The 57,671-nt window shown below is 70.2% G+C and carries 43 protein-coding genes and 3 riboswitches (2 of these 46 running past the window's edge); of the genes, 21 read left to right on the top strand and 22 right to left on the bottom strand.

Annotated elements, in window-relative coordinates; translation table 11 throughout:
• The 7 genes from VGO10_RS04735 to VGO10_RS04705 form a co-directional block, all read left to right on the top strand.
• Window positions 1–1,087, top strand: partial view of a TetR family transcriptional regulator gene (locus VGO10_RS04735; RefSeq protein WP_327465684.1) — the 3' portion only. It extends 62 nt beyond the left edge of the window; 1,087 of the gene's 1,149 nt are visible here — the last part of the coding sequence; its start codon lies beyond the left edge, outside the window; it ends in the stop codon at window positions 1,085–1,087.
• A 233-nt stretch (window positions 1,088–1,320) separates the two neighbouring features.
• Window positions 1,321–2,328: a hypothetical protein gene (locus tag VGO10_RS04730; RefSeq protein WP_327465682.1), complete on the top strand. Its 1,008-nt coding sequence runs from the start codon at window positions 1,321–1,323 to the stop codon at window positions 2,326–2,328.
• 418 nt (window positions 2,329–2,746) lie between these two features.
• The gene (locus VGO10_RS04725) at window positions 2,747–6,367 is read left to right on the top strand and encodes a hypothetical protein (protein ID WP_327465680.1); all 3,621 of its coding nucleotides are present in this window, start codon (window positions 2,747–2,749) and stop codon (window positions 6,365–6,367) included.
• A 9-nt stretch (window positions 6,368–6,376) separates the two neighbouring features.
• A complete protein-coding gene (locus VGO10_RS04720) occupies window positions 6,377–9,916 on the top strand; it encodes a hypothetical protein (protein WP_327465678.1) in 3,540 nt (1,179 codons plus the stop codon).
• Window positions 9,917–9,995: 79 nt separating this feature from the next.
• Window positions 9,996–10,232 carry an AbrB/MazE/SpoVT family DNA-binding domain-containing protein gene (locus VGO10_RS04715; protein WP_327465676.1) on the top strand — a complete coding sequence of 79 codons (237 nt, stop codon included), beginning with the start codon at window positions 9,996–9,998 and terminating at the stop codon, window positions 10,230–10,232.
• The gene (locus VGO10_RS04710; protein ID WP_327465674.1) at window positions 10,229–10,639 is read left to right on the top strand and encodes a type II toxin-antitoxin system VapC family toxin; all 411 of its coding nucleotides are present in this window, start codon (window positions 10,229–10,231) and stop codon (window positions 10,637–10,639) included. Before VGO10_RS04715 ends, VGO10_RS04710 begins: the two co-directional genes overlap by 4 nt.
• A 65-nt stretch (window positions 10,640–10,704) precedes the next feature.
• Window positions 10,705–11,025 (top strand): TfoX/Sxy family protein, encoded by a 321-nt coding sequence (locus VGO10_RS04705; RefSeq protein ID WP_327465672.1) that lies wholly within the window; start codon window positions 10,705–10,707, stop codon window positions 11,023–11,025.
• Between the two features lie 15 nt (window positions 11,026–11,040).
• Here VGO10_RS04705 and VGO10_RS04700 read toward each other — a convergent pair whose 3' ends face one another.
• Entirely contained in the window at window positions 11,041–11,619 is a 579-nt protein-coding gene (locus VGO10_RS04700) for a TetR/AcrR family transcriptional regulator (protein WP_327465670.1), read from the bottom strand.
• A gap of 64 nt (window positions 11,620–11,683) precedes the next feature.
• Between VGO10_RS04700 and VGO10_RS04695 the strand changes: the two genes are divergently transcribed.
• The gene (locus VGO10_RS04695; RefSeq protein ID WP_327465669.1) at window positions 11,684–12,082 is read left to right on the top strand and encodes a nuclear transport factor 2 family protein; all 399 of its coding nucleotides are present in this window, start codon (window positions 11,684–11,686) and stop codon (window positions 12,080–12,082) included.
• Between the two features lie 32 nt (window positions 12,083–12,114).
• Here VGO10_RS04695 and VGO10_RS04690 read toward each other — a convergent pair whose 3' ends face one another.
• The 4 genes from VGO10_RS04690 to VGO10_RS04675 all read right to left on the bottom strand — a co-directional run bounded on the left by VGO10_RS04690 (window position 12,115) and on the right by VGO10_RS04675 (window position 16,721).
• Window positions 12,115–12,930: a hypothetical protein gene (locus VGO10_RS04690; RefSeq protein ID WP_327465667.1), complete on the bottom strand. Its 816-nt coding sequence runs from the start codon at window positions 12,928–12,930 to the stop codon at window positions 12,115–12,117.
• The gene (locus VGO10_RS04685) at window positions 12,920–13,939 is read right to left on the bottom strand and encodes a hypothetical protein (RefSeq protein WP_327465665.1); all 1,020 of its coding nucleotides are present in this window, start codon (window positions 13,937–13,939) and stop codon (window positions 12,920–12,922) included. The genes VGO10_RS04690 and VGO10_RS04685 overlap by 11 nt, the downstream gene beginning before the upstream one ends.
• Window positions 13,940–14,009: 70 nt before the next feature.
• On the bottom strand, window positions 14,010–14,663 hold the full coding sequence (locus VGO10_RS04680) for a TetR/AcrR family transcriptional regulator (protein WP_327465663.1): 654 nt from the start codon (window positions 14,661–14,663) through the stop codon (window positions 14,010–14,012).
• A gap of 111 nt (window positions 14,664–14,774) precedes the next feature.
• Window positions 14,775–16,721: a TetR/AcrR family transcriptional regulator gene (locus tag VGO10_RS04675; RefSeq protein ID WP_327465661.1), complete on the bottom strand. Its 1,947-nt coding sequence runs from the start codon at window positions 16,719–16,721 to the stop codon at window positions 14,775–14,777.
• A gap of 117 nt (window positions 16,722–16,838) precedes the next feature.
• On the opposite strand from VGO10_RS04675, the gene VGO10_RS04670 reads away from it, so the two are divergent.
• The 4 genes from VGO10_RS04670 to VGO10_RS04655 all read left to right on the top strand — a co-directional run bounded on the left by VGO10_RS04670 (window position 16,839) and on the right by VGO10_RS04655 (window position 26,914).
• Window positions 16,839–17,786 carry a helix-turn-helix domain-containing protein gene (locus tag VGO10_RS04670; RefSeq protein WP_327465659.1) on the top strand — a complete coding sequence of 316 codons (948 nt, stop codon included), beginning with the start codon at window positions 16,839–16,841 and terminating at the stop codon, window positions 17,784–17,786.
• 142 nt (window positions 17,787–17,928) lie between these two features.
• Window positions 17,929–18,954 (top strand): hypothetical protein, encoded by a 1,026-nt coding sequence (locus VGO10_RS04665; protein ID WP_327465657.1) that lies wholly within the window; start codon window positions 17,929–17,931, stop codon window positions 18,952–18,954.
• 107 nt (window positions 18,955–19,061) lie between these two features.
• Entirely contained in the window at window positions 19,062–22,658 is a 3,597-nt protein-coding gene (locus VGO10_RS04660) for a hypothetical protein (RefSeq protein WP_327465655.1), read from the top strand.
• A gap of 47 nt (window positions 22,659–22,705) precedes the next feature.
• A complete protein-coding gene (locus tag VGO10_RS04655) occupies window positions 22,706–26,914 on the top strand; it encodes a hypothetical protein (RefSeq protein ID WP_327465653.1) in 4,209 nt (1,402 codons plus the stop codon).
• A gap of 100 nt (window positions 26,915–27,014) precedes the next feature.
• Here the strand turns inward: VGO10_RS04655 and VGO10_RS04650 are convergent, their stop codons facing one another.
• A complete protein-coding gene (locus VGO10_RS04650) occupies window positions 27,015–27,455 on the bottom strand; it encodes a hypothetical protein (RefSeq protein ID WP_327465651.1) in 441 nt (146 codons plus the stop codon).
• A 254-nt stretch (window positions 27,456–27,709) separates the two neighbouring features.
• Here VGO10_RS04650 and VGO10_RS04645 point away from each other — a divergent pair, with 254 nt between their 5' ends.
• Window positions 27,710–28,660 carry a hypothetical protein gene (locus VGO10_RS04645; protein WP_327465649.1) on the top strand — a complete coding sequence of 317 codons (951 nt, stop codon included), beginning with the start codon at window positions 27,710–27,712 and terminating at the stop codon, window positions 28,658–28,660.
• A 105-nt stretch (window positions 28,661–28,765) separates the two neighbouring features.
• Here the strand turns inward: VGO10_RS04645 and VGO10_RS04640 are convergent, their stop codons facing one another.
• Entirely contained in the window at window positions 28,766–31,813 is a 3,048-nt protein-coding gene (locus VGO10_RS04640; RefSeq protein WP_327465647.1) for a C25 family cysteine peptidase, read from the bottom strand.
• A gap of 618 nt (window positions 31,814–32,431) precedes the next feature.
• Here VGO10_RS04640 and VGO10_RS04635 point away from each other — a divergent pair.
• Window positions 32,432–33,157: a hypothetical protein gene (locus VGO10_RS04635; protein WP_327465645.1), complete on the top strand. Its 726-nt coding sequence runs from the start codon at window positions 32,432–32,434 to the stop codon at window positions 33,155–33,157.
• Between the two features lie 25 nt (window positions 33,158–33,182).
• Here VGO10_RS04635 and VGO10_RS04630 read toward each other — a convergent pair whose 3' ends face one another.
• Both VGO10_RS04630 and VGO10_RS04625 read right to left on the bottom strand, forming a co-directional pair.
• Window positions 33,183–33,890, bottom strand: a complete 708-nt coding sequence (locus tag VGO10_RS04630; protein WP_327465643.1) for a hypothetical protein — start codon at window positions 33,888–33,890, stop codon at window positions 33,183–33,185.
• Window positions 33,887–34,657: a helix-turn-helix domain-containing protein gene (locus VGO10_RS04625; RefSeq protein ID WP_327465641.1), complete on the bottom strand. Its 771-nt coding sequence runs from the start codon at window positions 34,655–34,657 to the stop codon at window positions 33,887–33,889. Before VGO10_RS04625 ends, VGO10_RS04630 begins: the two co-directional genes overlap by 4 nt.
• Window positions 34,658–34,735: 78 nt before the next feature.
• On the opposite strand from VGO10_RS04625, the gene VGO10_RS04620 reads away from it, so the two are divergent.
• The 3 genes from VGO10_RS04620 to VGO10_RS04610 are packed head-to-tail and all read left to right on the top strand — an operon-like array spanning window position 34,736 to window position 35,800.
• Window positions 34,736–35,143, top strand: coding sequence for a hypothetical protein (locus VGO10_RS04620; protein ID WP_327465639.1), 408 nt, complete (start codon window positions 34,736–34,738; stop codon window positions 35,141–35,143).
• Between the two features lie 22 nt (window positions 35,144–35,165).
• Window positions 35,166–35,411 carry a type II toxin-antitoxin system prevent-host-death family antitoxin gene (locus tag VGO10_RS04615; RefSeq protein ID WP_327465637.1) on the top strand — a complete coding sequence of 82 codons (246 nt, stop codon included), beginning with the start codon at window positions 35,166–35,168 and terminating at the stop codon, window positions 35,409–35,411.
• Window positions 35,408–35,800, top strand: a complete 393-nt coding sequence (locus VGO10_RS04610; protein WP_327465636.1) for a PIN domain-containing protein — start codon at window positions 35,408–35,410, stop codon at window positions 35,798–35,800. The genes VGO10_RS04615 and VGO10_RS04610 overlap by 4 nt, the downstream gene beginning before the upstream one ends.
• 9 nt (window positions 35,801–35,809) lie before the next feature.
• On the opposite strand, the gene VGO10_RS04605 is transcribed toward VGO10_RS04610, so the two are convergent.
• From VGO10_RS04605 to VGO10_RS04570, 8 genes are read right to left on the bottom strand one after another with little or no spacing between them, the layout of a single operon-like run.
• Window positions 35,810–36,139: a DUF2149 domain-containing protein gene (locus tag VGO10_RS04605; RefSeq protein ID WP_327465635.1), complete on the bottom strand. Its 330-nt coding sequence runs from the start codon at window positions 36,137–36,139 to the stop codon at window positions 35,810–35,812.
• Window positions 36,136–36,789: a MotA/TolQ/ExbB proton channel family protein gene (locus VGO10_RS04600; protein WP_327465634.1), complete on the bottom strand. Its 654-nt coding sequence runs from the start codon at window positions 36,787–36,789 to the stop codon at window positions 36,136–36,138. Before VGO10_RS04600 ends, VGO10_RS04605 begins: the two co-directional genes overlap by 4 nt.
• The gene (locus VGO10_RS04595) at window positions 36,786–38,303 is read right to left on the bottom strand and encodes a prenyltransferase/squalene oxidase repeat-containing protein (protein WP_327465632.1); all 1,518 of its coding nucleotides are present in this window, start codon (window positions 38,301–38,303) and stop codon (window positions 36,786–36,788) included. Before VGO10_RS04595 ends, VGO10_RS04600 begins: the two co-directional genes overlap by 4 nt.
• Window positions 38,300–38,614 carry a DUF2149 domain-containing protein gene (locus VGO10_RS04590; RefSeq protein ID WP_327465630.1) on the bottom strand — a complete coding sequence of 105 codons (315 nt, stop codon included), beginning with the start codon at window positions 38,612–38,614 and terminating at the stop codon, window positions 38,300–38,302. Before VGO10_RS04590 ends, VGO10_RS04595 begins: the two co-directional genes overlap by 4 nt.
• On the bottom strand, window positions 38,611–39,303 hold the full coding sequence (locus VGO10_RS04585; protein ID WP_327465628.1) for a MotA/TolQ/ExbB proton channel family protein: 693 nt from the start codon (window positions 39,301–39,303) through the stop codon (window positions 38,611–38,613). The genes VGO10_RS04590 and VGO10_RS04585 overlap by 4 nt, the downstream gene beginning before the upstream one ends.
• Window positions 39,300–41,036 carry a prenyltransferase/squalene oxidase repeat-containing protein gene (locus VGO10_RS04580; RefSeq protein WP_327465626.1) on the bottom strand — a complete coding sequence of 579 codons (1,737 nt, stop codon included), beginning with the start codon at window positions 41,034–41,036 and terminating at the stop codon, window positions 39,300–39,302. The genes VGO10_RS04585 and VGO10_RS04580 overlap by 4 nt, the downstream gene beginning before the upstream one ends.
• On the bottom strand, window positions 41,014–42,585 hold the full coding sequence (locus VGO10_RS04575) for a hypothetical protein (protein WP_327465624.1): 1,572 nt from the start codon (window positions 42,583–42,585) through the stop codon (window positions 41,014–41,016). Before VGO10_RS04575 ends, VGO10_RS04580 begins: the two co-directional genes overlap by 23 nt.
• A complete protein-coding gene (locus tag VGO10_RS04570) occupies window positions 42,582–44,492 on the bottom strand; it encodes a hypothetical protein (protein ID WP_327465622.1) in 1,911 nt (636 codons plus the stop codon). The genes VGO10_RS04575 and VGO10_RS04570 overlap by 4 nt, the downstream gene beginning before the upstream one ends.
• Before the next feature lie 26 nt (window positions 44,493–44,518).
• Window positions 44,519–44,730, bottom strand: a riboswitch (cobalamin riboswitch).
• Window positions 44,731–44,758: 28 nt separating this feature from the next.
• Between VGO10_RS04570 and VGO10_RS04565 the strand changes: the two genes are divergently transcribed.
• Both VGO10_RS04565 and VGO10_RS04560 read left to right on the top strand, forming a co-directional pair.
• Complete coding sequence (locus VGO10_RS04565; protein WP_327465620.1) at window positions 44,759–45,619, top strand: hypothetical protein; 861 nt, start codon at window positions 44,759–44,761, stop codon at window positions 45,617–45,619.
• Between the two features lie 36 nt (window positions 45,620–45,655).
• A riboswitch (cobalamin riboswitch) is annotated at window positions 45,656–45,781 on the top strand.
• Between the two features lie 106 nt (window positions 45,782–45,887).
• Window positions 45,888–47,513, top strand: coding sequence for a hypothetical protein (locus VGO10_RS04560; RefSeq protein ID WP_327465618.1), 1,626 nt, complete (start codon window positions 45,888–45,890; stop codon window positions 47,511–47,513).
• 579 nt (window positions 47,514–48,092) lie between these two features.
• On the opposite strand, the gene VGO10_RS04555 is transcribed toward VGO10_RS04560, so the two are convergent.
• From VGO10_RS04555 to VGO10_RS04535, 5 genes are all read right to left on the bottom strand, one after another.
• The gene (locus tag VGO10_RS04555) at window positions 48,093–49,493 is read right to left on the bottom strand and encodes a hypothetical protein (protein ID WP_349258918.1); all 1,401 of its coding nucleotides are present in this window, start codon (window positions 49,491–49,493) and stop codon (window positions 48,093–48,095) included.
• Window positions 49,494–49,611: 118 nt separating this feature from the next.
• Window positions 49,612–49,725: riboswitch (cobalamin riboswitch) on the bottom strand.
• A gap of 29 nt (window positions 49,726–49,754) precedes the next feature.
• A complete protein-coding gene (locus VGO10_RS04550) occupies window positions 49,755–50,501 on the bottom strand; it encodes a L,D-transpeptidase (protein WP_327465614.1) in 747 nt (248 codons plus the stop codon).
• Window positions 50,494–51,177: a hypothetical protein gene (locus VGO10_RS04545; protein WP_327465612.1), complete on the bottom strand. Its 684-nt coding sequence runs from the start codon at window positions 51,175–51,177 to the stop codon at window positions 50,494–50,496. Before VGO10_RS04545 ends, VGO10_RS04550 begins: the two co-directional genes overlap by 8 nt.
• On the bottom strand, window positions 51,174–52,403 hold the full coding sequence (locus tag VGO10_RS04540) for a right-handed parallel beta-helix repeat-containing protein (RefSeq protein WP_327465611.1): 1,230 nt from the start codon (window positions 52,401–52,403) through the stop codon (window positions 51,174–51,176). Before VGO10_RS04540 ends, VGO10_RS04545 begins: the two co-directional genes overlap by 4 nt.
• Before the next feature lie 7 nt (window positions 52,404–52,410).
• Window positions 52,411–55,281, bottom strand: coding sequence for an SdrD B-like domain-containing protein (locus tag VGO10_RS04535; RefSeq protein ID WP_327465609.1), 2,871 nt, complete (start codon window positions 55,279–55,281; stop codon window positions 52,411–52,413).
• A 260-nt stretch (window positions 55,282–55,541) separates the two neighbouring features.
• On the opposite strand from VGO10_RS04535, the gene VGO10_RS04530 reads away from it, so the two are divergent.
• Both VGO10_RS04530 and VGO10_RS04525 read left to right on the top strand, forming a co-directional pair.
• Window positions 55,542–57,086 (top strand): arylsulfatase, encoded by a 1,545-nt coding sequence (locus VGO10_RS04530; protein WP_327465607.1) that lies wholly within the window; start codon window positions 55,542–55,544, stop codon window positions 57,084–57,086.
• A gap of 7 nt (window positions 57,087–57,093) precedes the next feature.
• A protein-coding gene (locus VGO10_RS04525) for a formylglycine-generating enzyme family protein (RefSeq protein ID WP_327465605.1) crosses the window boundary here: on the top strand, window positions 57,094–57,671 show its 5' portion. The gene runs 346 nt beyond the window's last position; only the first 578 of its 924 coding nucleotides appear in the window; it begins with the start codon at window positions 57,094–57,096; the stop codon falls past the right edge of the window.

Below are 57,671 nucleotides of genomic sequence, written 5' to 3'. Positions count from 1 at the left end.
GGCCCAGGACTTCCGCCGTCGCGCGCGGATCGTCGACGCTGCCGTGCGCGAGGTGGCCGAGCACGGCTACGGCCAGGTGACCGTCGCGAGCATCGCCGAACGGGCCGGCGTCTCGCGCCGCACGTTCTACACCACCTTCTCCAGCAAGCAGGACGCGCTGATCTGGGCCTACGACGCGGCGGCGGCCTACGCCATGCCGCAGATCCTGCACGCGCTGCGGGCCGAGCGCGACTGGGCCCGCGGGACCGCCGCGGCGCTGGCGACCTACCTGGCGATCCTCGACTGCGACCACGCCTGGGCGCTGGCCTGCCTGCGCGACATCCCGGCTGCGGGCGAGCGGGCGCGGGTCGCTCGCGACGCGGTGCGGGCGCCGCTGCTGGCCGCGCTGCAGGAGCGGATCGCGGCCCAGCCGGCGTCGGTCGTGGGGGTCGACACCGTCGTCGCGGCGGTCGACGCGATCGCGGTCGATGGCCTACGCCATCGCCCCGAACAGCCTTTGTGGGAACGGCGTCGCGAGCTCACGAGCTTCGCGCTGGCGCCGTTTGCCGACGGGGAGCCGACCGTGGCGGCCGACGCGGCGGCGATCAGCAAGCTGCCCGACAGCGGGCAGATCGAGGCGCTCGTCGCCGAGGGTCCGGAAGGCCGCGCCGACCTCGAGCTGCTCGTGCGCGCCGCGATCGCGCGGCGCGACGGGCCGACGCTGTGGGAGGTCGTCGTGCGGTTGCAGCGGCGCAGCGCGGCGGGCGGCTCGCCGGCGGGCGACGACCTGGCCGCCGAGGCGCTCGACGCGCTGGGCGACGCATGGTTCTTCGGGCTGCCGATCGCCGAGCCGGACGGCGCCGCCGGCGCCTCGGGGATCTCGGAGACCGACACGCTCTACCTGCGCTACATCGCCGCCCATCCCGACAGCAGCGGCGAGCAGATCCGCCGCGGTCTCGCCCTCGGCCACCTGTCGCAGGTCAACCGGACGCTGCAGCGTCTGGAGGGCCACGGCGTGGTGGCGCGCGAGCCGGGCCACGGGCGGGCGAACGCGTGGCGGCTGACGGCAGCCGGCGTCGCTGCGTTGCGCATGCCGAGCCGCGCCTGAACCTGCGGCGAAACAGCTCCTGAAGCCAGCGTTCTCGTTGCTCCTCTGAAGGATTCGTGACGTAAAGACTTGACTTCGGACATCGGGCCGTTTACGTTCCCGATCACACCGACTCGCCACGTCCCCGCGACGGGACGGCGAGCGGGAAGGGGCCGCGGGAGAGCGGCCACCGGGTCGAGAAGCAATCTGCTGGAGGAGACGACGTGTCCACTGTGCCTGCTCGCAGGTCATCGATGGCCCCTGCCGTGACGGAGGCCGAGCGGGAAGCTGCCAACGGCCCCAGGAGCCGGCGCAGCGGCCGCGCCTACGGGCTGCCGAGCCAGCGCGACCGGCTGGTCGCGGCGATGGGCGAGCTGACCGCCGAGGTGGGCTCCTCGACTGTCGGCGTGCACCACGTCTGCCAGCGCGCGGGCATCTCGCGCCGCACCTTCTATGAGTTGTATGTCGATCGCGACGCGTGCCTGCTCGATGCCATCGGCGAGGCGCAGCGCCGGCTGGTCGCCCACGTGGCCGCGGCGGTCGCCCAGGCGGGGTCCGAGTGGGAGGATCGCGTGGTCGCCGCGACGCGGACTTTGGTCGCCGCGCTCTGCGCCGACCAGATCCTCGGGCACCTGTGCGTCGTCGCGCCGCTCGCCGCCGGGCCGGACGCGCTGGCGCTGCGGCGCACGGCGATGGACGAGATCGGCCGCCTGCTCGGCCCGCCCCCGCAGACCGACGTGCCCGCCGGCCTCGTGCTCGCCGCCGCGCTGGGCGGCGTCTGGGAGCTGCTGCGCCACTTCCTCACCGACGACGACGGCGACGTGGCCGAGCACGAGCTGACCACCGCGGCGATCAACGCCCTGCTGGCGCCGTTCGTCGGCCGCCGCCGCGCCGCCGCGCGCGCCCAGACCCCGGGCGACGTCACTACCTTCGTCACGCGCTGGACTCCCAGCTCGCCTGAGGCTGACAGCCACGGCCTGCTGGTCACCGAGCTCACACGGCTGACGCTCGCCTACCTGGGCGCGCATCCGGGCGCTTGCAACGTTGACATCGCGCGAGGGGTGGATGTGCGTCACGAGAGTCAGATCAGCCGTCACCTCGGCCGGCTGGAAGGCGCCGGGATCGTGGCGCGCCGTCGGGAGGGCCGGACGAACGCGTGGCGGCTGACGGCGCGGGGCGAGGAGGCGGTGCGGTCGCTGCGTCCCGACCTGCCGACGCCCATCGGCAGAGCTTGGTCGTCGACTGATCGTAAGGAGGCGTGAGATGGCTCGTTCCCGTTCCTGTCGCCGGCTGAAGGACCCGTCACCGATGAGCACTGCCGTTTCCGAGACCAACATGAGAGAGACCATCTGCATGACTGACCGTTCGGGTGATGCCGGCGCTGGCGCGCCGGGGGCCTGTGGCGCGTCGCTCAGCCAGCAGGCCCGGAGGGTCGCCGTGGGGCCGACCGAGCCTGTCGCGCCACCGTCCGTCCCGTTCGTTGTAGGCCTGATTTCCGGTTTTCAAGGAGTGTTCGTGCTGACTGTTTCTCATCTCGTTCAGGCTGTGCGCCGGTTATTGGTCGCTGTGGCAGGTGTGGCCGCGCAGCGCTTCGGCGGAAGCGGGGCGCCTGCAGCCGACAACCGTTCCTCCGGACGAACGGCGTCCGGCTTCCGACGCCACCCGCTGCTCGGCCGCGTCGTGTCCGCACTGGGACTCAGCCTCGCCGCCGCCGCCCTCCTCGCCCTGGCCGCTCCCTCCGCCTTCGCCCTCTCCAACCTCGGCCAGCTCAGCGGCACCTTCGGCCAGCTCAACTCCGAGAGCGTCGCCGTCAACGACGCCAATGGCCATATCCTCGTCGCCGACTCTGCCGTCGGCCTCGTCTACGACTACGCCTCGGCCTCCGATACCAGCCCGACCACCTGGGACGGCTCCAACACCCCCGCCGGCTCCTTTGGCGGCGGGGCGGTCGCGGTCGCCGCCGACAACTCGACCGGCGATGTCTACGTCGCCGACGCCACCGACGCCGTCATCGACAAGTTCGACTCCTCCGGCGCCCTGATCGCGTCGTTCGGTGACACCACCCCCAGCCCCGACGGTCAGCTCGCGGGCCTCGCCGCCCCGAGCGGTTCTTTCTCTCCGGCGCAAGTCACCACCTTCGGCATCACCGTCGACCAGGCCACCCACGATCTCTACGCCATCGACGCCGGCCACCAGGTCGTCGACGTCTTCGATTCGACCGGCGCCTACCAGAGCCAGATCACCGCGACCCCTGCCGGCCTCTACGCCTACAGCGGCAACTACGCCGACGGCATTGCCGTCAATGCCACCACCGGCCATGTCTTCGTCTCCGACTCAGGCCCCGTCCAGACCTTCGAGTTCGATGGCTCGGGCGCCTACGTTCGCACGCTCACCGGCTCCGGCACCCCTGCCGGCTCCTTCGGCCTCGGGTTTACCTCGGTGGCAACCAGCGATGCAACCGGTGACCTCTACGTCCTCGACACCCAGGACCAGGTGGTCGACGTCCTTGACTCCGCCGGCAATTTTCTCAGCCAGATCGCCGGCACACCGGTCGGTGGCCCCTTCGGCGGCCTCGCCGCCGGCCAGGCGAGCGGCAACGTCTACGTCTCAGACGACGGCGCCTCGCCAGTGGTCAAGATCTTCGGGCCGGGGCCGCCCTCGATCGACGCCGCCGCGGCCCAAGACCTCACCGCCACCACCGCCGATCTCACCGCCAAGATCAATCCCAACGGCTTCGACACCACCTACCACTTCGACTGGGGCACCGACACCTCCTACGGCAACACCGCTCCTGTCCCCGACGGCGACATAGGCTCAGGCGGAACTGACGTCGCCGTCTCCGCCCACCTCTCCGGCCTGACCGCCAACACCACCTACCACTGGCGTGTCGTGGCCACCAACGCCAACGGCACGGTCGGGGCCAGCGCCGATCACACCTTCATCTACGACACCACTGGGCATGCCCTCCCGGACAATCGCGCCTACGAGCAGGTCACCCCGGCACAGAAGAACGGTGCCCTCATCGGCGTCGTCTTCTTTAGCGCGGGTCCCCCGAACGTCGCTGCCGACGGCTCTGGCGTCGTCAGTCCCTCCATCCAGTGCTTCGGCGATGCCGCTGCCTGCAATGGGGATCGAGGTGTCCAGGGTGACCCGGTTGCGTTTACTCGCAGTCCCTCGGGCTGGATCTCCACGGCACTCGCGCCCCCCGCCAGCCAGTTCGGTCAAAACTACCCGGTGAGTTATGGCGGTGACGTCGGCGCCGTTCTCTTCTCCGTTCCTACTGCGCCTGCCTATCAGGATGACTTCTATGCCCGTCTCGGCGACGGGTCCCTCGTCGACGTGGGCCCCGTGACGCCGCCGTCTGGTGGTGCGCGCGCCCATGTCTTCGGCTCGAGTGCGACGGCGGCGACCGCCGATCTCTCTCACCTGCTGTACCAGCTCGACTGCACTGGTGGCGATTGCTGGCCCTTCGACGCGACGACCCGGCAAGGCGGAAGTTCTTCGCTGTACGAGTACGTCGGTGCCGGTAACACTCAGCCCCTGCTGGTCGGCGTCAGCGGAGGCCCCGGATCTACCGACCTGATCAGCGTCTGTGGCGATCTGCTCGGGGGAGGCGACGGTGCGACCTACAACGCCCTCTCCGGGGATGGTGCCACGGTGTTCTTCACCGCCCGCCAGTGTGCCTCGGGGTCGGGTGCCAACGCCGCCACTCCCGTTCCTGCTGATGCGCTCTATGCCCGCATCGACGGCGAGCGCGCCGACGCCCGCACGGTCGCGATCTCTCAGCCGTCGCCGGCCGATTGCACGATCCCGGCCTGCACCGGCTCTGCGGCCGCCGCCGCCGGCTTTCAGGGCGCCTCCCACGACGGCTCTCGGGTCTTCTTTACCTCCACCCAGCAACTCACCAACGCCGCCAGCGAGGACACCACCCCCGGCGATGCCGCTGGAGGCGCCACCGAGTGCAGCCACACCACCGGCTCGGGCGGCTGCAACCTCTACCTCTATGACTTCGGAAAGGCCGCCGGTCATGAGCTTACTGCGGTTTCTGCCGGTGACGCCTCCGGCGGCGGTCCTCGTGTCCAGGGTGTGATGGCGATATCTCCCGATGGCTCGCGCGTCTATTTCGTCGCCAAGGGCGTGCTCAGCACCGACCCCAATGCCCAGGGCCAGATCGCGCACGATGGTGCCTACAACCTCTATGACTATGACGTTGCCACTGGTGACACCACCTTCATCTCCCCTCTCGCCGGATCCGATAGTGCGTTCCCCATCGACGGCCAGTCGGTGGGTGGGTTCACCCATGGCGTCGGCTTGGCCAACGTCACCGCCGACGGCCGCTTTCTCGTCTTCATGAGCTATGGCCAGCTCACCACCGACGACCACAGTTCTCAGGCTCAGGTCTTTCGCTACGACGCTCAGACCGGCCGGCTGATCCGCATCTCTGTCGGCAACGATGGCTTCAGCGACAACGGCAACGGCGGCGTCGACCTTGCCAGCATCGTTCCGGCTTTCCATGGCGGTTCGGGCCGTACCGACCCGACCATGTCGCGCGACGGCTCCCGAATCTTCTTCCGCGATCCCGCCGCCCTCACACCCGGCGCCCTCGACAACATCCAAGTCGGCACCGTCAGCGCCGACCCCATCTACGCCCAGAATGTCTATGAGTGGCATTCAGGCCACGTCTCTCTGATCTCCGATGGCCGTGACGTCTCCGCCATTGCCACCCCCGGTGGAAACGGCCTTCCCACCGATGCCACCAGTTCCGTCGGGCTGCTCGGGACCGACACCACCGGCGACAACGTCTTCTTTACGACAACCGATCGCCTCGTTCCGCAAGACGGCGACACCCAGCTGGACTACTACGACGCGCGGGTCGGTGGCGGCTTCCCCTTCACCCCGCCATCGGAACCATGTGACGGTGACAGCTGTCAGGGCGCTGCGGGCGGTCAGCCCGTACCGCCGAGCGCTGCGAGCGTGACGTTCAGCGGGCCGGGCAATGCGACACGGCCAGCTGCGCCGGCGAAGGTCAAGATCCTGAGCACGGTCGTGCACGGCTCCCGGTTCTCGGTGGCCGTCAAGGTGCCGGGCAAGGGACGGATCACGATCAGCGGTTCGGGGATCAAGCCGGTCGGAAAGTCTGTCGGCAAGGCGGGGACCTACAAGGTGCGCGTCGGGCTGACCGCCAAGGAGGCCAGGACGCTCAAGCGCAAGCACAAGGTCAAGCTCAGGCCACGCGTCGTGTTTGCGCCGGCCGGTGGCCCGTCCTCCTCGGTGACCGTCTCGCTGACGGTCAAGGCGTAGGTGGCCACGATGACCAAGGAGACGATGAAGATGACCACGCTCAGCCACCCGCCCCGAAACCGTGCGTTCGCCGCGCTGATCGCGACCGCGGCCGTCGTCCTCGCGCTCTGCGCCGGGACCGCAAGCGCCGCAGTACCCGCCCCCGGCTGGACCCTTGACAACATCCCGATCCCGACCAACTTCTCCGCGGCCGACAACGCCCAGTGCCTGGGGTCATTCCACCTTCCCGACTACCGAACCTTCAAATGCGACACCTACCAGGTCACCGTGACCAACGCCGGCTCACAATCGGCCGACGGCAGTCCCATCACCTTGACCGACGCCCTTCCGCCGGGCTTGACCGTTCAGCGGATCGCCTTTCTCTGGCACGGATCGGGAGCCGTGGCCGCCGGTTTGGAGGGCGCCGTCGCCGTGGACCTCGCCACGTCCGGCTTCTGCAGCGCCACGCCGGCCCCCTCGAGCACCCCTGTCTCCTGCCGGCTTGACACCGCCGGCAACGGGTGGCCCCCGGTCGCCCCCGACGACACCCTCACGATGCTCGTCTTTGTCACCGTCGACGCTCCAGGCGCCTCCGGGCCCCTCACCAACTCCGCCACCGTCACCGGTGGTGGCGCGCCCGACGCCACCGCCGTCAGCGACCATCAGATCAGCTCCGCGGCTCCAGCCTTCGGACTCGTCGGCTTTGCCTCCCACATCGCCGGGCTCGACGGCCGCCCCGACACCCAGGCCGCCGCTCACCCGTATCAGTTCAGCACGCGGATTGACCTTGCCAGCGAGTTCAGGACACCCCCCGACGACAACGAACGCTTTCAGGTCGGGGTAACCAGCGTCGAGGACCTGAAGGACGCGGTCGTCGATCTTCCTCTTGGTTTCCTGGGCTCGGCACTCGCCACGCCGACCTGCACCCTGGTCCAGCTCTCCGGGGCGGGAAGCTGTCCGGCCGCCTCCCGGGTCGGCCACCTGCGGACCGAGCCGGTTGGCGCCCCCGACGGGGTCGACGGTCCCATCTTCAACCTTGTTCCCGAGCATGGGGTCGCTGCCGAGTTTGGCTTCATCGACGTCCTCAAAACCTCCCACGTCCTCTACGCCCGTGTCGTTCCGAGCCCCGACGGCTACGTCCTGCGCACCACTGCCCCCGACATCCCCCAGGTCACCCTCACCGCCATCAACGCCACCTTCTACGGCAACCCGGTCGCCCGCAACGCCACCGGCCAGACGCCGGTGGCGATGTTCACCAACCCGTCAAGCTGCGACGGCCGGCCGCTAAGGACAACGGTCTATGTGGACTCTTGGCAGCATCCGGCTCGTTTCAAGGCGGATGGGACGCCGGATCTGTCTGACGCGAATTGGGCGTCTGCGAGCTCGACTTCGCCGCCGGTGACGCGTTGTGACAAGTTGCGTTTCAGCTCGTCGTTGTCGGCGCAGCCGCAGACGACGGTCGCTGATTCGCCGTCGGGCCTCGATGTCGCGGTCAAGGTGCCGCAGTCCAGTGATCCCGCGACGTTGGCGACGCCGCCGCTGAAGAAGGCGGTCGTGACGCTGCCGGCTGGCTTTACGGTCAATCCGTCTTCGGCGGATGGTTTGGGTGCGTGTTCGCCGGCCCAGATCGACCTGGGCAGCGCTTCGTCGCCGAGGTGTCCGGACAGCTCGAAGGTCGGCAGCGTGGAGCTTGAGAGCCCGTTGCTGCCCGGCACGTTGAAGGGGTCGATCTACCTGGCGACCCAGACCGACAACCCGTTTCACTCACTGCTGGCCGGCTACATCGTCGTCGACGACCCGACGACGGGTATCGTGGTCAAGATCCCGGGCAACCTGACCCCCGATCCCATTACGGGTCAGATCACCGGGGTGTTTGACAACAACCCGCAGTTCCCGTTCTCAGAGCTGAGGCTGCACTTCAAGGGCGGCTCGCGCGGCGTGCTGGCGACCCCGGGGGCGTGCGGGGTCTTCACCACCAACGCGGCCTTCAGCCCCTGGTCGGCCCCGGACTCCGGACCCGATTCGACGCCAAGTGATCCGTTCTCGATCACGAGTGGGTGCGTGTCAGGGTTCTCGCCGAAGTTCACGGCGGGGACGACCAACCCGCAGGCCGGCGCTTACTCGCCGTTCGTGCTCTCGTTCTCACGCACCGACACCGACGAGAACCTCCAGGGGTTGTCGGTGACGCTGCCGCCGGGTTTGGTGGGCAAGCTCGCCGGCGTGCAGCAGTGCTCAGAGGCACAGCTGGCCTCGATCTCAGACCAACTCGGCACCGGGGCCGCGCAGGCAGCCGGCCCGAGTTGTCCGGCCGCCTCCCAGGTCGGGACCGTGACCGCGGGTGCCGGGGTCGGCTCGTCACCGTTCTTCATCGGCGGCAAGGCCTATTTGACCGGCCCGTACAAGGGCGCTCCGTATGGTCTCGCGGTGGTGGTGCCGGCGCTCGCGGGTCCGTTTGACCTCGGCAACGTTGTCGTGCGTCAGCGGCTGGAGATCGATCCGATCGATGCGCACGTGACCGCGATCTCCGACCCGCTGCCGACCATCCTGGACGGCATCCCCCTGCGAGTCCGCCGCGTCGACGTCAACCTCGACCGGCCGAGCTTCACGCTCAACCCGACGAGCTGTGCGGCCAAGCAGATCCAGGCGCAGGTGGTCTCAACCGCCGGGACGCTGGCGGATCTGGCGGCGCCGTTCAGCGTCGGCGGCTGCGGCGACCTGGCCTACGCGCCGAAGCTGGCGATCAGCCTCACCGGGAAGGGGCAGACGACCGACGACAAGCACCCCGGCGTCCACGCGGTGCTGACCCAGCCGGTGGGGCAGGCCAACAACAAGAAGGTCACCGTCAGCCTGCCGTTGTCGCTGGCGCTGGATCCGGATAACGCGCAGTCGTTGTGTGAGTTTGCCGACGGGTCGAAGGTCGACCCGACGTGTCCGAAGGGCAGCATCGTCGGCCAGGCGACGGCAAGGACGCCGATCCTCGACCAGTCGCTGACCGGGCCGGTGTACTTCGTCAAGAACATCCGCAAGGACCCGAAGTCGGGCCGTGATATCCGGACGCTGCCCAAGCTGGTGATCCCGTTGACCGGCCCCAACGGGCTGCGGCTCACCGTCACCGGCACCAGCAACGTCGTCGACAACCACCTCGTGAGCACGTTCGACAACCTGCCGGACGCCCCGGTGTCGGACTTCACCCTCGATATCGATGGGGGCAAGCACGGCATCCTCGTTGTGTCGGGGACCGACATCTGCAAATCCACGCAGACCGCGACCCGCCAAGCCGATGGCCAGAACGGCAAGACCGCCGACGCCTCATTGACCTTGAGCACGCCGGCGTGCCCGCTGAAGATCCTGTCCAAGAAGGTCGGCAAGACCACGGTGGTGATCAAGGTCGGCGGCCTCGGCGCCGGCAAGGTCACCGTCACCGGCAAGGGCATCAAGAAGACCACCAAGACCATCACCAGCTCGACGGTCGCGACGATCACCGCCAAGCGCACCAAGGGCAAGGCAGGCAAGGTCACGGTCTCCTTTGACCCGACCGGGCCGGCGAAGGCCCACAAGACGAGCAAGTAGGACGGCGGCACACCCGGGTCGCGGTGACGCTCACCGCGACCCGGGTCGCGCCTGGGATCTCGCTGGTATCATTTTGGGAATGAAGGCGTCGATCGATTCCGTAGGTCGCATCGTCGTGCCGAAGCCCTTCCGTGACGCGCTTGGGCTGGTCGCGGGTTCGACGGTCGACATCTCTCGCTATGGCGCAGGGCTGCAGGTGATTCCCTCGGGGCGGACCGCGCGACTCATCGAGGAGGATGGCGCGCTGGTGGCGACCGGCACCACGGTCATCGATGACGAGGACGTCTTCGGGCTGATCGACGCGGGCCGGCGTTGAGCGCGCTGGCGCTCGACACGAGCGTCGCGATTCCGTTGCTGGTCGCGACGCATCGCGAGCATGCGGCCGTCGTCCGGTGGTGCGCCGGCCGGGAGGTGGCGCTGAGCGGCCACACCGTGGCCGAGACCTACTCAGTGCTGACGCGCCTGCCCGGAGACTTGCGCCTGCTGCCCGAGGACGCGGCGCGGTTGCTGCGCGAGCGCTTCTCGGCGCCGTTGCTGCTCAGCCGCAAGGTGGCCGCGAAGCTGCCCGACAGGCTGTCGGCGCTGGGGATCTCAGGCGGGGCGGTGTACGACGCGCTGGTCGGGCTGGCCGCCGCCGAGCACGGGGCGCAGCTCGCGACGCGAGACGCGCGGGCCCGCGCGACCTATGAGGCGGTCGGGGCACACGTCGTGGTCGCCGGCTGAGGCTCTGCCACGCGAGCGCCCGCCGGGCTCTTGTCGCGTGGCTCGACATGGGCGACGATCCCGCCATGCCCTACGACGAGTCTCTGGCCGCCCGGATCCGGGAGCTCCTCGCGTCTGAGCCCGGCATCGCCGAGAAGCGCATGTTCGGCGGCCTCGCGTTCCTCATCGACGGCAAGCTCTCGGTGGCTGCCAGCGGCTCCGGTGGCCTCATGGCCCGTGTCGCACCCGAGCAGACCGACGAGCTGCTCAACCGTCACCAGCTCCACGCCGAGCCTTTCATCATGCGCGGTCGCCCCATCGACGGCTGGCTCCGCGTCACCGCCGAGGGCGTCAAGACCCGCCAACAGCTCAAGCCCTGGGTCTCCCGCTCGGTCGCCTACGCGTAGAACAAGATCCGGCGCTCAGCTGCCGAGCACGGCGCGGGCGGTCTCCGTGACGAGCACCCCGGCGTCGGGTGGGAGCTTGGCTCGCGGGCTGGCCTGGAGGTGACGCCGGACGATCGCCAGTGGGAGGTCGACGGTGGAGAGGAGGACGCGGTCGAGGGTCGGCTCGCCGAGCTCGGTCGCGCGCGCCTGGAGCGCCTTGCCGAGCGCGCGCCGGTCGGCAGCCGCGCGGCGGCGGGTCGCCGGTGGCCAGTCGGCGGCTGCGAAGTCGTCAGGCCCGCGGAGGAGGAGGCGTGCCTCGGCGGGGTGGTCGCGGCACCGCTCGATCACGTAGCTCGCGGCGGCGACGCAGCCTTCGAGGGCCGGCGCCGAATCCAGGGCTTCCAAGAAGCCGCTCTGGAACGCGCCGGTCGTCCGCAGCCACAGCTGCCCGAGCAGCGCGGCGCGATCGTCGAAGCGGTGGTAGAGCGAGCCGCTCGGCGCGCCGCTGGCGGCTGATACGGACGCGATCGTGACGCTCGCCGGGCCGCGATCGGCGGCGATCGTGAGCGCCACGTCGAGCAGCGTCTGGGTGTCGTGGAGCGCTGGTCGTCCCAAGGCGGAGCATCCTGCCGGGTAGTATTAGCGATATACCGCTAATACTACCGACGAGGAGCACGGAATGACCGACCCGACCGCGATCGCCCAACGCCTCTACGACGCCTTCGCCGCCCACGACGGCGAGGCGCTTCTGGCGGCGATGACCGAGGACTTCGTCGGCACCGTCAGCGTCGGCATGCCGCTCGGCGTCGGCGGGCGCCACGAGGGCCGCGACGCGATGCTGCGCGACTGCTGGGCGCAGGTGTTCATCACCTACGACATGGCGGTCGAGGCCGACCGCTACCTCGTCTGCTCGCCCGACGAAGTTGTCGTCCTTGGTTCATACCGCGGCACCGAGCGCGCGACCGGCGACCCCGTCGACGCGCGCTTCGCCCACATCCTCACGCTCCGCGACGGCCATGTGGCCGCCCTCGAGCAGATCACCGACACGCGCAGCTGGGCGGCTGCTGCGGCCGCCTAGCCAACGCGGCTCGAGACGTCAGTTCGCTGTGCTCAGCGATGCAATGCCTCCAGGAACTCTCGGACGGCGGCGGCCGCGTCGGCGGCGAGCAGCGCCGCGTCCTCCTCGGGTGTCACCTTGAGCGACTCCTGGGCGTAGGCCCGCGGACCCTGCGCACGGTCGTCGCGGAAGCGTTCACGCAGCTCGGCGAACGTCGTGGCCATCCCGGGTACCGCCGCCTTGAGCGTGCTGGCGTTGATCAGGGCCGCGGCCGCAGCTGGGCCGCCGGCGTCGTTGTGCAGGAGCACATAGGCGAGGTCGTAGTAGTCCTTGTCGGCACCACGGGTCCGTGCCGCTGCCGCCTTGGACAGCAGGTAGCCGGCAAGCCCGGCGTAGCGGACCTGCACATCGCCGTCGGGGCCGTGCAGGGTCATCTCGCGATGGTCGTGTTCGACGTTGCCGGTGCCACGCAGGTTGACGGCCCGAAGCGTCGAGCAGCCCTTCGGTGTGACGATCGCCTCGGCGGGCTGATCATCGAGATCGCAGAGAAACTCGATCTTCACGACGCGGCCCTCGACCACTCCGCTCCAGCGCCAGCCGTCAGCGTCTGGCGCGAAGTCCATCATCTTCAAGGCGCGCTCGATCGGTGATAGGTCGCGGTCCGCGGTCAGATGTGTCACGAGCAGGACGTCGACGTCGGTTGTACCGAGATGCGCAGGCGCGGTTGACGCGGCGCTCGTCAATGTCGGCGGGATAAGGCCACCGAGGACGATCAGCAGCCTGCTGGTCGGCGCGCTGCCAGCCAGCAGTCGGATGAGCGCAAGCTCGGCGACAGCCCGCGCTTCTGCAGAGCGTTCATCATCGATCATGGTCGTCCATCATGACGTCGCGGAGATGCTCGGCGGCATCGCGGCCACGGCCGCCGATCCGCTGGAGGTCGGCGTACACCCACGGCCATGCGACCAGTGGCCCTGCCGGGGACGGTGTCGTGCTGAGCAGGGCCGCTTGCGGTGTCCGCCACAGCTCGATGCGTCCGGCCTCCTCGGTTGACGTGACGCCGGCCTGTTGGAGAGCCGGCTCGGTGTCGCGCCGTGCGTAGCTCTCGCTGATGCGCAGGTGGAGGATGGGCAGCTGGGTGACGAAGGGCGCCAGATGCTCTGCCGCCGCCCAGCCTGTCCATCCGAACGTGAGCGGCGGCAGCGCATCTCCGAGACGCCGCTGCAGCGCGCGGAGGTCGCGCGTGGTGCTGTGGGCGAACCAGCGCTCGACTGGCCGGTTGTTGATGTGGTCGCTCCAGGAGTCGAGCAGCGCAACAGGCTGCTCGAGCGTGCGGTAAGCACTCCGACCTCGGTTGGCGCCGCGCTTGACCGTCCAGCCCTCGCCATCGAAGCCTTGGAGGATGGCGCTCGCGCGCGCGGGCGAGCAGCGTGCATGATCGGCGATCCACTTGACGCTGATCTGCTCCGGGCGAGAGACCAGCATCGCCGCGCCGGCGAGCGCGCTCGTGTCACTCCATCGCACACCGCGCGGAGTCGGGTCGGCGGGAGCTGAGCCTCGGTCGATCCGGACGAGCAGACCGGCCTCGCGCACGTTGGCCGCACCGGTCTCGTCGATCCAGTTGACCTGTCGGTCTTTCAGCAGCTCGCGTGCGCCCGACGAGAAGACCGGAGCGACGGCGAGCGTGAGATCGGGGAAACGATCAAGCGCCTCACGGACTTCGGCCGGCCACCCGGCACGCAGCCACGCCGCCCGGAAGCGAGGACGGCCGGCGACATCGAGCACGGCCAACCGCCAAGTCCCGTCGCGGTTCTCGCGCAGTTCTACGTTGGTATCGAGGACCGACGAGACGGCACGCTTGATCCGTGTTTTCTCGTCCATAATTATAATCTACCACAGGAGTAAATTATTGGCAGCTACGAGAATAAGGCCGGATTTCAGCTCAGGTGATTCAGCCCACACCACCCGGCCGCGCCGCCGGGCGTGCGCTCACCCGCAGCGCCTCGTCGATCCCGAAGAAGGTCGACAGGCACACGTAGCTCACCGCGGGCAGCGTGTCGGGAAGCTCGTGCAGTCGCCGCTCCAGCGCGTGGCGGCGGATGAGCTCCCAGATGCCGCCGGCCAGGCACACCGATACCCCCTCCGGATCAGGCGGAGGCTCGTCGAGTGCCGCGAACGCCGGACCCAAGAACGTGCAGAACAGCTCCATCGCGCGCACGCGCCGCTCCGCGACCAGCGGCCCGAGGCTCGGCAGCTCGACCAAGGACAGCGAGACCATCTCGGGTGCCTCGGCCATGGTGGACAACATGGCCGCCAGCGCCTGGTGCAGCGCCTCGGCCGCATCGCCCTCCACGCTCATGAAGCTGTCGGCCACACGGGCGAACAGCTGTCGCGTCGAGACCGCCACGGTCTCCAGCAGCCAGTCGACCTCGGTGGGCCACTGCTGCGACACGGTTGCCAGCGGCACACCGGCTCGCTCGGCGACCTCGGCCAAGCGCGTGGCGCCAAAGCCGCGCTCGTAGACGACGGCCGCAAAAACCGCCATCAGCTCCTCGCACTCGTCGTGCGCAACGAAGCTTGAGTCTCGTGAACCGAACTGGCTCATGAGGGTGAACATACGCTCGATCTGCCCTGGAAATCCAGTCCAGGGCCGAGGAACATTCACGGCTCTCGACCAGCATATGGGAGACGTCAACGTCTCCCGCTCAGGAGGGCGTCAGCGCGAGGGCGACGTGGCGGCCAGCGCCGCGACGCGGCGGGCCTCGTCGGCGCCGAAGAACGGCGTCAGGCACTGCAGGCTCAGCGTCGGCAGCTGGCCCGGAAGCTCGGCGACGTGGTGCTCTTCGGCAAAGCGCCGCAGCGTCGCCAGGATCCCGTCGAGCACCAGCTCCAGCGCCGCCAGCGGCTGCGGCGCGCGCTGCTCGGCGACCGGCACCTGGCCGGCGATCAGCTGGAAGAACAGCGCGATGTAGCGCGCGCGCAGCACGGAGGTGGCGCGTGACAGCTCGGGATCGTCGGAGACCGCGAGCGCCGCCACCGCGGGCGTGCGCGCGATGTGCCACAACGCCGCCTCGAGCGCGCGGTGGGCAGCCAGCGGCGGATCGCCCGCGGAGGACAGGAACGCGCCCGCGGCGATGATGACCAGCTGGCCGGCCCAGGCGTCCAGGGCCTTGGTGGCAATGTCGAGCTCGTCGTCGAAGAGCGCGTTGGCGACGTCGAGCTCGATGCCCGCCTCCTGGGCGACGTCGGCCAGCCGCGTCGCCCGCAGCCCGTCGCGCGCCACAGCCTCGGCGAAGGCGTCGATGAGGCGATGGCGGTCGTCCTGCTCGGCGGCGGTGGGGGCGCCGCCGCCGTACACCGCGGCGTTTGCGGCGCGCACCGCGCGCTCCAGTCCGAGCGTCGGCGTCAGGATCATCTCGATCACCGCCGCGGTCAGGTCCGGAAGCTGCGCGGTCCGGCCCTCGAGCACCCAGCTGGCCACCAGCTCGGCCAGGCCGCCGACCATGGCCGCCGGCAGCAGCTTCGGAAGATCAGGACCGCTGAGCGCCGGCGCGATCAGATGCTCGAAGCCGCGCAGCGCCTCGTCGATCGCGGGCGCGCCGATCCGCCCCGCCGAGGGCGCGTCGACGAGCAGCAGCCGCGCCCGTCCCGGCTCGGATGCCAGGTAGCGCAGGCACGCGGCGACGGTCGCGCCGACCTGCGTCGCGCGGTCATCCTGCGGCGATGCCGCGCGCCACGCGGCGAGGTAGAGCTGGGAGAAGGACTCCTCGAAGGCCGCGGCCCACGCCTCATCCTTGGAGGCGAAGGTGTCGTAGAACGCCTGCGGCGACAGGCCGGCGGCGGCGATCAGGTCCTTGACCGACGTCGCCTCGAAGCCGGTCTCGGCCGAGACCTGCAGGACCGCTTCGAGGATCCGCGTGCGCTGATAGCGGCGCACGAACCCCGGCGGCAGGCTGTGGCGCCCGCGGGGGAGCGTGCGCTCGAGCGGCGCGGCGGGCGCCTCCAGCGACGGGTCACGGGCCGGCAACGCCCGCGGCTTCCCGGTCTCGTACATCGCGCCCCACGCCGCAAGCTCCTGGGCGGCGCCGCGCAGCGGGCGCAGCTTGCCCGCGCGGAGATGACCATCAAGAACCTGCAGCGTGCCGCCGGCCAGGACGGTCAGCGCCGCCTCGGAGAGCACCGGCACGCCCTCGACCGTCGCCGCGCGGCGCAGCAGGTCGTGCAGCCCGCTGCTCAGCGACCGGCGCCGCGCGATGCCCTGCGGGCCGACCGCGACGATGTCGACGACGGCGAGGCGCGCGGCGGCCGGCTCGGCGACGACCACGTCGACGACGGCGGTGAGCACGGCGGCGAGCGCTGCGCGCAGATCGCCCTCGGCGACGGGCCGCGTGCGCAGCGGGACGCAGGCGTCTTGGATGACCGCGTCGCACGCGTCGAGGACGAGCTGCTGCTTGCCGGCGAAGAGCTCGTAGAAGTCCTTGGTCGAGACCCCCGCCTGCGAGGCGAGCTCCTGCACCGTGGTCGCCCCGTAGCCCTGCTCGCCCAGGAGCGCGATGACGGCCTCGTGGAGGCGCCGACGGTGGTGGCCCGCGATCTCCTGCGCGTCCAGCGCGCTGCGACCGCGGGGCAGCCGGCGAGACGGGCTTGGGCGGGCGGTCGCCATACGCGCGTGAGGATACTCGGCGAGGTGGCGGCGCGATACCCCATTCATGAAGAACTTCCGCCCTAGAGAAAAATATGCGGTCGTAAAAACTGGACACGCGGGTTACTATCGGCGCCCATGTCGAAAAACAGCGACGGTGCCTCAACAGAAGGGGTTGCGGTCGAGGCCTTGCCGGCGGAGGCACAGGCGTTTCACCGCCGCGCCCGGATCGTCGACGCGACGGTGCGCGAGATCGCCGAACGTGGCTACGCGGGGACGGCGGAGGAGGCGATCGCCGAGCGGGCCGGCGTCAGCACGCGCGTGTTCTTCGAGATGTTCGCCGACAAGGAGGAGGCGCTGATCTGGGCCTACGACGCCGCCGCGGCCTACGCGATCCCCCAGATCCTGCGGGCGCTGCACGCCGAGCGCAGCTGGGCACGCGGGGCGGCCGCGGCGCTCAGCACCTACCTGGCGATCCTCGATTGCGACCGCGCCTGGGCGCTTGCTTGCCTGCGCGACGTGCCGGCTGCCGGCGAGCGCGTGCGCGCGGCTCGCGATGCCCTGCGCGCCCCCGTTCTCGATGCGCTGCAAGGGCCGACCCCATTGCCGGGGGCCGGGGGTGTCGGCGTCGAGACGATGCTGACGGCGATCGACGGGATCGCCGTCGACGGGATCCGCTACGACCCCGAGCAGCCGCTGCTGGCGCGCCAGAAGGAGCTGGCGGCCTTCGCGCTCGCGCCGTTCGCGGGGCGCTCGAACGATGGCGACCAGGCCCCGGCCCCGACCGTGCGCCGCTCGACAGAGACCGAGGAGATCGAGGGGCTGCTGGACCGCGGCGAGGCGGGCGAGGCGGCGCTGGAGCTCGTGGTGCGCGAGGCCGCCTCGCTGCGCGACGGGCCGAGCCTGTGGCGCGTGATCGCCGCCGTGCAGCGGCGCCGGGGCGGGGGTGAGCACGTCGGCGCCCGGGCCGAGGAGCTGGCGCTGGACGCGCTGGGGGAGGCGTGGTTCTTCGGGCTGGAGCTTGGCGATGACGACGAGCATCGAGGCGTCCTCTGTGGCATTCAAAAAAAAGAAAGAGGTCGTTAAATCTTGACTCCGGACATCGCAGCGTTTACGTTGCCGAGCGCACCGATCGAATCCGTCCGGTTCGAGGGAGCGGTGCGGAGGGAGGCGAGCGCCGGATGGCGCCCGCCGTCGGGTCAAGACGGTCGATGGAGGAGCAGACGACGTGCACACCGTGCCGGTGGGGAGGACCAGCAGCGCTCTCGGCGACCCGCCGCAGGGCGGGCGTCAGCGCAGCCGTCTCACGCATGGGCCCGCCACCCAGCGGGCCCGCTTGATCGCCGCGATGGGCGAGCTGGTCGCCGAGCTGGGCGGGACGACTATCGGCGTCCACCACGTCTGCCAGCGCGCTGGCATCTCGCGCCGCACCTTCTACGACCTCTACGAGGATCGCGACGGCTGCCTCGTCGAGACGCTCGAGGCGGCCTACGGCCAGCTGCTGGCCCACATCGCCGAGGCGGTGGCCGCCGCCGGAGGGGAGTGGGAGGACCGGACCGTCGCTGCGACCCAGGCGTTGTTGGTGGCCTTGGAGGCCGACCGCGTCCTCGCGCACCTCTGCCTGATGCCGGCAGCCGGCGGCCAGCGCGACGCGCTGGCGCTGCGCCGCACGGCCATCAGCCAGATCGTGGCGATGTTGACTGGCGCGCCGGTGCCGGCGCTGCCGTACGAGCCGGTGCTTGCCGGGGCGCTGGGCGGCGTCTGGGAGCTGGCGCTGCGCAGCCTGACCGACGAGCCCGGGGCCTCGATCGAGCGCCTGACCGGCGCGGCGATCTACCTGATGCTGGCGCCCTTCGCCGGCCGCCGCCAGGCCGCGTCACGGGCGGCGGGGCGCGGCAGCACCGTTGCCTATGTCACGCGCTGGCGGCCGACGGTCGCGGGCGCCGCCGACGACCGCGGCCTGCTGGTCACCGAGCTGACGGCTGACACCTTGCGCTACCTCGCCAGGAACCCTGGCGCCGCCAACGTCGAGATCTCCCGCGCGCTCGACGTGCGCCACGAGAGCCAGATGAGCCGGCACCTCGTGCGCCTTGAGCGCGCCGGGATGGTGGAGCGCCGCAAGGAGGGCCGCACGAACGCGTGGCGGCTGACGGCGCGGGGCGAGGAGGCGGCGCGGTCGCTGCGCGACGCGCGTCCGCCTGACCCGCCGCTGACGGCTGCGCCTTGGGCCAACGCGAACGGGGCGAGCGCGTGAGTCGCGCGCCGCAGCCCCGGCTCGTCACCGCCCAGCCGGCCGAACCCGTCTTGCAACCGTCAATCCCGTCCGTCTCGCGACTGATCCCCCGCTTTCAAGGAGTGCATGTGCTCACCGTCTCCCGCATCGTCAACGCCGTGCGCCGGCTGCTGGTCGCGCTGGCCGGCGTGGTTGCGCATCCGTTTGGCGGGAGCAGTACGCCCGTAGTCCGCGACGACGCTCACGCACCAAACCGTGGCCGCCGAGGCCTCGTTGCCGCAGCGGTCACCATCATCGTCGGGCTGGGCCTCGCCGCGAGCCCCGCCCTCGCCGCCAGTCAGGTCTTCCTGACGGGGTTCGGGAGCTCTGGCTCTGGCGCCGGTCAGCTCTCCAACCCCCAGGACGTCGCGGTCGATGAGTCAACCGGTGACATCTATGTGGCCGATGCCGGCAACTTTCGCATTGACAAGTTCAGCGCAATTGGCAACTTCATCCTCGCCTTCGGCCGGGACGTGAATCAGACGACCGGCGGCGACATCTGCACCGCCGCCTCGGGCGACATTTGCCAGGCCGGAACCCCGGGCACCGGACATGGGGCGTTTCAGGCTCCTACGTACGTCGCCGTCGATAACTCGGGTGGCGCTTCGGCCGGCGACGTCTATGTCGGAGACATCGGCAACGACTCCACAGCCTCTGCAGACGTAAACGCCGACATCGTCTCCAAGTTCAGCCCCGATGGCGCTCACATCGCCGGTTCCGACATCGACGGCTCAGCAAGCAATATCGACAACTTCGGGATCTCCTCCTTTGGCACCACCCAAGTCGGCATCATGGGAATGACCATCGATCCCGATGGCAATCTCTGGGTCTACGCCAACGGCTCACTCTACGAGTTCACCCCCACCGGCCAGCTCGTGCAGCATTGGCACGACCTGATCGGGGGCAGCACCTTGCCTCGCGGCATCGTCGCCGACCGCAGCCACGTCTACGTCATCACCGGAGACCATCGCCTCAACCGCTACACCTTCAACGGCCTGCTCGAGGGCCTCATCACCCGTCGACCCGACGGAAGCCTAGATAGCCAGCGCGTCGCCCTTGATCCGGTCACCGGAGAGCTCTTTGTCAATCGCGGTGGTGTCCAGATCGAGCACTACAACGCCTCCTGTTCGCCAAACAGCGACAGCAATGCGGCATCCGCTCGCGCCGGGTGTGTGGCCAGCGACATCTTCGGCGCCGGCGTCCTCGCGAACGCCGCCGGCCTCGCTCTCGACGGCTCCACTTCGACCCTTTATGTCGCCGACTCCGCCGCCGACCAGGTCAAAGTCTTCGTTCCGCCGTCGCCCACCGCACCGCTGGTCACCGCCCAGTGGGCCTCGGACGCCGGTTCAACCAGCGCCACCCTCAAGGCCGCGATCAACCCGATGCAAAACGACGCCACCTGTCAGTTTCAGTACACCGATGATGCCACCTTCCAGTCTCAGGGCTACATCGGTGCCGCCACCCTGCTTTGCGACCCCGCCGACCTCGGCGCTCGTTTTGCCGACCAGCCCGCCAAGGTTGACCTCTCTGGGCTTGCTCCCGGCACCATCTACCACTACCGCTTCCTCGCCCACAACGTCGCCGGCGACGACACGGGGGCCGACCGTAGCTTCTCGACCGAGATCTCCGAGATTGGTCTCCCTGACAACCGCGCCTATGAGCAGGTATCGCCGGCTGACAAGGACCAAGGCACCATCATCGACAGCCAGGGCGCCGGGGGAAACCAGGGATACCAAGCGGCCGCAGACGGCAACCGCATGAACTTCGCCACGAAGAACGCCCTGCCCGGCTCGGCTTCAGACGGACGGCTCTTCGATTCTGCACGCGGGTCAGCGGCCTGGTTGACCACGAACCAGATTCCACCCCAATCCCAAGGTAACTTCTTCTGTATCCAACGGGTGGGCATTTACGGTGCTTCCACTGACCTCACTCGCAGCGTGTTGGCGGATGGTGGCGGCGCAACCGTCCCCTGTGGCAAGGACGATCCCGAACTCGTTCCCGGCGAGCCAGAAGGCGTCCAGAACCTTTTCCTCCGCAATAACGCCACTGGCAGCTACCAACTCGTCAGCCTCAATCCGGTCACCGGGCCTCCGGCCGATGCCTTCTTTCACGCTGCTGATCCCAGCTTCGGCCACATCGTCTTCGGCGAGGCGGCCCAGCTCACCCCGGACGCACCCTCCGGCGCGGACAACCTCTACGAGTGGACGGCCGGCTCCGTGAAGCTCCTCTCCGTCGGTCCTGGTGGCACGCCGCTCCCGAGTGGTGGGAGCATCGAACAAAGTGCTAACTCTCATCACGCCGTCTCTGACGACGGGTCCACGGTCTTCTTCCAAGGCGGCGACGGCAACCTCTACGCCCGTGTCAGCGGGACCACAACCGTCCAGCTCGACGCCGCCGAGGGCTCCGGGCCCGGCGGCGGCGGCATCTTCCTCGCCGGCTCCGCCGACGGGTCGAAGGTCTTCTTCTCAGACGATGCCTCAGCCGGCCTTACCAACGACACCCAGCCGGGCAGCGGCACCAACCTCTACGGCTACGACCTCTCCACTGGCGACCTCACCGACCTCACCCCGTCCGCCGACGCCGGCCTCCTCGGCCTCGCGGGCGCCGGCGACTCGGGTGTCAACGTCTACTTCGTTGCCACGGGAGATATCGCCTCCGGCGCCACCTCCGGTCAGCCCAACCTGTACTCCTGGCACAACGGCGCCCTTGCCTTCATCGGCACGCTCAGCCCCGACTACCCCAACACCTGCGTCTGGCAGCTGGCCGGCTGTGCCCGTCTTTCGGCCGACGGCAGCCACCTCGCCTTCAATTCCGATCAGAGCCTGACCGGCGTCGACACCGGAAGTAAGACCGAGGTCTACCTCTACGACCAGGCCGCGGCAAAGCTCGTTTGTGCCTCCTGCCCGCCCACCGGCACCCAGGTCAGCGCGATCGCGGCTATTCAGTTCGCTCCGGTGCACGGACTCGTCTCTGGTGTCACCTCCCAGCCCCGCAATCTCAGCGCCGACGGCTCCCGTCTCTTCTTCACCGCCGACGGACCGCTGGTAGCCCGTGACACAAATGGGCGCCAGGACGTCTACGAGTACTCCGGCGGCAAGCCTCATCTGATGTCAACGGGCACCGCCACGACCGGCGCCAGCTTCCTCGACGCCAGCGCCTCAGGCGATGACGTCTTCTTCTCCACCGAGCAGCAGCTCACCACCTCCGACATCGACGGAGCCCGCGACATCTACGACGCCCGGGTCGGCGGCGGCTTCCCGGATCGTCCAACCACCCCCTGTACCGGCGAGGGCTGTAAGCCGCCGGCTTCGAGGTCTCCTGCCGACCAGAACCCCGGCTCCTCGAGCGTCTCCGGCCCCGGTAACGCCACGCCTGCCAACCCGAAGCCGCTCGCGAAGCTCAAGGTGACGCGCAAGTCCGTCTCCGGCTCGTCGATCACCGTGACGGTCAGGGTGCCCGCGAAGGGCGTGATCGCGGTGTCCGGACCCCGCATCAAGCCGGCGCGCAAAGCGGCGGCCAAGGCAGGCGCCTACAAGGTCACGGCCGGGCTGAGCGCCCAGGGTCGGCGAACGCTCGAACGCAAGCACGTATTGAGGCTCAAGGTACGCGTCTCGTACGCACCGCCTTCAGGAAAAGCCTCCTCGACGACGGTCGCGCTGACGGTGAAGAGCGGAGACCATCGATGACCGGGCAGACCGCCGCAACAACCGCCGATCCGACTCGAAAGGCCACCGTGACACGACTCCGCAAGGTCAGGATGATCCTCGCCGCGCTCGCCGCCGCCACCAGTGCCCTGCTCGCGCTCGGCGTAGCCCCGGCGTTCGCGGCCCTGCAGTTCCCGAGCGCCGGCCAGATCGCGGGACCGTCGGCCGGTACCCCGTTCAGCCTCCTGAAGTCGGAGAGCGTCGCCGTCAACGACACCAACGGCCACATCCTGGTCGCCGACTCCGGGACCGGGCTCGTCTACGACTTCACATCAGCAGTGGACACCACGCCGACGACCTGGGACGGCACGAGCACTCCGGCCGGCTCGTTCGGCGGCGCGAGCGTCGCGGTTGCGGTCGACAACGCCAGTGGCGATGTCTATGTCGCCGATCAGGCCCATGCCGTCATCGACAAATTCGACTCGGCCGGCGTCCAGATCTCCAGTTTCGGCGACAGCTCGCCCGCTGCCGACGGCCAGCTCGCCGGGACAGTGACCCCCGCCGGTTCGTTCTCGCCGGCGAGCTCCGGCACGTTCGGCATCGCCGTCGACCAGGCGACCCACGATCTCTACGTGCTCGACGCCGGCCATCAGGTGATCGACGTCTTTGACTCGACGGGTGCCTACCAGTCGCAGATCAGCGACGCCGCTGCGGTCACAGCTGGTCTCTACGGCTGCGGCGGCGCTTACGCCGACGGCATCGCCGTCAGCTCGTCGACCGGCCACGTGTTCGTCTCGGATTCGTGCGCCGTGCAGGCGTTCGAGTTCGACTCATCCGGCAGCTTCGTCAAGGCCTGGGGCGGCTCGAACACGCCGGCTGGCTCGTTCGGCGGCTACGTCTCGCTCGGTATCGACGACACCAGCGGTGACATCTACATCAGCGACACCGGTGACGCGGTCACCAACGCCTTCAATGCCTCCGGCAGCTACCTCGGCCAGATCACCGCCACACCCGGAGGCTCGTTCGGGGCCGTCGCAGCCGATCCGGCGACCGGCGACGTCTATGTCTCGGACAACGCGACGGCTGCGGTCGGCGTGTTCGGGGCAGCCGTGATCGTGCCGGACGCCACCACCAACGCCGCCACGGCAGTCGGCCCGGCCTCCGCCACGCTCAACGGGACGCTCAATCCCGGCGGCGTGCCGCTGACCTCGTGCCGGTTCTCCTACGGGCCCGACACCTCCTATGGCGCAACCGTACCCTGCGATCAGTTACCGGCTTCACTCGGCTCTGGGACCTCCGATGTCACCGTCTCAGCCGATATCAGCGGGCTCGACCGAGGCAGCGTCACACACTTCCGCCTCGAGGCTGCCAACGCGTTCGGCACCAGCGTCGGCCAGGACCAGACGCTCGCGACGGTCTCGGCCGGCTTTGGCTTCAGCCGCTTCTCGTTCAAGGTCCTCGATCAGGACGGCAACCCCTACACCCAGGCCGGCGGCCATCCTTATGAGGTCGAAAACGACGTCGCCTTCAACCTTCGCGCTGACTCCAGCGGGGGGGTCACCCCCGACCAACTGGTCAAGGATCTCAGCGTTTCCCTCCCGCCGGGCCTCGTCGGCGATCCCACTGCCGTGCCACAGTGCCCGATCTCGACCCTTCAGTCCTTTGCCAACTCTTCTCAACCCGGCCAAGGGACCAGCTGCCCCCCCTCTTCTCAAATCGGCACGGCGACCCTCTTGGTCGACTACTACGCTCCGAACATCACCGCCGAACGAATCCCGATCTACAACCTGGTTCCCCAAGACGGCCTCCCGGCCCAGTTCGGCTTTACGTACTTCGGGTTTGTAGCCGTGATCGACAACGCCCTCCGCACCGGCTCCGACTACGGTCTCGACTCGACATCGGGCAACATCACCACCTTCCTTCCGATCAAGCGCATCCACCTCGACCTCTGGGGGGTTCCCGCTGACCCATCCCACACCGGCGACCGCAGCTGCCACGGCGTGCAGATCGGAGACGGCAGAGGGGGTGAGGGCGGTTGCGCCAGCTCAGTCCAGCCTCGCCCCTTCTTCACCAACCCGACCTCGTGCTCCGGACCGCAGACCGTCACGGGCCGCGCCGACTCCTGGCAGGACGCCGGCAACTTCGTCACCACAACCACCACGTTGCCGGCGACAACCGGCTGCGACAAGCTGCAGTTCAAGCCCTCGCTCACCCTCCAGCCCGACACGAGCGCAGCCGACTCGCCCACCGGCCCGAACGTCGACCTCAAAGTTCCCCAGCCGGGGCTCCAGGATCCGAATGGGCTTTCGTCCTCCAACCTGAAGAAGGCGGTCGTCACCCTGCCCGCCGGTCTCACCGTCAACCCCGCGGCGGCCGACGGCCTCGCCGCGTGCACCCCAGCCGAGATCGGCATCAACAACGCAAGCAAGCCGACCTGTCCCGACGCTTCCAAGGTCGGCACCGCCGAGGTCCACACGCCACTGCTGCCGAACAACCTCAAGGGCTCGCTCTATCTGGCCACGCCGCACGACAACCCGTTCGGCACGCTCCTCGCCGGTTACCTGGTCGTCAACGGCGACGGCGTGCTGCTCAAGCTCGCCGGGCGCTTTGACACCGACCCGAACACCGGCCAGATCACGGCCACCTTCGATCAGAACCCGCAGCAGCCCTTCGACGACCTCAAGCTCAGCTTCTTCAGCGGGCCCAGGGCGCCGCTTGCGACCCCGGGCGTCTGCGGCACCTACACGACCCATTCCGTCCTGACCCCGTGGTCGACGCCCTTCACGAGCGACGCGCTGCTGCAGGACAGCTTCGAGATCACCTCTGGTTGTGTCGACGGTTTCCGTCCGACGTTCAAGGCTGGCACGACGACCCCACAAGCTGGTGCGTTCTCGCCGTTCGTGTTGTCGTTCTCGCGTAGCGATACCGATGAGGAGATGTCGGGGCTGAAGGTGACGCTGCCGTCGGGCCTGCTGGCCAAGGTGGCGGGTGTGCCGTTGTGCTCGGATGCCGATGCGGCGGCGGGCGCCTGCCCAGAGGCCAGCCAGGTCGGATCGGTGTCCGCCGGCTCCGGGGTTGGCCCAAGCCCGCTGTTCTTGCCCGGCAAGGCGTATCTGACCGGTCCGTACAAGGGTGGGCCGTATGGGTTGGCGGTCGTGGTTCCGGCCAAGGCCGGTCCGTTTGACCTCGGCAATGTCGTGGTGCGTCAGAAGCTGGAGATCGATCCGATCGACGCGCATGTGACCGCGACCTCTGATCCGTTCCCGACGATCCTGCAGGGGATCCCGCTACGGGTCCGCAGGGTCGACGTGACGTTGGACCGGCCGAGCTTCACGTTGAACCCGACGAGTTGTGCGGCCAAGCAGATCCAGGCTCAGTTGGTGTCGACCAGCGGCACGTTGGCCGATCTCGCAGCGCCGTTCAGCGCTGGTGGTTGCGGTGATCTGGCCTATGCGCCGAAGTTGGCGATCGCCTTGACGGGCAAGGGTCAGACGACCGATGACAAGCATCCTGGGGTGCATGCGGTGTTGACCCAGCCCGTGGGGCAGGCCAATAACAAGAAGGTCACCGTCAGCCTCCCGTTGAGCTTGGCGTTGGATCCGGATAACGCGCAGTCGTTGTGTGAGTTCGCTGATGGCTCAAAGGTCGACCCGACGTGTCCGAAGGGCAGCGTCGTCGGTCACGCGACCGCCCGGACGCCGATCCTCGATCAGCCGTTGACGGGGCCGGTGTACTTCGTCAAGAACATCCGCAAGGACCCCAAGTCCGGGCGTGAGATCCGCACCCTGCCCAAGTTGGTGATCCCGCTGACCGGTCAGAACGGACTGCGGCTCACCGTGACCGGGATGTCGAACGTGGTCGACAACCAGCTGGTGACGACATTTGACAACCTGCCCGACGCGCCGGTCAGCGATTTCACGCTTGACATCGATGGTGGCAAGCACGGCATCCTGGTGGTCTCCGGTACGGACATCTGCAAGGCCAGCCAGATCGCGACCCGTGAGGCCGACGGCCAGAACGGCAAGCAAGCCAACGCCGATGTCTACCTGCAGACCACGGCCTGCCCGCTGAAGATCATCAGCAAGAAGGTCGGCAAGACCAGCGTCGCGATCAAGATCGGCGGCCTCGGCGCCGGCAAGGTCACCGTCACCGGTAAAGGGATCAAGAAGACGTCCAAGACCATCGCCAACTCGACCGTCGCGACGATCACCGCCAAGCGCACCAAGGGCAAGCCGGGCAAGGTGACGGTCTCCTTTGACCCGGCCGGGCCGGCGAAGGCCCACAAGACCAGCAAGTAGAAGCAGGGGTGGGCCTGTTCGGCGCGATCTGGTTGCGCCCAACAGGCCCACGGGGGCGTACCGGGCCGCGGCCGATGGCCGCGACCCGGGCGTCGGTTGCTCAGCCCTTGACGGCTGTGGCGTAGACGCCGAACAGGCGATCTAGCGCTTGGGCGGCGAGGCGGTCGACGGTGATCTCGGCCAAGAGATCGGGATCGATCGGCTCGTTGACCGGCAGGCCGTCCAGGCGGTCGTTGTTACAGCGCGCCAGATCGTAGCGACGGTGGCGCAGCTGCTCGACGAGGTCGTCGGTCAACGGCACCTCGAAGCTCTCGATGTCGGCGTCGACCTCGTCGGGGTCCCACCCGACCGCGGTGATGAGCGCGGTCGCGGCACAGAAGCGCATCGCCAGCACGTACTGCGCCTCGGGGCCATAGAGGAGGAAGTCCTCGAAGAGCTCGTGGCCGAGGTCCATCATCTTCTTCGTCTCACGCCGAAGGACATCGCCGGTCTCGCGATCGACGACGAGCATGCGGACGCGGGTACGCTGCGGGGTACTCATGGGAGTGACTGCTCCTTTTGGGTCATGCCCCCGGGCCGTTGCAAGCGGTCGCGGGGGTGCTGCTTTTGGATGAGAGACAAAGCCTAGCGGGCCCGGCGGCGGATCTTTTCGCGGGGCGCTCGAACTGCGCGTCTTGCGCCAAAGCATCCTTCTTGCCACACTTGGCAACAATGTTGAATTGGCAACAAGTTGTCGCTGGTCTACCGGCGCCGCTTGCGGCGGAGGTCGCTGGTCCGGCGCGGGTGCTAATTCGCGTGGGAGACCAGCGCGGAACGCGCTTTGACGTCCTCGAGGTCGCGGCCTTGACGGGCGACATCGTCGACGCAGTGCTTGATCGCGTCGCGGGCGGCACGCGCTTGCCGCAACTGGTGGTCTATGGCCGAAGCTCGCCGTCCGGTCGGGAGCGGTTGCGCGAGGCGGGTCTCTCGTACGCGGGCGCCGACGGCCGGATCCTGTTGCAGAGGCCACGACTCTACGTCGACCGCGATCGGCCTGACGAGCGCTCGGATCCGTCGTTGGGGTGGAGCGGAGCCACCGGCGTCGATCTTCCGCGGAACCCGTTCGCGGTCCGTGGCAGCCGCGTGGCCCGCTGGCTGTTGCTGCATCCGGAGCAGTCGTTTGCGATCAGCGAGCTGGCGGCGCACGTCGAGCTCAGCGTCGCGGCGGTCTCGCGTGCGGTTCAGGCGCTGGACGAGTTGGCGGTCGTGCAGACGGCGGCGACGGTGGGGGATGCGCGGGGGCGCGAGGTGCGTCTGAGCCGTGCGACGGGCTTGCTCGATGCGTGGCTGCCCGTGTGGCAGCGGCGGCGGGTCCGACGCACGGTGTGGGATGTCGGGACCAGCAGCGTGGAAAGCGCCATCAAGTTGATGGCATCGGCTGCCGCCGAGCAGGAGGTGGCGTGGGTGCTTGGCGGCTTGGCCGGGGCAGCCAAGGTGAACCGAGCGGTCGAGCCGGCCGATGCGCTGGTGTGGATCGACGCCGACGACCTGCCACGCTTGGCCAAGTCGCTGATGCCCGAGCGTTCCCGTGGCGGTCGCGGCGCAGTCCGCGTCGCCGCTGCTCCGGACCCGTGGACGCTGGGTCTGGCAAGGGAGCGCCGCAAGCTGCCGGTCGCCGACCCCGTCCAGCTCTGGCTCGACTGCTCCAGCGAGGGGGAGCGGGCGCTCGAGGCGGCTGATGCGGTGGCCAAGGAGATGGGCTGGTGAAGGTCATCACCCCCACGCGGGTGGGTCGTCAGAGCAACCCATACATCAACGAAGCATGAGGGCCCCGCCAAACCGACCGGCGGGGCCCCACACTCAACCCTTGAGCTAGCTCACCGGCACCACGCACGGCTCCGCATCCGACGGCGCAAACGTCCCATCTCCCGCGTAGGACGAGGAGATGATCCAGTCTCCGGTCTCCGCACGCTCCGGCGTGGTCTTGGCGCTCCAGTTCCCCGCCGCGTCGGTCGTCGCCTGGACCTCCACCGAGCGACCGGGCACCTCACCACCCTGCGTCGGCGGACCGAGGAACGTGACGTCGATCACCGAGCCGGCCGGGGCCTTGTCGAGGTGGCCGTTGACGGCCAGCGGCTGCAGGACCTGCCCGTCGTCCGGGCAGCTCTGTGTCAGCTTCGTCGGCTGACGCACGACCGCCACGCTGCACGGTCCCGCCTTCGACCCGTCGTGGGCGTTGTCACCCGGGTAGTCCGAGGACACCGTCCAGCCGCCGGTCTCGCCGGCCGCCGGGGTCACCGACGCCGACCATGCTCCCTGCGCATCGACCGTCGCCGCCACGATGACCACGCGCGACGGGGGGCCGTCCGGCACGGCCGGCGCCGCGAAGTTCACGAGGACCTTCGCACCCTCTGCCCCGCCCGTGAGCGTCCCGCTGACCGTCAGCGGCACGCCGACCTGGCCGCCCGCCGGGCAGGTCTGGGTCAGCGCGCTCGTCCCGTTCGGCACGTCGCCGACCGGCGCCTGGACCGCCGGGCCGCCGTCGGGCTCGATCGCGACCTGCAGGTCGCCGGGCACGACCGAGCCGTCGCCGAACGTCGCCGGGATCGTGGCCACGCCGTCACCGATGATGGCCTTGCCGACGACCTCGCCCTTGCGCAGCAGGCTGATCGTCTGACCGATCAGCTCCTTGGGCAGTGTCACGTTCACCTCGTAAGGCGGCGGGTCCGGCGTGGGCGTGACGACCTTGGCGTACACCGCCTTGAGCTGCGCGATGTCGAACTTGAACGGCGGGTGTCCGCCGCCCCACATCTGCATCGACGGATCGCCGTAGTAGTGCCACAGGTACAGCTCGTTGCGCGTGTTGCCGTCGGTGGCCGGCGGCGAGATGCCGACGAGCCGTAGCTTGCCGGTGATCAGCGCGTCACCCGTGCGCTGCGCGGTGGCCGGGCCCTCGGTCGGCAGCACGCTGGGCAGCAGGCCGTCGACGAACCCAAGCGCCATGATCGAGTTGTGCGTCGTCGGCGAGTCGCGGGTGTCGCCGAAGACGCCGACGCCGCCACCGTTGGGGTTGACGAGCGTCTCGCCTGAGAACGACGTCTCGTCGTAGTCATAGGCACCGCTCGAGCAGTTGATGCTCAACACCACCGGGAGGTTGGCGCCGTTGGTCAGCGCCTGCGCGTCGGCGGTGCCGAAGCCGGGCGTGCCCCAGCCGTCGGAGTAGCCGTGGTCGCGGTGGACGACCATGAACGGGCCGGCGTTCCAGCCGGTGGTGACGTCCGCGCCGGTCCCGTTCCAGCCGAACGTCGGCTTCAGCAGCGCGGCCGGCAGCGGGGTGCCGTCGTTGAACCGCTGCGGGTTGCCGGCGGGGTCCTCTCCGTACACGCGCTGGACCCCGACGCCGCGTCGGACCAGGCCGTTGCGCACGGTCTCGGCGAACTGCACGAACGTGCGGTTCTCCTGGCCGTCGTTGTCATCGTCCTGGAAGTCGGCGGCGACGACCGCCTTGTTGGTGAACGACGCGCCGGTCGGCGGGGTCGTCTCGTACCCGATGATCTTGCCGACGGCGACGCCGACGGCCGCCTGGTCGTTGCCGATGATGCGGCCGATGGCGACGTCGGGCAGCTCGTCGGCGTCGTCGCGCATCGCGTAGGGCAGGTCAGACGGGATGCCGTTGATCCCGGCGAACGTCGGCACGAGGTCGTCGTCGCCCAGGATGGTGATGTAGCTCGGGTGGATGCAGTGGCTCGCGGTCAGCTGGCCGCGGATGTAGGCCTGGACGGCCGCCGGCGTCGAGCCGATCTGGCCGGCTGCGTCACCGACGTCGACGACGAGCGTCCGCATGCCCTGCGCGCGCTTGTGGGTGGCGAACTGGTCGGCCGCCGCCTGGGTTGCGGTGTTGGTGATGACGAGCATCTCCTCGCCGCAGCGGCGGAACGGGTCGCGGATCTTGAGGAGGTCGATCAGCTTGCGGTTGAGGATCCCGTTGAGCCGCTCGCGGGCCGGGCGCTCCCACGGTGAGGCGAGCTCGTCGTTGAAGGCCTTGGTGCCGCCGTTGAACTTCACGTCGACCTCGACGGACTTGAAGAGCTTCAACTTCTTCGAGGCCGGGTCGTATTGACCGGTCGGGATCTGCAGGCCGCCGAGCGTCAGGTCGCGCGTCTTGCCGAGGATGTCGGCATCGGCGGGCTTGGCGGGGAAGGGCTTGTCCGAGGCGTAGGTCTTGCGGTTGATGGTGAACGGCGCGTCGGTGAACGGGGGCTTGCCGAAGTTCGGCTTGCTGCCGGGCGCCGGTGCGGCCGCGTCGACGGGGTCGGGCTGGGTTGGGAAGACGTCGACGCCGTCGAGCGTGGTGGAGACCGTCTTGTCGGTCTTGACCGAGACGGTCGCGCCGTCTGGGACCGCGAAGGAGCTGGCCACGACGGGGATGCCGGGCGCGCCGGTGTCGCCGAGGCCGGCCGACGTGTCGGGCAGCACGAGTTCGGTCCAGGACTTGCCGCCGGCGCTGCGGGGCGTGAATTGCACAGCGGGCAGTTCAACGCGGACGCGCATGCCGTTGATGTCGCTGGACAGGACGCTGGTCTTGGCGTCTGACAGCGTGCTCGGCTTCGTGCCACCGCCGCAACTCTTGGTGCGCTTGTCGGCCAGCAGCAGGCGGCTGGCGGTCAGCGAGACCGGGCCGAGCGCGGCGACGCGCAGGTTGGCTCGCGCGTTGCGCTTGCCCTTGCGGGGCTTGACAGACCGCAAGATGGTGCGGAAGCGGGAGAGCGCGGCGACCGAGGAGCAGGGCTTGCCCTTGGCGGCGAGGCGCGCGCGGCGGGCGGCGTCGTGCAGCTTGCGCCGCTGCGTGCGCGAGACGGCCGTCTTGGGCAGCGTCGCGGTCTGGCGGTCAAGCGTGCGCAACGTTGACGAGACGCTCACCTTCTTTGCCGGTTTCGTCGCCCCCTGCGCAACCCCGGCCGAACCAGCCATCAGCAGGCATAGGCCTGCGAGCAATGCCATCCAACGCTTCATCTTTGACTCCTGATTTTGGACCTGTCTCCCTGGCGCGCGTGACTCTATGGGGTGCGGGGGACGGGAGCAGGGGCGTTCTAGACGGCGCGGCGAGCGGCGCGGGGCGACCGGAGGGCCGTCGGAGAACTTTTCTTCCGTGGGGTAGACATTCGTGTGTCCCTACCCGTAGTATCGGCGCCGTTAGGGAAACACCCATGTGTCACCGAACTTCTGTCCCCATTCCATCCTCTATCGCGTTGCCCGCCGGGTGACCCGATGCACCGTGAGGACCACTTCCGCCGTCACTGCCAATGGTCGGTCGCGGGCGATGATCGCCATGTCGGGAGCGCACGTCGGCCACGGCGCTGCCTGCTCGGCGAAGTGCGGGACCTGCCGGGCAGGGTCGTCTGGATGCACCATGGCCGCGGAGCGTGGTGCAGTCGCTGGGCGCGCCGGCGTCCTGCTCGGCAAGCGGTCGCGGGGCGCCGGCCGCCGCGTAGGTGAGTCAGCGAAAGGGAGCACATGCGGCTGAGGAGGTCATGGAAGGTGGCGGTGCTCGCCGTGCTCGCGGTGAGCATGGGCGGGCCGGCGAGCGCCTTGGCGCAGGACGATGAGCTGCCGACCACGGCGGTGACGGCGAGGATGGCGGTGACGCCGACCAAGGCGGGCACGGCGGCGCATCCCCAGGGCGTCGTCGTGCGCGGCTCGGTTCAGGTCGTGACCGAGCCGGGTTTTGACCCGCCGATCATCACCGGTGAGGACATCCTCTTCGGGGAGGGCTTCTCCTACAACGGCGATCGCTATCCGCGCTGCACCAAGGTGGTCCTCGACTTCCAGGGCCCGGCCGGCTGTCCGCAGGGGTCGATCATGGGCAGCGCGTACGGGACTGGACGCGCCGACACGATCCTGGCCAACATGAAGGTGGTGCTCTTCAACGCCGGCGCTGCGCGGCTGCTGGCCTACACGACGGTCGACCATCCGGCGCGGGTCCGGCGCACGATCGTCGTCGGCACCGAGAACCTGATCGGCGCCTGGCGCCGGCAGAGCAGCTTCATGGTGCCCAGGGATCTCCAGGTCGTCGCCGGCCTGCCGATCCAGCTCAACAACCTGTACTTCTCGCTCGGCGGCAGGCCGTGGGCCGAGGACTACATCACGACGACGTCCTGTCCCGACGGCGGCTGGCGGTATCAGGCGAGCTTGCACTATCTCTATGACCGGCTCGGTGAGACCAGTGATGATGCGGTGATGGGGGCGGTGGGCTGCACGTCGTAGGCGGACGCGGCTTTGTCGACACAGCTCAGCTGGGGTCAAGCAGCAACCGATACGCCTGCCTGGCACGTCGTACTGTCGCCGGTCCCAGGCTCGCAGGCTCGGAGAACGCAAGCCGAGTCTCGGCGCGTCGCATCCACTTGCGTTCGGTCGGGCGCAGCTCGGGCGCGATGGCACGTGGGTCGTCGATCAGTGACAGAAGCCGAAGAAGGTCCTCCCGCTGAGACTCGGGGTCGCGGTGGACCACAAGCGAACGCGCCTTGATGAGGATCGCGCCCAGCAGGGTGGGCCTGCGCAGGTCGAAGCTCTCTCCGTCTACCAATACCCGCACGCTCTCGGAGCGGACGAGCGCTTGGTGTCCACCGGGGACGGCGATCGCCTTGATGCCGTTGGTGAGTTGCGGTGGTGGCTTGATCCCATCGGGTGCGAGTACGTCGATGACCACCCCCTCGCGCGTGTAACGCTGCGCGTATCCATCGAGGTCGGGCGCTTCGAGCGCGAATCCTTCGTCCCGGAGAAGGCGATCGATCTGCGTCAGGGTGCCTTGGGGTCGGGCTTGGCCGAGCAGGTCGATGTCGTGGGTGACGCGCACGTCGGTGAAGCCGTGTTCCAAGGCATGGATTTGGACCATCAACCCGCCGATGAGTGCCCAGTCCTCTGGGAGCTTTTCCGCGAGTGTGCCGACGACCTTCCACAGCGCGCGGGACTCGGCGTCGGCGATGGCGATCTCGATCACGGCTGGAGCGCCTTCCGTGCCTCGCGACGCGCCCGTGGGTCATCGCTCTCCAAGAGATCGAGGAGGATCGCGGCTCGTGGCGCTCGGTTGCGGGTGGTCGCCAGCTCGATGGCCGGCCAGAGCTCGTCGCCGATCCAGCGGATGTGAACAGCGCCCGCGCCCGGTTCGAGGGCGTGCCCGTCCACGATCGTCTGACGATGGTGAGCCGGCGCGTAGACCTCGACCTCACCGGTGTTTCCGATGAGGCCGACCTCGTCACCGGCCGAGGCACCGGTCAGCAAGACGTCTGATCGCGTCGAGACGCGCTCGACCTCCGAAGGGTGACCGTCGAACCGCTCGCTCCGAGCGCGGGCGCGGAGGCGTGACGCGTGATCGGCGAGGGGATGGTCTCTTGTCCAGGCTCTGGCGCGTGAGATGTAGCGGTCGCGACCGGCCAGTCGCGCTGCCTTTTCGGGCGCTCCGGACGCACGCAAGATCACGGCCCATGCCATCACGTCACTGAGCGGCCGTCCCGCGCCGGGAGGCTGTCGACCCATGCGGACGACCTCGGATGCGTCGAGCCACCATGCGCCGCCTCTCTTGACCGCCGGCAGGTGCCCAGAGGCGATGTGGTGGCGGATCGTGATCGGCGAGACGTTCAGTTGCTCAGCCGCTTCCTGCACGCTGTAGAGGGTCGATGCGTCCACGGACAAAATATTATCATCTACGATGATATTTTGTCCAGGCAGGGCGTCCGGGGTCGCGCGGCCGAGCGCGATGTGCTTCAAGATCGTGGCATGACGACAGACCTCAGAGGGGCGGTCTCCGCAGAATCTCGTCTCTCGCGAGCCCCGTTCTGCCGATGGATGCGCGCCCGTCCGGCAGACATCATCGACGTCTTCGTCTACGTGGTCGTGCTCAACCTCGCCATCGAGTACGTCCCATCGGTCATCAGCGAAGGCTTCACCCTCTCGCTGCTGACCGCGGTCCTGCTCAAGGTTGCTCTTGAGGTGGTGATCCTCGCCAAGGGCCAGCTCCTCACCAGGCTCCGGGCCGCCACCTCCCAGGGCGGCAAGGTCGCGGCCGCGGTGTCGTTGTGGGCGGTCGCCGCTGGCAGCAAGCTCGTCGTGCTCGAGCTCGTTGACCTGGTCTTCGGTGATGCCGTGAGCCTCGGCGGCTTCTTCTCGGTGACGTTGCTCGTCCTGGTCCTGCTCGCATCGCGGAACGTCGTGCGGAGTGTGCTTGACCGTCCGGAGGTGTGTAGCACGGTGTAGCCCTCCTGCTACGCTTTGCGGCATGGACGTGATTTCGGTGCGGGAGCTGCGGAATGACACCGGTGGTGTGCTGCGGCGTGTCGAGGCTGGTGAGACGTTGATCGTGCAGAGCAATCGGCGGTCGGTGGCGCAGATTGCGCCGTTGCAGGAGCGGCCGACGTGGATGCCGGCAGCGAGGTTCTTTGCCAGGGTGCTGGCGCATCCGGCTGATTCGGGGTTGCGTGAGGAGCTTGCTGAGTTGCTGCCCGACACGATTGAGGATCTGTGAGCGGGAAGGCGATCGCTGACACCTCGCTGTTTATCGCGCGCGAGAGTGGTCGGCCACTGGGGGAGTACCCGGAGAAAAACGAGATCGCGGTGTCGGTCGTCACGATCGCCGAGCTAGAGATGGGTGTGCTGGCGGCCGGCGAGCCGCGGGAGCGGGCGGCGAGGTTGAAGACGCTGCGCGATGCGGAGCAGGTCGGCGCGCTGCCGGTGGATCAGGCAGTTGCGTCTGCGTTCGCGGCGCTAGTGGTCGAGATGCGTGTGGCGGGTCTCGGGAAGCTCGGTGTTCAGGACGCGTGGATCGCCGCGACGGCGATCGCGCACGATGCTGACCTACTGACCCAAGACGCCGACTTCGATGCGGTGCCGGGCCTGCGCGTCGTCAAGCTGTAGAGCCCACCCTCAGGGGCTGACCGGCTTGACCTTGCCGCCGGGCTCGACGACGACGAGGCGGCCGTCGGCGAGGCGGTAGAGGGTGCCGATGGCGTTGCCGCGGCCAGAGGTCGTGAGGCCGGGTTGTTGTTGAGGAACGGTTGTTGTCGTTGTTGCTGGGGTGGTCGAGGTGCGGGGTTCGATCTTGCCGGTGGTCTTGTTGACGGAGAGGCCGAAGCCGGCGACGAGGAAGGCGACGGCGAGGACGAGGCCGAGGTCGAAGAGGTTGACGAGGCCGTCGAGGGGGTCGCCGGAGTCGTCGGCGATGCGGCCGTGGCGGCCGAGGGTGGCGCGGTTCATGTGACGACCGGCTCGGCGGTGGGCTGGGCGGCGGCGGTCGTCTTTGCGTGCTCGGCGTCGTCGACGGCGCGCTCCATCGCGACGAGATCCTCGGTGGCCGCGCGGGTGCGGACGATCGTCAGCGCGAAGGCGACGGTGCCGACGAGCAGGCCGATGATGGTCGCGCCGAAGGCGGTGCGCAAGTTGGTGGCCAACGAGGCGACGTCGCCGCGGCCGAGCGCGGCGAGGCCGGGGGCGAGCGGGATCAGCGTGCCCATGAGGCCGAGCGCGGGGCCGCCGCGGACGAGCAGGCGGGTGCGGTTCAGTCGGCGCTGGATGGCGAGCTCGTAGTCGGCGAGCGCGTGCTCGATGGCGTTGGGGCGGCCGGTCGCGGCGGCGATGCCGAGGTCGCGGACGGTCTCGGCGGCGATGGCGCTCGGCGCACGCTCGGAGACGTGGCGGGCGACGCCGGGCTCGATGAGCGCCTGGGCGCTGATCAACCGGAGCGTGCCGGGGGTGGTGCGGTGGCGGCGCAGCGACTCGATCGCGAAGCGCCCGAGCTCGCCGGCGCAGAGCGCGAGCAGGAGGATCGAGGCGATGAGGACCGGCACCTGGAGCGCTTGGCTCATCCGGGCGAGGGCGTCGCCGAGGTCGATGGAGGCGGTGGTCATGGGAGCAGTCCCTTGCGTCCGTGATGGGTTTCGAGAGCGGCGCCGCCGAGCGCGGCGAGGAGTAGGAGCGTGGTGAGGGCGAGCGCGGTGGTGGCCGATGTGGCGTCGGTCGGCTTCGGTGCCCGTAGGCCGGGCGCGACGGCGGCGTGCGTCCCGGTGCCCGAGGCTCCGGCTGGCGCGGCGCTGGCGAGGAGGCGGCCGGTGACGGGTTCGCCGGCGTCTGCGTCGCGCGCGTCGCGCGCGCGGTGTGGCTTGGCCTTCAAGTCGTGACTCGTGCGCCCGCCGGTCTTCTTGATGTCCTTGGTCTGCGACCCGATCGGCGTGATGCCGGAGGCTGCGACGCCGTTGGACTGCGCCGTGCCGGTTGCCGTGGCCTTGGCCCCGCTGCGCCGGCGCGTCTTGGTCGCCGTTGAGGACGACGAGATCTGGCGTACGCCGCCGCTCGCGTTGCCGGTGCTGTCGGGCTGCGGGCGGCTGTAGAGCGCCGCGCCCTTGCCGCCCTTGCCCGTCGTTCGCGCGATCGACGGCACCGGCAACGGGTAGCCGGCCAGCGCGGGCGCGGCGTAGGCCGTCATCCAGAGGTCGTTGAGGCTGTGGCCCTTCATGTACATGATGGATCCGTCGGGCTGCTGCAGCGAGGCGAGGTAGTCCAGCGGGGTGCCGCCCGCGCGCCGCCAGGTCGTCGGGTCGATCGCCGACGCCCACATCGCCTGCAGCGCCCAGGCGGTCGATGCGCTGTTGGACTCCGGGTCGATCGGCGTCTGGGCGAAGCCGCCGTCGTCGCGCTGGGTCGAGCGCAGGTAAGACCAGCCGCGCTGCTGGGCCGCGGTTCGCTTCGGCGTCTGCGGAGCGATTCGCAGCGCTTGGATGACCGCGGCGGTCATGTCGGAGGACTCCTCGCGGCCTGGCGCCCAGGACCAGCCGCCGTCGTCGCTCTGCGCGCCGACCAGCCACGCCGCTGCACGGGAGATGATGTCCGCCTTGGCGGGCTCGTCGGTGGCGCTGAGCGGGAGCATGGCGAAGGCGGTGTCGTTGATGCCGCCGGTGGTCCCGCCGGCGGCGTGGGTGAAGGACCCGTCGGGCAGCCGGCGCGCGAGGATCGCCGCGACGAGGTCGCGGCCGCCGAAGTCCCGCGGCGAGGTGCCCGAGGCGACCGCGACGAGCATCGCGCGCTCGAAGTCGGTGGTGTCGGAGAGCGCGGCGGCATGGGCGGTGACGTAGGTGTAGGCGTCGGTCCCGCCGACGACGCGCTGGTCCTTGGGGTTGATGCCGGCCGCCGCGAGCGCCATGACGACCCAGGCGCTGAACAGCGGGTCCGACGGCTGGCCGGCCGCACCGCCGAAGCCGCCGTCGGCGTTCTGGGCGCCGCGCATGTAGGTGACGGTCTTGTCGAGCTGGCCCTGGTTGGCGGTCCAGGGTGGCGTCGCGGCGGCGGTTGCGGGGGACAGGGCGCAGGCAGCCAGCGCGCCGAGGGCTATCCGCTTTGTTACTCGCGCGGGAGACGCCCTTCTCACCCGCCACCTCTGGGCCTGGTGTAGATCAGCCGGCCGTCGCCGAGGCGGTAGACGGTCCCGACCGCCTTGCCCTTGCCGCGAACGGGTGCGGACTGCGCCGGCGTTGGCACCGCGCGCGTGCGCTGCTGGGACTGCTGCTGGGCACGGGGCGTCAGCTTCGCGTTGTCGCGGTCGATCGTCGAGGCGAGCCCGGCAATGAGGAACGCGACCGCTAGGACGATCCCCAGGTCGAACAGGTTGACGAGGCCGTCGAGCGGGTCGCCGGTCTCGCCGCCGAGCTGCCGTCGCACGCGCGCGCGGTGGCGCCTCATCGGGTGACCGCCGCGCCGGTGTCTTCCAGCAACGCGCGGGCGTCGGCTTCGGCGCGCAGGGTCGCAGCCGCGGCGGCCGTCGCGCGCAGCCGCTCGGTCGCGCGCTCCATCGAGGCGAGGTCCTCGCTCCAGCGCCGCGTGCGGGCGAGCGTCAGGCCGAACGCGACGGTGCCCGAGAGCAGGCCGACGGTCGTCGCCGCGAACGCGATCCGCAGATCGTTGGCCAGCAGGTGGACATCGCCGCGGCCGAGCGCGCGCAGGCCGGGGGCGAGTGGGATCAGCGTGCCCATGAGGCCGATCGCGGGGCCGGCGCGGACGATCATCCGCGTGCGGTCCAGCCGCCGCTCGACGCTGTGCTCGAAGTCGTCGAGCGCGTACTCGACGCCGTCGAGGTCGGTGGCGGCGACGGCTGCGCCGAGGCGCTCGAGCGTCGTGGCCGCGGGGGCGCTGGGCGCGCCGGTGGCGAGGTGGGTCGCGGCGAGCGGGTCCTCGAGCACGGTCTGGGTGAGGACGCTTAGCGGTCCTGTGGCCCGGCGGCGGCGCGCGAGCTCGCCAACCCAGCGGCCGAGCTCGATGCCGGTGAGCACGAGGACGGCAGCCGCGGCGATCAGGACGGGGACGGCGAGGACGGAGGTCAGGCGCGAGAGCGCGTCGCCGAGGTCGGCGTCGAGGGAGGCGAGGATGGTCACAGCGCGAGCTCCGGGCGGCGGCGGTCGAGGCGGATGCCGCCGAGAACTCCGGCGGCGATCGCGAGCGCGAGGGCGATGGCCCACCACGGCGTGGTGCGGCCTCCGCTCTGCGCGCCCGATGCGCCCGGAGCGGCGACGGAACTCCCGCGCGCGCCCTCGGTCGGGCTCTGGCGGCCGATCAGCGTGCCGCTGACCTCGCGCGGCGCGGTGCGACCGGTCCTGGTGCGCGTGCCGCCGGTGCGGCCGGTGGGCAACGGGACGCCGGCGCCGGTGACCGCTGCCGGTGTGCTGACGGCGCTGGTCGCGGTGTCGCCGCCACTGCCCGCGCGGCGGGGCGCGCCCGGCGTGCCGACCGTGCCGCCAGCGCCCGTCCCGCTGCCGGCGCCGGTCGCGCCGCTGCCGTCACCCCGCGTGCCGGTCCCGTGGCGGCGGGCTTGCACGCGCTTGACGCCCGCGCGCGCGGAAGACATTGGTGATGTTGCCGGCGCTTGGATGGCCGGGGCTGGCGTTGTGGCGTTCGGCGCAGGCGCGGCCGGCGTGCTCGTCTTCGGCGTCACCGTCTCGGTCGGCAGCAGCGGGCCGCTGGGCAATCCCGCCGGCGGGCTCTGGTTCGGCAGCACGCCGGTGTCGCCGCCGCCCGCGATCGGGCCGAAGAGCAGGCCGGTACCCCCGAACGCGAGCATCGCCATGGCGGTCGTCTGCGTGGGCTCGTCGGCGGCGACGCCGGGCGCGCGGCCGACGGTCCCGCCGGCGTCTTGGGCGCTGCGCAAGAACGACATCGGTGATTGACCGTTGCTGTTGTCGGCGTTGTTGGGGTTGACGCCTTGGGCGAGCAGCGACCGCGCGACGGCGGCGGTGGCCGGGACGTCGGAGGTCGTGCCGTCGCCGGTGCGGCTCCAGCCGCCGTCGGCGCCCTGGTGCAGTCCGATCCAGGAGGCGGCGCGCGAGGCGGCGATGTTGGTGTCCTGGCCCACCGAGGAGAACGCCTCGCACACGGTCGCGGTCGTCTCGACGTCGCCCGGTGCGCCTGGGATCGGCCCCCAGCTGCCGTCCCCGTTCTGATGGGTGATGAGCCAGTCGACGGCGGCTCCGGCGAAGGACCGGTCGAAGTTGTTCAGCGAGGCGAGGGCAACCACGGCGTAGGCGGTCGACAGCGCGTCGCCGCTGCCCGAGCCGGGCTGGGATTCGAAGGCGCCGCGATCGGGCGAGGTCCCGGGTAGCTGGGCTGCGAGCAGGTCGGCGACGACGTCATGTGTCCCCGTCCCACCCACCCCGTCCTGCTCGCCGCGGACCGCGGTGAAGCCGACTGCATGGGCGGTGAGGAGGTAGAGCGCGAGGTCGGCGGTGTCGGAGAGCTCGCCGCCGGCGGCGAACGTTCGAAGCAGGCCGAAGAGCGTGCGGCTGTTGGCGGACGTGGCCTGATCTTGGGCGTTGACGTTGGCGGCGGCGAGGCCGAGCGCGCCCCAGAGGTTGACGCGATGGCGTGCGGCGAGACCTCGGACGGGCAGGCCGCCGTCGCTGCTCTGCGCGCGGACCATCCACTTCTCGGCTTTGAGCAGTGCAGCACCGTCAGCGGCGCTTGGTGGTGAGGCAGGGGCTGGGCCCGCAGCAACCGCCGGCGCGGCGGCCAACGCGACCGCCGTCAGCGCACCGAGCACGGTCCTGCGGACGCCCGCGGCGGGCGCCAGGACCCGCGTGCCGATCGCACCCCTACGGACGCACGCCGAGACCATCGACCCCCGCCGTTCCGGAGACGATCCGCACCCGGACCGTGCCGGCGCGCGCTCGCGGCGCCGCGACGATCTCCCGGGTGGCCGCCGTCGCGCTGCCGCTGATCCGATAGACCGCGCGCTTGCTGCCTACGCGCACCTCGATGTCAGCCGTCTTGCGAACCCCGCGGATGAGGATGGTCGGGCGGCCGGCGGCGAGCCGTGCGGTCAGCGTCGCACCGGTGCGACCGCGATGGACGGCGCCGAGCCACGCGCCGCCGTCGCGTACGCGTGACCAGGCGCCGCTGCGGCGCACGGCGCGTGCGCCCGCGTCGAGCGGAACGAGGACGTCGCCGATGGTCTGACTGACGTCGCGTCCCAACTTGTCCGTGAAGGTCACGCGCACCGTCCAGGTCTGACCGGCGCCGAGCTCGAGCTGCGCGGTCGTGCCCTTCGTCCCGGTCGCCAGTGTGGTGAAGGACCCTGAGCGCTTGCGCGCGAGGCGGGCGGAGAACCTCCAGCGGCGCACGCCGACGCCGGCCTGCAGCACCCGCCAGCGGACCCCTACGCGACCCGTCCTCTGCCCGGCCGTCGTGAAGCGCGGCAGCTCGATGATCGGCGCGCCGACGAGCTGGGCCGGGGCCTTGCCACCGCCCGGCTTGCTCGGCGTGGCGCCCGCGCCGCCGCTGCCCGGGTCGATCGGGTCGGGCGGCAGCGGTGGAGCCTCACGCACGGCGGTGTCGGCGGGGGCGGCGCCGCAGTTCCCGCCGGGCGCGCTGACCACGCAGACGTCAAGACGGTCGGAGCGGATCGCGCCGCCGGCGCCGGCGTCGGCCTTGATCCGATGCCAGCCGAGCGTGCCGAAGATGACGTCAGCCGTGCCGTCGACCGCCGTGGTCGTGGCACCGGGCGCAGTGGGCTGGACGGTCTCGACGCCGTTGGCCGCCGTCGTCACCGGCGCGACGGTCACGCCGCCGACGCCGGTGAAGGCCGGGCTCTTCTCGCCGTATGCGCGGGTGACGCTGACGGTCAGCGGCTGGCCCGTGACGACCGTCGCGGTCGGGCTCGGTGCGGCGGCGGAGTCGCCGGCCACGGCGAGCTTGAGGAAGCCGCGGTTGTGAAACGCGTCGTAGGCCCAGAGCACGTGATCGCCGTCGTCGACCTGTGCCTGGCAGCCGCCGACGTCGGCGAAGACGTCGTCGACGAGCATGCCCCAGAAGGTGTAGGTGTCGACGTCCTCGGCATCAGGACCGAAGCGCGTGACGTAGTAATCGTCGAAGCCCGGGAACCACCTGGCATCGAAGTCCATGCCCTCGGTCCGCAGGCCCTCGACCGAAGCGCCGGTCGCCGTCGCCCCCGGCGTCGGATGCTGGCCGTTGTTGGTGCCGTCGCAGCGGTGCTGCCGGCTGTCGGAGGTGGCACGCACCGGGTTGCCCGACGAGCGCACCGGGCCCTCGAAGAGCGTCTGGGCGGCGCCTTCGACGCGAACGTCGACCACCGCGGCGCGCGCGCCGCCACCGGCAAGCATGCCCGTCGTCACCATCATCATCAACAACAACGCCGTGCGCTTCATCGAGCGGTCTTCTTCCTTAAGTCGAGCGTCCGGATGACGGCCGGGCTCTTGGAGCCCGCGACGCCGAGGGCGCGAATCGTCAGGCGGTAGCGGGCGTGCGCGAGCTTGGGCAGGCGCACGCGGGCGGCGCCGGCCTTCTTGATCACGGCGTCGATCGGTGACGCCGCGCGCCGGGTGCGCCGCTTGCCGTGGACGGCCTCGCGTGCGATCCGGAGCTCGATCGTCGCGGGCAGGTCCACCCACAACGTGACGAGCGACCGGGTGGCACGGACGGTCCGCAGCGTCGGTGCCCGCACGAGCGTCGGCTCCAACGCGGGCGGAATGTCACCACCCGCTTCACCTGGCGACGGCGTCCCCGGTGCCTTCGTCGCCACCGGGATCGGCCGCGGGGCGGGCAGCGTCGACGGTGGATCGCCGGCGCCGTCGCTCCCGTCGCCGCCGGCCGGACACGCCGGTGCCGCATCGCCGCCGAGGCCCGGGTCGTCGGTCAAGCCGCAGGCGGAGAACGGCTCCCCGGCCGGCTGCACGCCGAGCTCACGCCGGTAGACCTGGCCGAAGCCGGCCTGGTTGTCGGGGATCAAGTTGGTGCCCTTGGAGGAGAACGCGACGTACCGGGCGTCAGGCGTGATCGCCGCGGCGCCGTAGTGCCCGGTGTTGTCGGCGTCGGCTGGGCCGTCGGGTCCTGACGCGCGGCTGACGAGGATCGTGCGCCCGGCGACCGTGTCGCGCGCGTAGATCTCGGGGACCGCGGCGGTGACGCCCGGCGTCAGGTTGCCGGCGTTGGCCGTGAAGACGACGTAGCGGCCGTCGGCGCTCATGCCGTCGGTGATGATCTCCGCGCTGCCGAAGTCGCCGATCGCCGGCGTCGCCGCGGGCGGGCCGTCCGGGCCGTCCGCGCGGCTGACAAGTCGCGTCGTGCCGGCGCAGAGGTTGCGGACGTAGCTCTCGACCCCGCCGTTGTGAGGGCTGCCGGGGGCGATATCGGCGCCCTGCGCGTCGAACGCCACGACGCAGCCGTCGGCGCGGACGGGCGTGAAGCCGATGTAGTGCACCGGCACCGGGGCGCCCCCCGCGCCATCCTTGCGGCTGACCAGGACCGTCGTGCCGTAGCGCACGTCGCGCAAGAAGATCTGCCGCCCGGAGGTGGTCGGCCCGGAGGTCAGGTCCGGCGACCCGGACTGAAACGTCACGTAACGCCCGCCGGGCGACATCCCCGTGGCGCTGAGACCGTCGTCGATGTCCGGGATGCCGTCCTTGCCGGTGCCGCGGCTGACGAGCACCGTCGTCCCCGACTCCAGGTCGCGCAGGTAGACGCCGCGAGGCAGCGGGCCGACGCGCGGGTCGACGAGGCCGGAGGCGTGGAAGAGCACGTAGCGCCCGTTGCCCGCGCCGGCGTAGATGTTGTAGGGGCGGACGGGCGCGCCGTCCGGGCCGTCGGCGCGGGTGACGAGCTCGGTGCGGCTGCGCTGCATGTCGCGGCGGTAGCCGTAGTAGTCGCCGTCGCCGAGCACAGCGGTGAAGAAGACGTAGCGGCCGTCGGGGGAGATGGCGCTCCCCCCGGCATCGAGGCCCGCGAGCGCGCCGCCGTTGTCGGATGGCGCGCCGTCAGGGCCGTCGGCCCGGCTGACCAGGATGTTGCCGCCGCCACGGAGGTCGCGGACGTAGACCTGGAACTGGCGGTTGGTCACCCCCGGCACGATGTTCGGCGCGCTGGCGTCGAACGCGACGCGCTGGCCGTCGGCCGAGATCAGCGCGCCGTTGGACTCCGCCGCGCCGAAGGAGGTCGAGCCCGGCAGCCCGTCGAAGCCGCGCGAGACCAGCACGAGGTCGTTCGGGGCGGCCGAGGCCGGGGAGGTGGTGAGCCCGGCCAGGAGGACCAGGCCGAGCGCGATAGGAGATCGCGACATGTCTTGAGCCCTGTTCCACGAGGGCGAAACGACGTCAAGATCGCAGTCGGGTCTCCTGGCTCACGAGCGTCCGATCCGCGCCTTCCCGAGCCGAACCCGGCTCAGTGGCTGCCATCGCTGGCGTGCGGCGAACGATCCTCGCTGACAGTGGCGGGCCCGCGTCGGATTCGCACCGACTTCCCCGTTCCGCGATCAGATGGATGAAGTTCTGGGCGCGGACCGTACCAGACGATTCGCGGCGGACCCAGGACGAGTACGTTTCGCCGATGGCCGTGTTGGAACGACTCCCGGCGTGGGCGACGACCGGGGTCGGGAGCCTGCCCCACACCGAGGGCCGGACCGCGGCCGCGCAGGCGGTCAAGGCCTATGACCTGCCCTTCTGCCCGCAGCTGCCGCGGTTGGAGGGTGACATGGTGGCCGAGTGGCTCGGGGCCGATCCGGCGCGCTGCGGCTGGTCGCCCGACCGCGATCGGCAACGTCCGCGCGGCTGGGAGTGGCTGCTGAGACAGCTGACCCTCCGGCCGCCCGCGCACGGCATCGTCAAGTTGCAGGTGACCGGACCGCTGACGCTGGCCCGCGCGCTGGACGAGCACGCGCCGGTCGGGCTGGCGCGTGAGATCGCGGTGTGGCTGGCGGCCAACGTGGCCGAGCAGGTTGATGTTCTTGCCGATCGCGGCCTTGACGCGCTGCTGGTGATCGACGAGCCCACACTGTCGGCCGTTGCCGCCGTTGCCGCCGAGGGCGTCGAAGCGGCGTGGGGCCCGCTGCGCGTGGTCGCTCCCGCGTGGGGCGTGCATCTCTGCTGCGCGGTGCCGTGGGACGTCGTCGAGCGCGCGGCGCCGGACGTGGTGTCCTTCGATCTCACGCTCGGGCTCGACGACGACGGGGCCGGCGCCGTGCGGCGCTTGGTCGCCGGCGGAACGCGCATCGCCTGGGGTGTGGTGGCGCCGCACCGGCCCGACACCGACACCGACGCCGCAGACGTGCTGAACGCGGCGATCGCGCGGACCGGCGTCGCCGGGACGAGCTCGCTGCTCACGCCCACCTGCGGCACAGGGCGCATGGCGCCACGTCGCGAGGTGGCGGTGTCTGGCGTCCTCGCCGGGCTGGCCCGCGCGTGCCGGTGAACACCCGGCTGGTACTGTGGCGCCCGCAACGGACGCGGGGAACTCCGGTGGGAATCCGGGGCTGACGCGCAGCGGTGTGGGTGACGACGGAGCGTGCAGGTCCACTGAGCCGGGTTCGGCTCGGGAAGGAGCTCCCGAGGATGACCCCGAGCCCGAAGACCCGGCCGGCGCACATACGTCAACCGTCTTCGCGCACAGGACGGCCGCCGCTGCGCCGTCGAGGAGGACGGGACATCGGGGCCGCCTGTTCGAGACAGGAGCAACCCCTATGTATTCGTATCGTCGAGCCCTCGGGCTCACGCTGGTCACGGCCGCCGTCGCTGCCGTGGCCGTGCCCACCGCAGGCGCCGGCGTGTTCGTGCAGGTCAACGACCTCGCCGGCCGGGAGAACTCAGGCGTCGTCAGCCTCGGTGCTCACAGCACGCTGGTCTCCACGCCCGTCACGTGCGGCGCCACGGCCGGCATGTCACCGGCCGACACCGTGGCCGCGGCGCTGTCGCAGCTCAGCATCTGGTCGATCGCCTCCGGCCAGACGACGTTGCCGGGTGATCCGGATGTCCTCGAGATCGACAACCTCAACAACGGCGATGGCTACCCGATGCAGTCGCTCGGCCAGCAGGTCGACATGGACGGCGACGGAACGGTCGACAACGACGGCGCGGTGCCGTCATGGCACATGTGGATCAACAACACCTACCACAACCTGGGCTACCACGACCAGCCTGAATGCACGACCCTCCAAGACGGCCAGACGCTCGTTTTGCAGGCCAGCGAGCTGCGCTACCCCGACGGTGAGATGTACGCCTTCCCGGCGACGCCGCAGCTGCGGGTCGAAGGTGTGCCGAAGACCGTTGCCGCAGGTCAGCCTTTCGAGGTGACCGCCGCGCAGTACACGCCGCCGGCGGGGTTCGCCGGTGGCTGGGGCAACGGCACGGCAACGGGTGATCGGGCCGTCGGCGCCGGGTACGGCGTCGGCTTCGATGACGCGAGCGGCACGTTCGTCGCCACCGATGATCAGGGCCGCGCGACGCTGACGGCCCCGGACGGTGCGAGCGGGAACATCAACCTGATCGCCATCGCGGGCACCGATTCGAGCGCGTTGCCGACCGCGAGCCACAACTCGGCGTTCTCGGTACCGGCGGGCGTCTGCGTCTACGACGGCCAGCCGGACTCGCCGTGCACGGCGTCGGTCTCGGCGGCGACGCCGGACTTCGGCGCGTCGCAGGCGCGCGAGACGCTGGGTGCGCCGCGGGCGGTCGTTGTCACGCCCGCGTTGGGAACCGCTGGGGTCACGGGTGTCAAGCTCGCCGGTACGGATGTTGACGACTTCCTGATCAGCTCCGATCACTGCACGGGCGCCGCGGTGGACGCCGGGGCGGGTACGACCTGCACGGTCAACGTGCGCTTCGCGCCGTCGGTCATCGGCGCGCGGCATGCGACGTTGGAGGTGACGAGCACGGCGTCGGACGCGACGCTGTCGGTGCCGCTGGATGGTGTGGGCGGGAGCCTGGCGGCGGGGCCGGCGGGTCAGGATGGGGCCGCGGGCGCCAAGGGCGACAAGGGTGACGCCGGCGCGGCGGGCCCGGGCGGGGCGACGAGCGCCGCCGGGGCGCAGGGCGTGATCGGGGCGACCGGTCCGCAGGGCAAGGCCGGGAAGAACGGCCGCGATGCGGTCTGCACCGTCAAGCGCGCCAAGGGTGCGCCGAAGGTGGCCTGCAAGTTGGTGTCCTCGACCGGCGGCAAGGCGAACGCGACGCTCACGCGGCTGGGGAAGGTGTACGCCCGCGGGACGGTGGCGTCGCTGCGCACCACGCGCGAGCTGCCGGGCAACACCTACATGTTGCGCTACCGCAGTAACGGCAAGGCCGTCGCCGTGCGGGTGCGCATCGGCTGAGTCATATGCACTCCGGGTGCCGTCGGCGACACGCGTGAGGACGGCGCGCTGTGTCGTCGGCGGTCCGCGGGTCGTGGCCCGTGGCGCTCAGCGCGCGGTGTTCGTCTTGGTGCGTGGCGTGGTTTGGGGCGGCGAGGAGAGGAAGCCGTGGTGGTTCGCGGCGTCATCGGTCTTCCGCGTGAGGGTTCTCGGGACACGGGCGATTCGGTGCGTCCTCGAGGAGGTCCGGGTCGTCTGGCCCCTACATATGAGGGGACAGTCGACCCGGACTCAGCGCTTCGGGGGCGAAGGATCGATCCGGGTCGTCTGGTGTCCCCATGTGGGGTCCGAACCCACCCGGATCTCAGACCGGCCACGAACCACCCGCGCCCAGGCGCCGGCGGACGACCCCGGGCGCCCCGAGGCGCCAGCTACTGCTCACTCCCCTCGGTGCCCCGAACCACGCCGCGCACCCGCCAGAGCAAACGCGCTGAACGCCACCGGGTGTGCCACGCAAACCAGCACACACAGACGACCAATCAACAAAGGCGCGGCGCCGCGCCGGGCACAAGCCCTGGCGCGGCACCCGCGCGTCTTCCTCTACACCCCGTACTTCAGCGAGATCGTGTCACCCAGGCTCACGCCCGTCGCGGTGTTCGCCGCGGCCGCCGTCCCGTTGTCGATGCTGGCCTTCCACGTCGACCCACCGCTGTTGGTCACCCCGTTGATGGTGGTGATGACGCCACTCGACGGCGAGCTCCCCGTGACGCAGCCGGCCGGTGTCGACCCGCTGACCGCCGCGGTCAGGACCGCGCCGAGGGTCGTGGTCGCGGTCGTCGGGGCGACCGACACCGAGCAGACCTTCAGCGTGCCCGAGCCGTCGTCGACGATCACCGCGAGCTTGCTCGTCGTGCCACTCACGAACGACGTGCTGGCGACGAACCGCGGCTCACCCACCGTGGTCGGCACCGGCGGCGTCGCCGAGAAGCCGCCGCCGGCCTCCGCGCGCAGCGCGTCGATCGAGGCATAGGCGTTGGGCGTTGAGCCAGTGGTGTAGCGGAAGCCGCCGCCGGCCAGCTGCTGGCTGACGAGGAAGTCGATCGGCGTCTTGCCCATCGCGGTGGTGAAGTCCGCCCCCTGGTTGGCGATACCGCAGGCGTTCAGCCCCTGGACGCCCCAGCCGTTGGAGTCCGTGTTGGCACCGAACGACGAGTTGAACGCGCCCGTGGCGTTGACCAACTTCCCCTTGAGGAAGTTCTTGCCCGCGACGACCGCGCTGTCGGTGTTCGCCACGCCGCTGACACACAGCGACGCCAGCGTCGCGCCCGTCATGTCGATGTCGCTCACCGCGGCCAGTTGCGCCGGAACGCCCTCGGCCTTCGTCCAGTTCCACCCACCGTCGGTGTGCTGGTTGGCGCGCACCGTCGTGATCGACTTGTTCAACAACGTCTGCGGCACGCGCTGCGCGCCCGCCGCCGTCTTGGCCCCGGCCAGCGCGAGCAGTCCGAAGACCGTGCCGTTGAAGTTGCCCGGCGTGCCCCAGTAGCCCGGCGACGCCGTCTGCCAGTAGGACGCGATGTCGGCGATCAGGTTCCGCGTCGCCGCCACGCGCGCCGGGTCGATGCCCGCCGAGTAGGCGTTGAGCGTCGCGCGCTCGTAGTCGGTGACCACCGGGGAACCGCCCGGCCACGAGGCCGGCGAGAGGTAGTCGCGGTAGACCTTGCGGGCGTTCTTGCTCACCACGTTGTTCGGGGGCGGCGGCAGGAGATCGACCGCCGCGACGCCGGCCGGCGCGAGCGCGCTGAACGCCCACTCGTTGGACAGGCCGGTCGACGCGAAGGCGCCCGTCGTCGGGTCCTGCAGGCCCTTGACGTAGGTGGTGGCGTTGGTCACCGAGGTGGTCAACGCGGCTGGCGTGGTGGTCGCGTGCGCGGCCGCCGGGGCGAGCGCGAGCGCGGCGATGGACGCGGCGAGCAGCCGCGTGGTGGACATGCGGGACATCGTGGTGAGACTCCTTGTGGTTGCAGGGCGCCGGGCGCCTCTCACCACGATCTCGCCCACGCATTCGGCGCACCGTGCCTCGAGAGCGGCCGCCGTCCAAACGCGAGAACAGGGTCCGTCAGAACTGCGCCACCGCACGGGCATTCGGGCTCAGACGGTCATCCCGTCCACACCGCTGCGCGTCAGCTCCGGACTTGCACCGGATTCCCCCACGCGATGACGGGCGCCAATGTACAGGTCGGCGCGGCGGCACGCTCACCGCTACGAGATCGCGACCGGGATGCCCGGCAGCTGGCCACGGCCGACGCGTCGGACGATGGTGGCGATCGCGTGGTTGTCGAAGCGGATGCAGCCGTGGCTGGCGGCGCTGCCCAAAGGGTCGATGAGGCTGGCGGGGCCGCGACCGTGCAGCGCGACGCGTCCGTCGCCGCCGTCGAACGTGGCCAGGATCTGGCTGTGGGCGGTGAGCGCGAGGATCCAGGTGCCTTCGAAGCTCGAGGCGGGGGAGCGGTAACTGGCTTGTAGAGCGAAGAGGCCGCGTGGCGTGGGCGTGGCCGGCGCGCCGACGACGACCGGCCAGCGGGCGACGGCTCGTCCGGCGTGGCGCAGGACGGCGCGGCGTCGCGCGCGTGAGATCTCGATGCGCCAGCGCGTGCGCACGAGCCGGACGCGGTTGGCCGCGACCCAGCCGTGGGCGGTGTTGGGTCGCCGATCGAGCCGCACTTGCAGCAGGCACTCCCCACCGGGGCCGCGGGCCGTCGCGAGGACGAGCAGCCAAGAGCCGGCGAGCGTGACGGGGGCGTGGGCGGCCGGGGACGCCGGCCGCGCGCGGACGGGCGTCGACGGCGGGACGTAAGCGCGCCAGGCGCTCGCGTGGCTCGGCGCGGCGGCGAGCGTGCAGCGGGCTGGGGTCGCGGCGGTGGGCGGTGCGGTGCTCAGGGCGATGGCCAGCGCGCCGGCGATCGTCGCGCCGCTGGCCGTGTGCGGGAGCCTGCGCCGCTCACCCATCGCGCCTTGCCGGGAGCGTGATCCGGATGGGCTCGTGCGTCGTGAGATCGACGGTGAGCCCGCCGGGCACGCGGTCGGTGCGCACGCGTCGCAGCAGCCCGTCCGCGCGCTGGACCCAGAGCGTTGTGCTCGCTCTCGGACCGTAGTTGTACTCGTCGGTCGACGCGCCGTCGATGGTGGTGTGACGGAGCAGGCGCGCGTCCTGGTCGCGGATGTTGGTGGTGTTGTCGATCGTCTCGGCCGCGAGCAGGTTGATGAAGCCGATCATCGCGTGCACCGGATCGCCCTGCGGGTCCGGTGCCTGGCGGGCGTAGCGGGCGCCGCCGGGCGTCGTCTGGGTCAGCACCGCGTGGCGCGTCCAGTAGAACCGGCGCGGCGCGCCGCCGCTCGCGCTGACGGGACGCAGAAGCGCCGTACCGCGTCCGCTGTGGAAGTCGACGCGGCCGGTGGCCACGGCATGTCCGTCATGAACGTCGAGCCGGGCGGTGAAGCGCGCGCCGCCGTGCTGGCGGTTGGCCTCCAAAACGTGGGCGAGGACGAGCAACTGCTGGGCGTTGGCCGGCGTGCCGGCCTGGTGAACGGCTGCGGGCGCGGCGGGGCCTTCGGTGTCTGCGCCGCAGCCGGCGGCCGCGAGGGCGCCGACGGTGAGGGCGGCGGCCAGGGCGCGCACGTTCATGCGCCTGCCTCGTCCTCGGGGCGCCCGGTGGCCGGCCGGGCAGGTGCGACGCCGGCCTCCGGCATCGTCGGCTGCGGTGGTGGTGCCGGGACCGTGCGGTAGTCGACCTGGGGTGGAGCGGCTGCGTGGTGCAGCCGGCCGGCGCCGACCCTCACCGAGCGCCCGCAAGCGCCCGCCGTCTGCCGTTGCAGGTCCTCTGGCGCCGTCCTCAAGCCACCGCTGTCACCACGGTTGGCGACGAAGCACGTGCCCTGCGACGTCCGAGACGCCGTCTGGAGCGCGAGGTCGGTGGCGTTCCCACGCAGGCGGTTGCCACGGACGACGTTGTCGGTCGCCGTCGCGTCGGGGCTGTCGAGGATCACGATGCCGGCCGTCACGTGACCGGTGACGCGATTGTCGCGCACGACGTCATCGCTGCCACCATTGATCACGACCCCTGCGCCGAAGCCCTCTGAGCCGCGTGGCGCGGCGCGCTCGTTGTTGTTGGTGATGATGTTGCGGCTCAGGAGCGAGCCGCTCTGCGGGAATCCCGCCTCTTTGCGCAGGGCGTTGATCTCGACGCCGACGCGGTTGCGGCGCCAGACGTTGCCGACCACCGTCACGTCGCCGCTGGCGTTGGTGGCCTCGTAGCCGACGTGGTTGTGCTCGCCGGTGCTGTCGCGCACGAGCGCGTGACACGGCCGGCAGCGACCGACGTACACCCCGCTGTCGGGCTGGCCCGAAGCGTAGATGTGGTCGAAGCGCCCATGCTCGGCGCCGAACGCGTAGACGCCGTAGAGACCGTTGTCATAGGCCGTGATGTAGGAGCCGCGCCAGCCCTGCAACTGGCGGTCGTCGCCGTACTCACCCGACGGCGACCACACCACGCCGTTGACCTGGAAGCGGCGGACGGTCAGGTTCTCGACCGCGACGCCATCGGCATGGACGGCGATGCCGTCGGCCAATCGGTCGTCGCCGTCGAGGACGACGCGGTTGCGATCGACGCCGCGCAGGACGATCCGCCCGTGCTCGTCGTCGACCGCGACGCTCTCGCGATAGGTGCCGCGCGCGATCAGCACGAGGTCTCCGGGATGCGAGGCGCGCACCGCCGCCTGGATCGTTGCGTACTGGCCGGGCACACGCAGCGTGTGGTGCTCGCGCGCGGGTCCGGTTGCGCTGCCGGCGCCGCATGCGCCGGTGGCGGATGCCGCGAGGAGCATCGTCGCCGCGCGCGCACGTCTCAGCACCGATGCGTCATCCGGTGACTTTCGGTCGCCGGTGCTTGCGGATGATCGCGCGGGCCACGGCCGGCCGGACGTGGCGGCCGGTGGCGCGCGCCGTGTTGATGATGGTGCCCAGCAGCACGGCGCCGCGGACCGAGGTGGTGACATGCAGCTTGCGCGCTGCTCCGCTGGGCAGCGTCGCGAACCGCCAGCACACGCGGCGGCCGGCGAGCCGTCGCGCCAGGCGCGTCGCGCCGAGATAGTCGAGGATCGACGGAAGCCGGTCGCAGACCTGGATACCCGACAGATCGCGGGCGCCGCCGTTGCGCACGACCATGCCGAACTGGAGCTGGCGCGAGCCCGCGGCGCCCTTGGACAGGTACTTGACCAAGACGATCGGGGTCCGGCGCGGCGTGCCGTCGGAGGCACCGGCGTAGGCCGGTTGCTCGGGCGGTGCGGGCTGATCGGCCGGCGGTGACGGAGGAGGAGGGGTCGTCGGCGTCGTTGTTGGGGTTGTGGGCGTCGTTGGGGTGGTCTCGGTCGTCTCCGTGGTGTTGGTCGTCTCGGTCGTCTCGGTCGTCGTCGTGTCGGTGTTGTGGATGAACCCGAAGTCGTAGGAGTGGTCGTTGTGGCCCGGCGCGTGCGGGCTGACCGTCGCGACCGAGTAGCCATTGCGGTCGGTCCCGTTGTTGTCGATCCGAGCATCGTCGCCGCTGGTCGTGCTTGTGACGTACCAGCCCTCGAGCGCCGGTTGATCGAGCGGCACGCGAACGGTGTAGGCGGTGTCGGGCGCGATCTGGAAGACGTACTCGCCTTGGGAGTCGGTGCGGGTGTTGTCGATCACGATGCCGTTGGCGTCGAGCAACTCGACGATCGTGCCGACCACCGGCTGCTCACCGGTGTCCTGGATCCCATCGATGTCTTCGTCGTACCAGAGACGGTTGCCGATCTGGACCGGTGCGCGAGCCACATAGGCATCGAGGTCACCGAGCCCGTTGGCCTTGGCGAACCCACCCTCGCCTGGGGACGCGAGATGGGCGTCAGACAGCACGTTCTGCACGCGGCGCGTCTTGCGGCCGGTGTCATTGTCGTACCACAGGAAGCCGTTCTCGAGCGGATCCATCACGTCGACGCTGGTGGTCATGACATCGCGGAAGCCCGGCACCTGCAATGCCCCGCCCTGGAAGGGAGACGGCGCCGTCTGGTCGCTGAGACCGGGGTGGGGGTCGTAGAAGTACCCGCCGCCGGGACCGAGTGCTCCGTAACACTCCGCGGCGTTCCGGGTGGGGTTGGCCGGACAGGAGATCCCGAACCCCTGGACGCCGTCCGGCGCCGGTGCAGGAGGCACACGCCCAGCGGACTCCAAGACGAAGCCGTTGCCGCTCGGCGCCGCCCGCAGCAGGTCGCCCTGCACGGTCACCGACGCGCCGCGCCCGTTGGGGTTCGACGTGCTGGCCTCGTTGTTGATCGTGCTGCCCGACATGTCACCCATGAGGTCGCGGAATGCGAGGATCATGCTGCCGCCGTCAAAGGCGATCCCGCCGAGCTGGGGGTAGGACTCGTCGTCGAGACGGACGTTCGCCGTGCCGCGCGTTCCGCGACCGTTCTGCGGTGGGGCGAGGATCGTGTTCGGCGGCTTGATGCTCGTTGCGGTCGGCCACGGCTGCCACCGGCTGGAGTTGTCGCGGTAGGGATCGATCCGCTCGTAGGTCAACGGCACCGTGAGGACCGGGGTGAACGACGGGCTGCCGGCGGGATCGCCGACGCGATACACGACGGCCTTCAGCGCGAGGCGATCCTGCGTGAACTCCGACGAGCACACGCCGCCGACATACAGCTGGTTCGCCGGCCGGTCGAAGCCGAGCGCGAACGGCCGCCAGTCGTCGGGGCGGTCACAGCCTGGGTCGGGAATGGCGGTCGCCGACGCGGGCGTGACCGGTGGCGTGCCGTTCAGCGGCAGCCGGTAGAGCTTCTTGTCGAGCAAGTTGATGGTGTAGACATTGTCGTCGTCGGGATCGACCTCGACCGACCCCAAGCCGCGCTTGCCGACCAGGTCCCACGTCATGTCGCGATGCGCGGGCGCGGCCCCGAACCACTCGCTGGAGCTGGTGCTGGTCGGGTGGGCATCGGCGCCGGCGGGGAGCTTGGCCCACAGACGCACGCTGCCGGCGGTCCGCACCTGCCCGACACGGAAGATCGCCCCGGGCCCGTCAGCGGTCAGGCCGGCATAGCGCTTGTAGTAGGCGCCGGCGTACAGGCTGCCGGTGCGCTGGTCGAGGCCCAGGCCATACAGCGTTCCGACCTGGCCGAACGTGGCGGGCACGACCTTGTCGGGCTGCGCGGTGAACGTCGTGCTGGTCGCCGGGGTCGTGAAGTAGGGCATGCCGCGAATGCCGTCACGGTCCTGCTCTGGGCCGGTCGGCGGGCCGCCCCACTGCACCGGCCAGAAGACCAGCGGATTGTCGATCGACCACTCGCGCAGCAGGTGCACGCCGAAGTCGGCGCCCGTCACCGGCGAGCGAGCATCGACGAACTGCTCGTCGGATCGCAGCCCGTTGAGCTGCCGCGTCGGCCACCACGGCAGCGGCACGGTCAGGTCGATGCGCACACGACCGGCGGGCGCGGTCAGCGTGTACGAGCCATCGGCGGCGGTGGTCGTCGTGGCGACGACGGTCGCGGTGCCCTGCACGGCCCTGACGGTCAGTCCGGGGACGCCGGTGTCGATCGCCCCCTTGCCAGCGTCCGTGTCGAGGATCCCGTTGGTGTTGTAGTCGTGAAAGACCCGCCCCGAAACCGCTGCGGCATCGGCAGTGCCAGCTGAGACGACAAGCGAGACGAGCGCGGCGCCGATGGCGGCGAGGAGTTGCGGCGTAGCCAGGTGGGGGATGGCTCGGCGAGGCATAGAGACCTCCGAGCACCACGCTCCCGCCCCATCGGGTGAGCGTGGCTCACCCGCCGAGGGTGACCAACGACCACGTGCGAAGTTGCACGATGGGCAACGTTGCACCTGGCGATGTCAGGTTGGGCAGGGATGGTGCCCAAGTGCTTCGGAGCGAACCGAACCGAGCCGGATCACCTGTGGCGGGTGATGTCGACCTGCCCGGTGGCTCCGGAGGATGAGATCGACGCCTTGACCGCCGCACCCGGAGGAGACGATTCACGTTGCCTGACCAGCGCAAGCCCAACATCCTCGTCATCTGGGGCGATGACATCGGCACCACCAACCTGAGCTGCTACAGCGACGGGATGATGGGCTATCGGACGCCGAACATCGACCGGCTCGCGACCGAGGGCATGCGCTTCACCGATGCTTACGGGGAGCAGAGCTGCACGGCGGGCCGGTCGTCGTTCATCACCGGGCAGAGCGTCTTCCGGACGGGCCTGAGCAAGGTCGGGATGCCGGGCGCCGATGTCGGTCTGCAAGCCGAGGATCCGACGATCGCCGAACTGCTCAAGCCGCTGGGCTACGCGACCGGGCAGTTCGGCAAGAACCACCTGGGCGACAACAACAAGTTCTTGCCGACCGCCCACGGCTTCGACGAGTTCTTCGGCAACCTGTACCACTTGAACGCGGAGGAGGAGCCCGAGGAGCCGAACTGGCCGGATCCCGACGACTTCCCGCTCTTCAACGAGCGCTTCCGGCCCCGCGGGGTGCTGCACACCTGGGCGACCGACACCGACGACGACAGCGAGCACGGCCGCTACGGCCGGGTCGGCAAGCAGCGCATCGAGGACACGGGGCCGCTGACCGCCAAGCGGATGGAGACCATCGACGACGAGGTGCTGTCACACGCCGGCGACTTCATCAGGCGCCAGGTCGACGCCGACACGCCGTTCTTCGTGTGGTTCAACACCACGCACATGCACTTCCGGACGCATCCCAAGCCGGAGAGCGTCGGCCAGGCCGGCCGCTGGCAGTCGCCTTACCACGACACGATGATCGATCACGACAAGGCCGTCGGCAGCGTGCTGGACCTGCTCGACGAGCTCGGCCTCGCGCAGGACACGATCGTGGTTTACAGCACCGACAACGGCCCGCACATGAACTCGTGGCCGGACGCCGGCATGACGCCGTTCCGCGGGGAGAAGAACACCAACTGGGAGGGCGCCTTCCGCGTTCCGCAGATGGTCCGTTGGCCGGGCCACATCGAGGCCGGGTCGATCTGCAACGAGATCATCAGCCACCACGACTGGCTTCCGACCTTCCTGGCGGCAGCCGGCGAGCCCGACATCGTCGAGAAGTGCAAGGCCGGCCACGCGGCGGGTGACATGACCTACAAGGTGCACATCGACGGCTATGACTTCCTGCCGTACCTGACGGGCGAGGCCGACGAGGGTCCGCGGCCGGGCTTCTTGTACTTCTCCGACGACGGCGACCTGCTCGCGATCCGCTACGACCATTGGAAGGTGGTGTTCATGGAGCAGCGCTGCCTCGGCACGCTGCAGGTCTGGGCCGAGCCGTTCGTGACGCTGCGCGTGCCCAAGCTGTTCAACTTGCGCATGGATCCCTTCGAGCGCGCCGACGTCACCTCCAACACCTACTGGGACTGGCTGCTGACCAACGACTTCCTGGTGCTGGCCGGCACCACGCTGGTCGCGCGGTTCCTGGAGACGTTCCGTGACTTCCCGCCGCGCCAGAAGGCGGCGAGCTTCACGATCGACCAGGCGCTGGAGAAGATGGAGGCGGCGATGACGGCTGGGCGCTGAGGCGGCCATGGAGTGGATCCCGGGCGCGACGTTCTGGATGGGGTCAGACGGCCACGACGCCGAGGAGGCGCCGGCCCATCGGGTGACCGTCGACGGCTTTTGGATCGATCGCTGCGCGGTCACCAACCGGCAGTTCGCGGCCTTCGCGCGGGAGACCGGCTACGTCACGGTCGCCGAGCGTCCTCTGGACCCGGCGGACTTCCCGGGGGCGCCGCCCGAGAACCTGCGCGCCGGCGCGCTCGTCTTCGCGCGCACGCGCGGGCCCGTGGACCTGCGGCACCTCGACCAGTGGTGGGCCTGGACGCCGGGCGCCTGCTGGCGGCGCCCCGAAGGTCCGGACTCCACGCTGGCCGGTCGCATGGACCATCCCGTTGTCCATGTTGCCTACGAGGACGCTCAGGCCTACGCGACTTGGGCGCGCGCCGCGCTGCCGACCGAGGCCGAATGGGAGCACGCCGCGCGCGGCGGCATCGAAGGCGCGACCTACGTCTGGGGCGACGAGCCTGAGCAGCCAGGGCAGCGCCTGGCGAACTACTGGCATGGCGACTTCCCCTGGCGCGCTGACCCCGGCTACGGCACGACCAC

It is taken from the genome of Baekduia sp. (genome assembly GCF_035996765.1).
Taxonomy (GTDB): domain Bacteria; phylum Actinomycetota; class Thermoleophilia; order Solirubrobacterales; family Solirubrobacteraceae; genus Baekduia.
This window is presented reverse-complemented; position numbering and strand designations above follow the sequence as displayed.

Excerpts from the sequence above, each read along its gene's own strand:
- VGO10_RS04730 (WP_327465682.1), top strand. The coding sequence starts at position 1,321 with ATGGCCCCTGCCGTGACGGAGGCCGAGCGGGAAGCTGCCAACGGCCCC.
- VGO10_RS04720 (WP_327465678.1), top strand. The coding sequence starts at position 6,377 with ATGACCAAGGAGACGATGAAGATGACCACGCTCAGCCACCCGCCCCGA.
- VGO10_RS04715 (WP_327465676.1), top strand. The coding sequence starts at position 9,996 with ATGAAGGCGTCGATCGATTCCGTAGGTCGCATCGTCGTGCCGAAGCCC.
- VGO10_RS04705 (WP_327465672.1), top strand. The coding sequence starts at position 10,705 with ATGCCCTACGACGAGTCTCTGGCCGCCCGGATCCGGGAGCTCCTCGCG.
- VGO10_RS04695 (WP_327465669.1), top strand. The coding sequence starts at position 11,684 with ATGACCGACCCGACCGCGATCGCCCAACGCCTCTACGACGCCTTCGCC.
- VGO10_RS04690 (WP_327465667.1), bottom strand. The coding sequence starts at position 12,930 with ATGATCGATGATGAACGCTCTGCAGAAGCGCGGGCTGTCGCCGAGCTT.
- VGO10_RS04685 (WP_327465665.1), bottom strand. The coding sequence starts at position 13,939 with ATGGACGAGAAAACACGGATCAAGCGTGCCGTCTCGTCGGTCCTCGAT.
- VGO10_RS04680 (WP_327465663.1), bottom strand. The coding sequence starts at position 14,663 with ATGAGCCAGTTCGGTTCACGAGACTCAAGCTTCGTTGCGCACGACGAG.
- VGO10_RS04675 (WP_327465661.1), bottom strand. The coding sequence starts at position 16,721 with ATGGCGACCGCCCGCCCAAGCCCGTCTCGCCGGCTGCCCCGCGGTCGC.
- VGO10_RS04670 (WP_327465659.1), top strand. The coding sequence starts at position 16,839 with ATGTCGAAAAACAGCGACGGTGCCTCAACAGAAGGGGTTGCGGTCGAG.
- VGO10_RS04650 (WP_327465651.1), bottom strand. The coding sequence starts at position 27,455 with ATGAGTACCCCGCAGCGTACCCGCGTCCGCATGCTCGTCGTCGATCGC.
- VGO10_RS04620 (WP_327465639.1), top strand. The coding sequence starts at position 34,736 with ATGCGCGCCCGTCCGGCAGACATCATCGACGTCTTCGTCTACGTGGTC.
- VGO10_RS04615 (WP_327465637.1), top strand. The coding sequence starts at position 35,166 with ATGGACGTGATTTCGGTGCGGGAGCTGCGGAATGACACCGGTGGTGTG.
- VGO10_RS04605 (WP_327465635.1), bottom strand. The coding sequence starts at position 36,139 with ATGAACCGCGCCACCCTCGGCCGCCACGGCCGCATCGCCGACGACTCC.
- VGO10_RS04600 (WP_327465634.1), bottom strand. The coding sequence starts at position 36,789 with ATGACCACCGCCTCCATCGACCTCGGCGACGCCCTCGCCCGGATGAGC.
- VGO10_RS04590 (WP_327465630.1), bottom strand. The coding sequence starts at position 38,614 with ATGAGGCGCCACCGCGCGCGCGTGCGACGGCAGCTCGGCGGCGAGACC.
- VGO10_RS04580 (WP_327465626.1), bottom strand. The coding sequence starts at position 41,036 with ATGGTCTCGGCGTGCGTCCGTAGGGGTGCGATCGGCACGCGGGTCCTG.
- VGO10_RS04575 (WP_327465624.1), bottom strand. The coding sequence starts at position 42,585 with ATGAAGCGCACGGCGTTGTTGTTGATGATGATGGTGACGACGGGCATG.
- VGO10_RS04570 (WP_327465622.1), bottom strand. The coding sequence starts at position 44,492 with ATGTCGCGATCTCCTATCGCGCTCGGCCTGGTCCTCCTGGCCGGGCTC.
- VGO10_RS04565 (WP_327465620.1), top strand. The coding sequence starts at position 44,759 with ATGGCCGTGTTGGAACGACTCCCGGCGTGGGCGACGACCGGGGTCGGG.
- VGO10_RS04560 (WP_327465618.1), top strand. The coding sequence starts at position 45,888 with ATGTATTCGTATCGTCGAGCCCTCGGGCTCACGCTGGTCACGGCCGCC.
- VGO10_RS04555 (WP_349258918.1), bottom strand. The coding sequence starts at position 49,493 with ATGTCCCGCATGTCCACCACGCGGCTGCTCGCCGCGTCCATCGCCGCG.
- VGO10_RS04550 (WP_327465614.1), bottom strand. The coding sequence starts at position 50,501 with ATGGGTGAGCGGCGCAGGCTCCCGCACACGGCCAGCGGCGCGACGATC.
- VGO10_RS04545 (WP_327465612.1), bottom strand. The coding sequence starts at position 51,177 with ATGAACGTGCGCGCCCTGGCCGCCGCCCTCACCGTCGGCGCCCTCGCG.
- VGO10_RS04535 (WP_327465609.1), bottom strand. The coding sequence starts at position 55,281 with ATGCCTCGCCGAGCCATCCCCCACCTGGCTACGCCGCAACTCCTCGCC.